This is a genomic window from Trinickia soli (assembly GCF_002879855.1).
GTDB classification, from domain to species: Bacteria; Pseudomonadota; Gammaproteobacteria; order Burkholderiales; family Burkholderiaceae; genus Trinickia; species Trinickia soli.
On record NZ_PNYB01000008.1, the window covers coordinates 1 to 57,504 of the forward strand.

Sequence of the window (57,504 nt, forward strand, 5' to 3'; positions counted from 1 at the left end):
GTGCGACTCCGACCGTCCCGCCATGCGACTGCGCAATGCGCTGCACGATCGACAGGCCGAGGCCCGTGCCCTCGACGTTCGTCATGCCGCGATAGAACCGCTCGAATACATGCGCGCGTATTTCGGCCGGGATACCCGGTCCATTATCGACGACTTCAAGGACGACCTCGTCGCCCTCGCGTCGGCATCGGGCCGTGACGGAACCGCCTTCCTGCGTATATCGAATCGCGTTGTCGACGAGATTGGCGACGAGCGCCGTCAACAACTGCTCATTGCCGGCGACGCGCGCCTCATCCTGAAGCTCGGCCCCGAGATCGATCTCACGACGCTGCGCGGCCAGGATCAGCTCTTCGAGCACGGACGACACCACCTGCGTCATATCGACGGCGACGTTGCGGGACGGCGCCGATTCGGCACGCGCCAGCAACAACAATTGATTCGTGATTTCGGTCATCTTGCGGCTCGTGCGATGAATGCCCGCAAGCGCATCGGACAATGCAGGCTCGTCGTCCACACATTGGCGCGCACACTGCACCTGCGTGTCGAGCAATGTCAGCGGCGTGCGCAACTGATGGGCGGCATCGGCAATGAACTGCCGCTGCGTGCTCGCGTGAACCTTGAGCCGGGCGATGCATTGATTGATCGCATCGACGATCGGCCGCAGCTCCGTCGGCAGATGATCCACGCGAACCGGTTCAAGCTCCATCGGGTCGCGATCGGCCACGTCTTCCTTCAATTTCATGAGCGGCCTCAGCTCGCTCGTCAGACCGATCAGCACCAACAATACCGCCAGCAACAGCATCAGCCCCTGCCGCACCAGTTGCGGATGCCACAACTGCGCGAGCATGCCTTTGCGCGATGCCTGGGTCTTGGCGACAACGACCACGACCGGCAACGCCTCGCCCGAATTGTAGAGTTGACGCCTGAAGGCAACGGCGCGAATCGATTCTCCGTCGAGCGTGGTGTCGTAGAAAACGGGATACGTGTCGTGCGCACCTTCCGGCAGAGCGAGTTCGGGCGAACCGCCCAACAGGCGATCGCCGTCGGCTACGACCTTGTAGAAAACGTGATCCTGATAAGGCGACTCGAACATTTCGAGCGCGGCGGGCGGAATCTTGGCCGTGAGGTCCCCGTTATTCCATTCGACGTCCTCGCCGATCGTACGCGCCGACGCGAGCAGCTGGCTGTCTTGCAGCAAAGCGGCCGTTTGCCGCGAGGCATCGTACGCCATCACTCCGGCCACGAGCATGAACGCCGCAAGCGGCAACAGCACCCACCAGAGCAAGCGGGCGCGCAGACTATGCATCATCGATCGACGCCCCTCTATGTCCTTCGGCCCGTGCGCGCTCGACGCCCGGGGCGTCGGCGCGGCACGAGCCGGCCAGATCATTGTTCGCGCCATACCACGGCGCGATACCGTTCAACGCTGCATCAAAACGCGGCGGGTCTCCATTTCAACAGCCGCTTTTCAATTCTGGTCAACAAGAAGTCGGTCGTCAACGCCACGACGGCCAGCACGATCATTGCCGCGAACACGCCACTTGCGTTGAACGCCCCCTGTGCGGTCGAGATCAACAAGCCGATGCCCTGCTTCGAACCGAGGAATTCGCCGACGACCGCACCGACGAGCGCGAAGCCGAAGCTGACATGCAGGCTCGCCAGAATCCACGAGAGCGCCGACGGGATAACGACGGCCGTCGTCAATTGCCGCTTCGATGCGCCGAGAATCTGCGCATTGGCGATCATGTAACGGTCGGCTTCGCGCACGCCCTGGAACGCATTGCCGAACACGACGAAGAACACCATGACGACCGCGAGCGCCACCTTCGACGCCATCCCCAGGCCCAGCGCAATCACGAACACCGAGCCGAGCACGACACGGGGGATCGAGTTGGCGATCTGAATGTAGAGACTGAAGACATCGGACATCAATTTGTTGCGCCCGAGCACGACGCCGCAGATGACGCCGGCAACCGAGCCGATCGCGAAGCCGATCATCGTTTCTTCGAGCGTCACCCACACTTGCACGAGCAGCGGACCTTGCGAGGTGCCGTTGACGAACCAATCGACGATCTGCGCGAAGATCAGCGACGGCATCGAGAAGAAAAACGGATCGATCCACTTCAAGCGCCCCGCGACTTCCCAGCCGCCGAGCCATACCACGAGCACAAGCAGCCGCAGGCCGATGATCAACGCACGCCGTTGGCGCAACCTGCGCTGCGCCGTTTTTTCAACTTCGGCGAGCGACGGATCGACAAGGCTCGCTGTGGGTTGTTCGAAGGTAGTCGCCATGATAGTAGCCATTCTCAATTCGTTCCGGTCATTCCAGTCAGGCAATCTGCACTTCTTCGCGCAGGTCGTGCCAAATATCGCGCGAGAGCTCGATGAAGCGCTGCTCATAGCGAATTTCCGAGGTGATGCGTGGACGCGGAAGGTCGATTTCATAGACCTTCTTCAGCGTCGCCGGGCGTGCCGTCAGCACGAACACGCGATCGGCAAGCGCAATCGCTTCTTCGAGATCGTGCGTCACGAAGACGACCGATCCCTTGTTCGCCGACCACAACTGCAGCAACTCGTCTTGCATCAGCGTACGCGTTTGCATGTCGAGCGCCGAAAACGGTTCGTCCATCAACAGGATCTCGGGCTTATTGATGAACGTCTGGGCCAATGCAACGCGTTTGCGCATGCCGCCCGAAAGCTGGTGCGGATAATGATTGCCGAATTTTTCGAGGCCGACGCGGCGCAGCCATTCATTGGCCTCTTCGTACGCGGCGGCTTTCGAGCGACCGCGGAACAGCGGACCGGCCGCGACGTTATGGAGCACCGTGCGCCAGGGAAAAACGGCATCGGCCTGAAACACGAAGCCGATGCGCGGGTCGATACCGTTGACGGGATGGCCCATGACGCGCACGCTGCCGGTCGTCGGCTTGAGCAGACCCGTGATCATGCTGAGCGTCGTCGATTTGCCGCAGCCCGTCGGGCCGACCACGGCGATGAATTCGCCCTTGGCGACCGACATGCTGAAATCGCGCAATGCGATCGTCGCTTTGCCGTCGGGCGAGATGAAGCGGCACGACACCGAGTCGAACTCGATGACGGGTACGTCCTGAGAAGCAGCGTGGTTCATTGAAGCATCCAAGCAATTTGAGGGGGCGCCCGTACCGCGGCGCCCTGGTACGGCGGGGGTTATTTCTTGCGTTAGAGAGGGACAGGCATTGCAGCCCGCCCCTTCGGACAGCCGTTACTTCGCGGCAACGAACTCGTTCGTGTACGTCTTCGACAGATCGACGTGCTTGCCCTTCACAGCCGGGTTGAAGCCCGAGAGCACCTTGAGCACCGTCTCCGGACCGTCAGCCGGCATCTTGCCGTCGACCGTATACATCGGCAGCGACGCCTTCAGCGCATTCACGTAGAGCGTCTTGTCCTTCTGATAGTCGGCCGGCATCTTGGCCGCGATTTCATCCGCGCTGTGTGTGTGGATGAACTGCATCGTCCGCACGAACGCATGGGCGAGCTTCGCCGCTTCAGCCTTGTGCGAATCGGCCCACGCAGACTGCACGTACAGGCTCGACGCCGGGTAAGTGCCACCCAGCGCGGCCTTCGTGCCTTCGACCGAGCGCATGTCGACGAGCACCTTGGCGTCGCCCGTCTGCAGCAGCTTCGAGACGGTCGGCTCGGTCGTCATGCCTGCATCGATGCGCGACTGCTTGACCGCCGCGATGAAGCTGGCATCGGCGCCGACAGGCAGCATCGTGTATTGCGACGCGGGGATGCCGTGCTGGCTCGCGAGGAATTGCGTGAGGAAGCTCGTCGAGGAGCCGAGGCCCGTGACGCCGAGCGTCTTGCCTTTGACGTCGGCCATCGATTTGAGCGAATCCGCGGCTTTGGTCGACACCATCTCGACTTCGCCCGGCACCTGACCGAAGACGACGATCGCCTTGACGTCCTTGCCCTTCGTCTGCAGGTCGATCGTGTGATCGTAAAAGCCGACGACCGCCTGCACGGCGCCCGCGAGCAACTCGTTCTCGGCGTCGACGCCGGCCGGCTGCGACAGCAGCTCGACGTCAAGCCCTTCGTCCTTGAAGTAACCCAGTTGTTCGGTCAGCTTCGCCGGGAGATAGATGAGCTTGGTGATGCCCCCTACCATGATCGTGATCTTGCCGTTATCGGCGGCCATCGCACCGTGGGAAGCCATGCCGAACAAAACGGCGGAAGCGAGAGCGAAACTGCGGATTTTCCGCGACATCGGTTGCATGCGAGCGTCTCCTCATTTATGTCGGCCTCGTCTGGGCCGGGTTACATCGATGGAGCGATTCTAGGTGGGGCAATCCTTCTCGATCCTTTCACCACCGGGGGCCACATATCGGGGATTACCATGACGCATTGCGGTGAGGCGTGCACCAATTCGACCCATTCCCGCGCCGCACGAGCTCATGCGCGGCGAACTCAGCCCAAGCCCTGCGCATTTGCATGAGCCATTTCCCCGATACATGACACCATCTGTCATGTATCGCGGATTATAACGATCACAACGACGACGCACGTCGCGTCGATCCTGGAGAAGCCAGACACCCCATGAGCACTTCGACACACGCCAACGGGCAGCGACACCCGGCCCCGCATGGTCGTCTCACCGTACTTCAAGGCGCCGCGCTTTATGTAGGCGCCGTGCTGGGCACCGGCGTCATTGCCCTGCCCGCGTTGGCCGCGAAAGTTGCCGGCCCGGCGTCGCTACTCGCCTGGGTCGCGCTCGTCCTCCTTTCGGCGCCGCTTGCCGCCACCTTTGCCGCATTAGGCGGGCGCTACCCCGACGCGGGCGGCGTCGCCACTTACGCGCGTCAGGCGTTCGGCGCGCGCGCATCGGCCATCGTCGGTTGGTGCTTCTATTTCGCCGTGCCAGCGGGCGCTCCGGCCGGCGCCATGTTCGCGGGCGCCTACGTCGCCGCGGCGTTCGGTGGAGGCGAGCAAACCGTGCTGTTGACCTGCGCCGGCCTCATCGCGATTGTCACGGTCGCCAACGCCCTCGGCGTGACGGTGTCAGGTCGGATGCAACTCGTGCTCGCCACGCTGCTCGCGGCGTTGCTGCTGACGGCCGTCGCCGCTTCGGCGCCGTACGCGCATGCCGATAACCTGCGGCCGTTCGCGCCGCACGGCTGGCTGGCCGTCGTGCCGGCCGCTGCGCTGCTGGTCTGGAGCTTCGCCGGTTGGGAAGCCATCACGCATCTGGCCGGCGAGTTCCGGCACCCTTCGCGCGACCTTCCACTCGCATCGGGCATCGCGGTGGTCGTGGTCGGCGCGCTCTATCTGGCCGTCGCGCTCGCGAGCGTGCTCGTGCTGGGGCCATCGGCCGGCGACACCGCGGCGCCGCTTGCCGAGTTGCTCGCGGTCGGCGTCGGCGGCAATGTCCGCATGTTGGCGGCCGCGGCCGCGCTGCTGCTCACGCTCGGCACGATGAACGCCTACTTCGCGGGCGCGGCCAAGCTCGGCGCAGCGCTCGGGCGCGACGGCGCGCTGCCGGCGTGGCTCGCCGCCGGCAGCATGGCGGGGGACGTGCCCCGTCGCAGCCTGGCTCTCGTATCGGGCTTGACGGCGCTTGTCACATGCGCGGTTGCGCTCGCTCACATAGGTCCCAAACCGCTTGTGCTGATGACGACGGGTTCGTTCGTCACCGTCTATGCCATCGGCTGTGCAGCGGCGCTGCGCTTGCTGCCGCGCGGCACCGCAGCGCATCGGTGCGCGCAATGCGCGTTCGTCTGCGTCGTGGCGCTTTGTCTCGCGACCGGTTGGTTTCTGCTTTGGCCGCTGGTCATGAGCTGCTGCGCGCTGCTCTATCTGCGGGTCAATCGCCGGCGCGAAGCGCGGGCGGCCGTCAGGTGCGACGCACCATGACCGGCCCTCGTATCAGCCGCCGATTCGCCCGACCCAATGCCCCGCTCGCCTCAAGCCACCCCCGCTGCGATCGCTGCGGGCCAGCGCAGCGCTCGGAACGCTGCCACGCTGCCGCCGGTCTTCGCGGCGTTGGCCGTGGCAGCAGCGGGCAATGCATGTGGGCACGGATGAATATCGCCGGCCTTGCGTGGGACGGACAAGGTCAGCAGTGACGACAGATCGGCCGCGCCCGCGAAGCGCGGCGTATCGATGAGCGGCACTGCGCTCGCAGGCACAATCTTCGCCAACGTCTTGGCTATCGACGCATGATCGTAAAACGTGTGGTCGATCGTGGCCTGCTTGATGTAGGGCGACACGACGACGGCCGGCACACGCAGGCCGAAACGATCGAATCGAAAGCCGCGCCTGGTCAACGGTGTCGGCGTAGCGGGCGCGAGCGTAGGCATGCCGGCCACGTGTGCCGGATCGGGAATCACATGATCGAAGAAGCCGCCATGCTCGTCGAAGACGATCAACAACAGGCTTTGCTCCCAATACGGCGACGAGACAACCGCGTTGTAGACGCGTTCGACGAGTGCCTCCCCTGAACGCACGTCGCCGCACGGATGCATCGAGTCGCCGTTCTCGAAGTTGCCGACCGGATCGTAGTGCGGCTCGATAAAAACGAAATCCGCGTCGAGATTGCCGCTTGCCAGCGAAGAGAAAAAGTCCTCGTGCCCGACGAAGCGATCCGCATGTGCGTCGGCGCCTTTGATCGCCCACGACTGCGGAATATCGCCGTGCGCGACGAGCCACTGCCCGGGTGCAAGCCGCGTGAACAACGAATCTTTGCCGTTGCCGTATTTCGCCCCGTCGAACAGGCTCGCCTCGATCGAACCGAGCTCGCTCGGCGAATGATCGAGGCCCCACGAGGTCGCGGCCAAAGCGAAAAAACGATTGGGCCATGTGGGCCCGGGCACCGAAGAGAACCAACGATCGCAGACGGCGAATTGCTGCGCAAGGAAGTTGAGCACCGGGAGTTGATCGGGTGTGAAGCAGCGCATCGCCGACGCCGCGTCATAGCCGTGCGCCTCCATGTCGCGCGCAAAGCCCAGATCGTTCGCGCCCGCGGCACAGGCTGGGTACGCGCCATTCGTGAGGCCCGCCGAATCGTCGCGCGCGCAGGTCGCGAACGCGCGGCTGTCGCTCGGCGCCGTCAGTTGCACGAGCGCATCGGTGAACTCGTGGCCCGGATCGAACGCAAGCCGGAACGGCGCACCCTGCCCGACCGGATAGACAGCGCCCGATGCGCCCGCGTTCGAAAATGGCGGCTTGCCGAGCAGGCCGTCGGCCTGCGTCGGCGTACCGGCCGGCGTCCATCCGCGAAAATCCGACCAACCGAACAGGTTGTCGTACGAGCGATTCTCCAACATCAAAACAAACATCTTTTTGATATTCAGGACTGCCGACATTTTGTTCTCCGCATTTCGACGAACGATGACGTCACCGCTTTTCCCAAAGCGGCGTTCGAAGAAGCAGCGTCGCCCCCCCATTGCAACGGCGGCCGGCGCGATCGGGAATTATGGATCAGCGATAGTGCGAATGCCACTGGTACTATGCTGCGCCGCACCGGCACGAACTACTACGTCGTCGGCCCCTGCCAATGAAGCTGCCACGTCGCGTAGCACAAGCGGCGCAATGGCTTCGCACTTCCTAGTCCACCTGACCGCGCTCGTCAAGCTGGGGCGAGCGCCCCTCAAGCTTTGCATTGGAACGCCGATAAAGAGGCAGGCTCACGACAGACGATGAGTCACCGCTTTCTCCTTGCTCCATGCTTTCGGAACGTACTATTCGCAGACCTGATCCGCACCCGTTATGCTGTCTTGCGCTCGTAATCTCGATTGTGTTCGCGACGACCAGCGTTCGTGCCGCCACCGACGCGGACGCGGCATCGGCCAACGTCCCGATCGATCTCGCTTCGATGCCCCTGGAGGCATTGATGCAGGTAAAAGTCAGAACTGCCTCGTTATTCAGTCAGTCCGTCGCCGACGCGCCCGCGGCGGTGGTCGTGTTGACAGCCAAGGACATTCAGGCGTTCGGCTGGCGCACGCTCGCCGATGCCCTGGGTTCGCTGCCGGGCGTGTACACGACCTACGATCGCACCTACTCGTACCTCGGCGCGCGCGGCTTTCAGCGGCCCGGCGATTACAACAGCCGCTTCCTGCTGTTGATCGACGGTATGCGCGTGAACGATTCGGTGTTCGATCAGGCCCCGATCGGCGACGACTTTCCGCTCGACATGGATCTCGTCGAGCGCATCGAATATGTGCCTGGCCCCGGCTCGGCCATCTATGGGTCGAACGCGTTGTTCGGCGTGATCAACGTGGTCACGAAAAAAGGCAGCGACGTCAACGGCGCGCAAGCCGCGGCATCGGTCGGCAGCTTCGGCGAAAAGCGGGCGCGCGCCACATACGGATGGCATGGCGAACGCGGCGCGGATCTCGTCCTGTCGGCCAGCTCATACGTCCGCAATGGGCAGGATCTCTACTACCCCGAATTCGCTACGCCCGATCAAAACAACGGCATCGCGCAAGGGCTTGACTACGACCGCGCGCAACAGTTGTTTGCAAAATTCGCGTACGAGGGCTTTAGAATCAGCGCGGGTTACGGCAATCGCACGAAGGGCGTGCCGACGGCGCCCTACCAGGCGCTGTTCAACGCGCCACAAAGCACGACCGATACGCACAGCTTCATCGATGCAACCTATAGCCATGCCATCGCGAGCGGGGTTGAAATCGCGTCGGAAGTCTATTGGGAGCGCTACGACTACCACAGCGTCGGCTTGTTCGGTGCGCCCCCGCTCGCCAATTTCGACGGCGACAAGGCGATCTGGTATGGCGCCGACGTGCATGCCACGCTCACCTCGGTGCCGCGCAACAAGCTCGTTTTCGGTGTCAGCGCGATGCGCGACGCACGCCGCAATCAGTTCAACTACAACATCGATCCGTATCAACAGATCCTCGACGATCGACGCAGCAGCAATTCGATCGGCGTCTATGCCGAAGATGAGATCCAATTGCCTTGGCGGTTCACATTGAACGCGGGGCTGCGCGTGGACCGGGAAAGCGCCTCCGGAACGAACGTCAGCCCGCGCCTCGCGTTGAACTACAAGCCGACCGACGCCGACACGTTCAAGCTTCTGTATGGGCAGGCCTATCGCGCGCCCAACGCGTACGAACTGTATTACACCATCCTTGGCGCGGGCGGCCAGCTCGGCAATCCGTCGCTGAAGCCTGAGCGCATCACGACGACCGAATTTGTCTACGACCGGGCGCTCGGCGAAAACGCGCACGCAACCGTATCGCTATTCCACTACGATGCGCGCGACCTCATCACCGAAACGCTCGATCCATCGGGACTCTACGTCTTCGACAATGTGGCCCGTGCCGAAGCGCGCGGCATCGAACTCGCCTACGAGCAACACATCGCGTCGTTCGCCACGATCCGCGCGAGCTATTCATGGCAGATCGCCCGCGACGGCGAGACGGGGGCCGTGTTGCAAAACTCGCCACGGCATCTGGGCAAACTCAACGTCACGGTGCCGCTGTTTCACCATGCCGCGCGCCTCGGCGCCGAAGTGCGATGCGAATCGGCGCGATTGGCCGAAGCGGGTTCGGCGGCCGGATTCTGTCTCGGCAACGTAACGATCGGCAGCGAGCGCCTGATTCCGCACGCCGACGTATCGTTCTCGGTCTACAACGTCACCGATAAACGGTACGCGGACCCGGCCGGGCCGAACTTCACGCAGAATGTGATCCCGCAGCAAAGCCGGACCTTGCTGCTCAAGCTCGTCTACGGTTTCTGACATGCGAGCCACGCGATCTCGACTGAGTCTTGCCGGGGCGTGCGCATGCGCCATGGCGGCCTGCGCATGTATCGGGATGCGAGCGCACGCGCAGGTGGATCTGTACTCACTCGAAGCGGCTTACATCTATAACTTCACGGAGTTCACCGAATGGCCGGCCGCTCGTTCAGCCGGCGGCGTACTTGCCGTCTGCGCCAATCCCCGCACCGAGCTGGGTGCCGCACTGTCCAAGCTGGACGGACGAGTGGTCTCGGGGCGAACCTGGCAAGTTCAGCCTGTACCGGAAGGCACTGAAATCGGTACGTGCAACGTGCTTATCGTCGATGACGCCGCTTCGAACGCCGCCATCAAATCGGCGAGCGCACGCGACGTACCGATCCTCGTCGTGCGCGCGGCCGATGTCGACACCGGCGACGGCGACGGCTCCTATATCGTTACGCTGACGCGTGAGGGCGATCGGCTTCGCTTCGACATCGACAATAAGGAGGCAGTACGCCGCCACCTCGGGCTCAGCTCGAAGCTGCTCCGCCTGGCAAGGAACGTCACATGAAGCACAGCGGACATCACGGCCCGAGCCCGATGAAGGAAATGGCGCGCATCAAGCTCGCCGGGTTCGGCGTCGCCTTGCTCGTCTCGGGTCTCGTCTTGTTGCTCTACCAAGCGCTTTCGCTGCGCTCGGCGCTGACTGCCGACGCCAACGTGCAGGCCGACATGATCGCCGACAACGTCGCGGCCGCCCTCATGTTCGACGACTCGAAATCGGCGCAGGAGGTGCTGCGCTCGCTGCGCAAAGTGCCCTATGTCGAAAGCGCCGGCATCTATACGATCGACGGCAAACGCTTCGCGACTTATGCGCGCCCGGGCCTCGCCAGCGCCGAACTGTTCGAAGCCAACCCTGACAAAGTGAAGCCGACGAAGCGGCGTCTGTCGTTCGACGACGTCTTCGTGGCCGCAAGCATCGTGCAAAACGGCAAGCCACTCGGCTCGGTCGTCGTCGTGGCCACCACCCAGAAGATGATCCAGGAACTGCTGCATTACGCGGCGTTCATTGTTGGCGCATCGCTTTGCGCGCTGTGGATTGCGTTCGTGGTGACGTCGCGGATGAGCGCCCGCATCGCTCAGGCCGAGAAGAAGCTCGAATACCTGGCCTCGACCGATCCACTGACGGGGCTGCCAAACCGGCGTGCGTTCTATGACGAATTGAACGAACGGCTGCAACGTGGAGCAAACGCGTGCTCGCGCGCCGCTTTGATCCTCGTCGATCTCGACGATTTCAAAACCGTCAACGACACGCTCGGTCACGGCGCCGGAGACGAACTGCTCAAGCACGTCGCCGTCGCGCTGCGACAAAGCGTACGGATGGCCGATCTCGTGAGCCGGATCGGCGGCGATGAGTTCGCCGTGCTGGTCACGATCGCAAAAGAAAAAGCCGAAGGAATACGGACAGCCGAACGGATTGCGCGCGCCCTTGCGCGCCCCTTCGATCTACCGCGGGCAAGCGTCGTCGCGAGCGCAAGCGTGGGCGTGAGCGTGTTTCCCGACGACGCGATCGATGTCGCCTCGCTCGTCAGCAGCGCCGACATCGCGCTCTATGCGGCAAAAGGCGTAGGTAAGAACGCAGCCGTGGAATTTCACCCGAGCATGACCGTCGAAGCGCGCAGACGCGCACGGCTTGAGACGGAGCTGCGCAAGGCGATCGAAACGGATGCGCTGCATCTCGTCTATCAGCCCCAGTTCGAATGCCGCACAGGTCGTCTGCTCGGCGCGGAGGCTCTGGCGCGCTGGGTTCACCCGGTCGACGGCGAAATTGCGCCAAGCGAATTCGTCGCTGTCGCCGAAGATAGCGATCTGATTGTGGCGCTTGGCCAATGGGTGCTGAGGCGAGCCTGTCGCGACGCAGCACGCTGGAATGCGGAGCAAGGCGTCGAGATTCATGTGGCCGTCAACGTGTCGGCACGCCAATTGCGGCAAGCGCAGTTCAGCGAAGATGTTAAGGCGGTGCTCGCCGAAAGTGGCCTTTCTCCGCATCTGCTCGAACTCGAGCTGACCGAGAGCCAACTGATGGCGAATATGACCGCCGGCGTTGATGCGATGCGCCGACTTCGCGCGGCAGGCATCCGCTTATCGCTCGACGATTTCGGAACGGGCTACTCGTCCCTGTCGTACCTGCAGTCCTTCCCGGTCAACAACCTGAAGATCGATCGTGCCTTTATCAAGCCATTGCCGCAAGCGGGACAGCCGATCGTCACGGCCATCATTTCAATGGCCCACAGCTTCGGCATTGCCGTCGTCGCCGAGGGCGTCGAAGATCCGGCGCAACTGGCCTGGCTCAGCGATGCAGGCTGCGATATCGTGCAGGGTTACCTGACAGGCAGACCGATGTCGCTCGAAGCCGTCACCCTGCTGTTGTCCAGCGAATGCGAGGACCCGGAGCCGCTCGTATGAAGCCTCGTCAAACGGCCTGCTACAGATCGGCGTTCGATGCCGTAAATGCGCTGAACGCCGTATGGGTCGGATCGATCGGTGCAAGGTCGTTCATCACGATACCGAACGTCTGATCGCCGCTGATCAAGTCGTAATACATCACCGCCTGTATCCCTTCGTTCTTGCGCGCCGCGTAAAAGCGCTGCAGTTTTTGTTTGACGTAGTCCGCACGGAATTGCTCGCTTTCCTCCGGCGCCGCGTTCCACTCGGTAATCATGAACGGCACGCCGTAGCGCGCCTTGCAATAGGCCGGCAAATTGAAGCCCGGACCTGCACCGTCGATCCCGATCGCGAAGATGTCGCCGTACGGCTGATAGTTGTGCCAGGTCGTGATGTCCCAGCGCATCTTGCGATAGCCACCCGAACCGTCCGGCTGCTCGCCGTCCCACAACAGGTCCGATGCGCCAATGTCGGCCACGGTGAAGTTCACTGCGCACTTCGCGCTGGGCTGCACCGACTTGACGCCGTCGATCATCCCTTGAATCGCGCCGCGCAGAATCGGCCAGTTCGTGTTGTTGAAATCGTGGGGGCCGGTGCCTGCCTGCCGCGAATCGAGAATGATCGCCCTGTCGCGCGTGAGCTCGTTGCCGCACTCGTACATCGTGATGCCGTGAGGCGCCAATGCTTTCGCAACGGCCGCCGCGCCCGCACGATTCGCGATATAGGCGTCGTGCTCGCTGGCGTACAGGTTACCGTGACCGTCGCGCAACCCGTAGTTCAACAGCGGCAGCAGCGTGAAGCCGACTTGCCGGAATGCATCGGCCAATGCGATCACCGGCTTCAGTTGTGCATCGACGGCGACGCAGCCGACCCGATAGCTTGTGCAACCGAGCGCTTGCAACGCCGCGATGATCTGCTGCGGCGTGAGCGCGTAATCGTAGTGACCGTTGATGCCGTAAAACGCACCGCTTGGCACGCTCATCGGCGTGCGCGGATCCCTGCACGGCAGCCAGCGATTGGCCCACGTCATGACGTAAAACTGACCGCCCGTCCCGCGCTGATAAATCATGCCTCCATACCAAAGCAAAAGGCTCACGTTGTAAGAGTCCTTGTCTTTCACACCATTTTTGTAGACGAATCCATTGCGAGTAGTCCATACGTTACCGAGTCGATCGACGATCGACGTAGCGGAAGGAATGACCGTGCCGTCAACGGATGGCGCCGCAACATTGCTTGTTGCGAAAGCTTCGTCTGCGCCTGCGCCACTCAATGCAACGAGTACTTGGCCGCCGGCGATGGCGGCCATCTGGCCCAGGAATCGACGTCTCTTGGTGATCACGTAAAAGCCTCCATGGCGAATAAACAGGGTTAGGTACGACCCTTGCGAGGTCGGCCGTTCTGACCTGTTGTCAGCCGAAAGAGTTCGACGTAATTTTGAATTTTCTGCCGGACGTTCTGGTACTTTTTGCTCGACAGCCCTGTCTGATTCGCTTCGATCGGCCAGATGGCTGGCGTGCATGTGTGCGTCAAGGCTGCATCGTTTTCGGCCCGTCTCCGCTTGCGCAGGGGTGTGCGGCCACTCGTTGATCGATGCGCCGACCTGACCCGTGCATCGCATGGTGCATTCGTATGGACGGCGTATCATGCGTCAATTCTCCAAGCACCATCGCGCCGGCCTCCGAAGCCGGCTGCCGCCTCCTCGCTCATGAACACGCAAGATCTCGAACGCCTCGTGACGCTGGCCATGCCATTCGGGAAATACAAAGGCAGGTTGATTGCCGACCTGCCCGGCCACTACCTCAACTGGTTCGCTCGCGAAGGTTTTCCACCGGGACAAATCGGGCAATTGCTGGCGCTCATGCAGGAGCTCGACCACAACGGACTGCGCGCGTTGCTCGAACCGCTGCGCGATGCGAAGAGAACGAACGATTTCAGCTTTCCTCACGATAGATCGTGATATGTAGGACAGGGATCGACGTGCCGCCCTACATTCCCCAAGCGGTGCGCACGCGCGCGCGGATGTCCGCAAGTCTCGCCACCGGTTCGTTCGCGAAGACGAATCGCAAGTACCGCCCCGCGTGCGGTCCCCACCCTTTCATCGGCGTCGCGGCAACGTCGGCCTTTGCGAGCAGCAAGCGCGACGCTTCGTCGGATGCGAGCCCCAGTTGCTCGGTGTCGATCAGCAACGACCATCCGCCGTCAGGGCGAATCACGGGCAGATCGCGCAACGCGGTAAGCAGGAAATCACGTCTTTCCTGCCATTGCGCGACGGCCTGCGCCACGCCGTCGTCGTTCGACGTCAACGCCGCGGTCGCACCCGGCATGCCGATGCCGACCTGACACACGACGTTCGATAGGCTCGTCAAACGAACGTCGGCCATGATGGCCGCAGGGCCGACGATCCAGCCCACGCGCCAACCGATCATTCGATATTCCTTCGACACCGAGCCCACCGTGATCGTGCGTTCGCGCATATCGGGCAAAGCTGCAGGCTGGATCACGGGCTGGCCGTCGAAGACGATGCGCTCCATCGCAGCGTCGTAGACGAGCCACGCATTCGCGCGACGACAGTGCGTGCCAATCGCATCCCATTCCTGCGCGTTGGCCACGAAACCGCTTGGCATCGACGGCGACATGACGAGGAAAACACGCGTGCGCTCGCTGACGGCTGCCGCGAGCGAATCGAGATCGAGCCGCCACCCGTCGGCGCCCGGCAGCAATCGCGCGAACCTCGGCACGCCTCCGGCCAGCCTCACCCGGTTGATGAGCCCGGCGTAGGTGGGATCGGTCAGCACGACTTCGTCACCCGGCTCCAGAATCGACAACAGCACGTTGAGAATGCCGGCGAGGCCACCGGCCGACACGATGCATTCCGTGTGCGGATCGTAGTCGATACCCGTCGACCCGCGCATCCGCGCAACAACCGCTTCGCGCAACGCCGTCTGCCCCGTGAACGGCAGGTAGCTGTTCGCGTCGTCGTCATCGATGGCTTCGTGCGTACGCGCCAAGGCCTCGGGCGGGGGCCTCAAGTCCGTATCGAGATTTTCGAGCCGTAGAATGTTGCGATTGCGCTCGGCATCCGCGGCGTCGCCCATCTTGTCGACGCCGATGCCGGGTATGTCCTTCAAACGGGAGACGGTCATGGCTCCTCCGCTTCGTGAATGTTTTAATATATTAAAATGAAGAAGTCGCCGACTGCAAAGTTTTTTTCGGAGTCGCTCGCCGATCGTCTGCGCACGCGCATCCTTCGCGGCGAGTTGTTGCCGGGTGCGCAGTTGCGGCAGGACAGGATTGCGCAAGAGTTCGGCACGAGCCACATCCCCGTGCGCGAGGCGTTTGCGCAGCTCGAAGCGCGCGGATTCGTGACGATCATCCCCAATCGAGGCGCCTTCGTTTCGGCCATGACGCGTGACGAGGCCGAGGAGCTGCAAGCGATGCGCGTCGCACTCGAGTTACTTGCCCTCGATTCGGCCATCGATGCATTCGGCGCTCAGGACGCGGCGGCGGCGCGCGCCGTGCTCGAGCTCGATCGCGAAGCCGGCGACGTCGATCAATGGTCGAAGGACAACTGGGCGTTTCATCGGGCGATTTATGCGCCGTGCGGCAAGCACCATTTGATGAACGTGCTCGAATCGTTATGGCAGAAGGCCGATCGTTACTTGCGGCTCGTCTGGCAATTGGCGTCGTGGCAAAGCACATCGTTCGCCGAGCATCTACGGATACTCGAAGCGGTCGAGGCCAAAGACAAGCGCCTCGCAAAGAGACTGACGAAGGAGCACATCACCGCCGCCAGCACCGTGATGCTCGACGCCTTGAGCAGTCATCAAGCGGACACCAAGTGATGGCGCAATAATGTGCCGGTATGTCAGGCAACGCACACGGCATGTGCGGAAAGCCTCACATAGTAAGCACACAGGCGAGCACACTGAGCGGCACATCGAATGGCCGCTGCAGGTGGCGCGAGTTATCCCCACATTCTGTTGGCAATGCTGTGGACAAACTGCAGATTGACTGCGTAAGTTATTGATCGGATTGAGAAGTAGATACCGTGCTCGTATTTGAGCGACACGCGCCCCGTCGTTGTCCTTATCGTTGTCGTCGATACACTCGCCCATCGGGAGTTTTAGCCATGCTGAAAAAGCTAGCCCTGCTGCTCGCCGCACTCGTCATGTCAATATCCGCCGTGTTCGCCGCGACCGTCGAGGTCAACACGGCAGATCAGGCGACGCTCGAGGCACTGAGCGGGCTCGGTCCTGTCAAATCGAAGGCCATCATCGACGAGCGTGCCAAGGGCCCATTCAAGGATGCCGACGATCTGGTCAACCGCGTCAAGGGCCTCGGCGTGAAATCGGTCACGAAGCTCGAAGCGCAAGGGCTGACAATCAATCACTCTTCTGCACCACCGACCGGTTCGGGCGCCAAGAGCAAGGCCTCGCCGTCGTCCAAGGCGCCTGCCGTGCAACCGTCTGCGCAATCGAGCATGCCCTCGCCGGCAGCGTCACCGGCAAGCAACGCCGCAGCGCCCGCCTCGAACGCATACGAAGCGAAGTCCAAGTCGAAGAAAAAAAGCGCGAAGACGAAGGCGGCTTCGGGCACTTGATCGGATCCTTTCCATCTACGCGTATCGCGTATCCTGCCGCGTCGCCCGACCCGCGCCGGAACGCGCCACCCGTTCCCCCCCAATCACCCGGGCAACGCCCGTTTTTCAGGAGCATCGACATGGGTCTACTCGATATGCTTGGCTCAGCATTAGGGCAAGGCAATGCAGATGGGCAACCGCATCAAACCATCCTCACGGCGGTGATGGAACTCATCAATAACCAGCCGGGCGGATTGCAGGGCCTGATTCAGAAATTCGAGCAAAACGGCGCCGGCGGCGTGGTTCAGTCGTGGATCAGCGGCGAAGCGAACCAGGCGGTCTCGCCTGAAACGCTGCAAAACGTCCTGGGTTCCGGCGCATTGAACGATCTGGCCGGCAAGGTCGGCGTCACTCCCGAACAAGCGTCGGCGCTACTCGCGCAAGTGCTGCCGAAAGTGGTCGACCATGCGACGCCGAACGGCGAAGTGCCCCCGTCGGGGCAGATCGACGTGGCGAGCGTACTGGGGTCGATTGGTCAGGCAGGCGGAATCGGTGCGCTTGTCGAAGGATTTTTGAGCAGGAAGAACAACCCAGCCAGTCCTGGCGACACTGCGTAGTTGAGGGTCGAAATGGTTGAACCGTCTGCACAGTTCACCGTTTCGAGCCCGCATTCGAGTAGATAGCCAGCGTTGATACAGTGCCGCCAGCGACGCATAGACAGCTTGATCTTCGGGCCGCTGCGATCACAATCGGTTCCACAATCGGTTCGCGGCGACTCGGAGACCTCGTAGTCCACCGAGCGCCGCACCGCAACTTATGAGCGCCGGGAGCGCTCACGCCTCGCGCGTCTCATCCGATCCTTCCGCGCGGTTCGCATGCGCGCTCTGAGCTTCGCTTTCCTTCGCTTCGCTTTCCTTCGCCTCGCCTTCCGTGCCTTCCGCCGTTGCCGCCGCTGCATCTTGCGCGCCCGCATTGGCTGGCGCGGCCCCTGCTTTGCCCGCGGCCTTGCGGCGTCCGCCTGCACCGCCCTTCGCCTGGTTGCGCGCAAAGGCGGCGTCGCGCGCCGTCACGACGCCCGCGGGCTCTCCGGCCAGATCGACGCGGGCCGCGCCATCGGTCAGGCAAGCCCAGTAACGACTGCCTCGGCACCACGTGCTGACCGCTTCACGGATTTCGGCCTCGCTCAACTGCAACTCCGACGCCTGCGCGATCAGGTCGGCAAGCACGCCCACCTTGAGCGGCACTTTCGGGGCCGGATTCTTCGGAAAAGCAGCCGGAAAACGCTTTTGCAGTTTTCCGATGACGCGTACGACCGGATCGACCGGCTGCGCTTTCTCACCGGAGCGCGCGCCGCCTCCTTGGCGCTCGGGGCGCTCAGGGCGTGCGGGCCGCTCCGGCCGGCTTGGCCGAGCCGGCTTGGCCGCAGGCTTCGCGGCCTGCCCCGGCGCCTGATGCGCACCTGGTTTCGGCGCCTTCTTCGTAGCCGGCTTGTCAGTCGCCTGTCCCTGCTCCTGCTGCCGCTTCAACTTCGCTTCTTTGGTCAGCTGCGCCTTAAGCGCCGCCAGTTGCTCGAAACCCATGCTTTGTCCTGTCACCGCATACCTGATTCGGGAGGACAATAGTATCAGCGTCGCCGCTCCAATGCGCGCGCGACGACGGTCACGCTGCCCTGACGTCGCATTTACGGCATGTCTGCGCTTGTCGATCGACAGTTCCACCGCTCATTCAATCACGTGCTCTCGCGCACGATAAGCTCGAACCCGAGATCGATGCGGTTCTGTGCGGGAACCTCGCCGTGGATGATTTGCAGCAGCATCCGCGCCGCCTCGAAACCGACTTGATATCGCGGGGTAGCGACGGTGGTGATCGAAGGCGAGGCAACGGCCGCAAACGGCAAATCGTTGAAGCCGACGACTGCGAACTGGCGCGGCACCGCAATACCGAGCCGCTGGCATTCGAACAGGACACCCAGCGCAAGATCGTCGTTGCAGCAGAAAACGGCGTCGCATGCGGGCGCCGTCTCGAGCAACTCGCGCAGCAAGCGGCAGCCGAGCGCGGCGCTCGAAGGCTCTTGCGTCAGCACCTCCAGCGTGGCATCGCGTCCAGCGGCGCGCAACGCGCGACGAAAACCCGCGCGCCGCTGCATCGTGCGAGGGTCCAATTGCGCCGCCATGAACGCGGGACGACGCGCGCCACGTTCGATCAAGTGCTCGCCGATCGCGAATCCCGCACTACGCTGCGAGAACCCGACCGACCATTCGTCGCCCGGCACGAGATCGAACATATGCACGAGCGGCACGTTCGACGCCGCGAGTTGACGACGCACCGCGTTGGAGTTGTCGATGCCGGCCACGAGGAAGCCGTCCGGCGCATGCGAGAGGTAGGCCGAAAGCAACTCGGCCTGCCGAACCGGCGAATAATCCGTGTTGCCGATCAACAACTGATAGCCTGCAGGATCTACGCATTCCTGCACCGCCGCGATCGTTTCCACAAACACCGCGTTGGACAGCGACGGCGCCAACACGCCGATGAGTTTCGAACGCGCCGACGCGAGCGTGCGCGCTGCACGGTTCGGGATATAGCCCAGTTGCGCCACCGCCGCCTGCACGCGCTCGCGCGCGCCCGGCGAAACGAGCGACGGGTCGCGCAGCGCGCGCGAGACCGTCATCGTACTGACCTGCGCGTGTTCTGCGACTTCCTCGAGCGTCACGCGGCCGCTCGGGCGCCGCCGCGCGAGGTGATGGCCTGGTTCGCCCGCATGACGCGAGCGCATCGATATCTTGCGATCGGATTTGTTCATCGCGAAAGTATCGCCGGTTTCACAGCCGACAAACAGATTACGGCGCTACGACAGGGTTCATCCTACTGTGGAACGTACGATGTTAGCGCTACCATTTTTGGCCGAAAATTCGTTAACCACATTCGCCGCATCCGGCGACGGGAGAGATGAACCATGCATTCGACGCAACGCTCGCGCATTCGTACCCGCATGCCCCTCGCCGCGCTGACCGCCTGCGCCGCGGCCGTGCTATCGCTGGCAACCGCCAGGGCGCAAGCTGCGCCCGTCGAGGTGCTTCATTATTGGACCTCGGGCGGCGAAGCGAAATCGGCACAGCTGCTGAAAAAGATGCTCGAAGAAAAAGGCGATACGTGGGTCGACTTCGCAGTGGCGGGCGGCGGCGGCGGCAACGCGATGACTGCGCTCAAGACGCGCGTGGTGGCCGGCAATCCGCCCGCAGCCGCCCAGATCAAAGGCCCCGCCATTCAGGAGTGGGGCGACGAAGGCGTGCTCCTGCCGATCGACGATGTGGCCAAGGCCGGCAATTGGGACCATCTGCTGCCCCCCGAAATCGCGCGCATCATGAAGTACAAGGGTCAATATGTCGGCGCGCCCGTCAACGTGCATCGCGTGAACTGGCTATGGATCAATGCGGATGCGCTCAAGCGCGTGAATGCACAACCGCCCGCCACGTGGGATGACTTCTTCAAAGTGGCCGACGCACTGAAGAAGGCCGGCGTGACGCCTGTCGCGATCGGCGGTCAGCCGTGGCAGGAAGCCGAAACGTTCGAATCGGTCGCGCTCGGCGTAGGCGGCCCCGACTTTTATAAGAAGGCGTTCGTGCAACTCGATCAAGCGACGCTCAAGAGCCCGACGATGGTCAAGGCGCTCGAGACGTTCAAGCGCATCAAGGACTACACGGACGACGGCCAGGTGGGCCGGGACTGGAACATGGCGACGGCAATGGTCATCAACGGCAAGGCCGCGATGCAATTCATGGGCGATTGGGCGAAGGGAGAGTTCACGGTCGCGGGCAAGGTGCCGGGCAAGGACTATCTCTGCGTCGCGGCGCCCGGATCGCAAAAGGATTTCACGTTCAACGTCGACAGCTTCGTTTTCTTCAAGGTCAAGACTGCCGGCGTCGAGAAGGGACAAAAGGATATGGCTGGCTTGCTGATGAGCCCGGCCTTTCAGGAAGCGTTCAATCTGAACAAAGGTTCGATTCCGGTACGGCAGGACGTGAGCCTTGCGAAGTTCGACGACTGCGCGAAAAAGTCGTCGGCCGACTTCAAGTCCGCCGGCGCGAATGGCGGTCTCGTCCCCTCCTGGGCCCATGACATGCTCGTCAGTCCCGCCGTCGAAGGCGCGTTCTACGACGTGCTCGGCAACTACTGGAGCAGCAAGGACGAAACCGCGCAGCAGGCTGCGGACAAGCTGGCGGTCGCCGCGAAAACGAACTGATCGTTTCGTTGCGCGTTATAAGAGCGGCGCGGCGCTATGCGCGCCCGCCGTTCGTCCCTTCACGCATCGCGCGATATTCGCGCCGCACGATCTCCATCAGTTCAGGCACCGATGTCTGCGCGCTGTGCTGTTCGTAGGTCACCCGCCCGCGTTGCATCAGCATGATGCGATCCGCGATATCGAGCGTCTGCGCATAGTTGTGCATGATCATGACGATCGACAATCCGCCCTTTTCCTTGAGCCGCATGATCAGATCGATGATGAGCCCCGCTTCGCGTGCGCCCATCGCGGCCAGCGGCTCGTCGAGCAAGAGAATCCGCGCGTTCGAATTGACCGCGCGCGCGACGGCGATCGCCTGTCGCTGGCCACCTGAGAGCCGTTCGACCGGCATCGTCACCGAAGGCACATGCACGCCGATATCGTCGAGACATTGCGCCGCACGCTCGCGCATCGCGCGATGATTAAGAAAGCGGATCGGCCCGGGGTAGACGATCTCGCGATTCAGAAACATGTTGTGATAAATGCTCAGCGAATTGGCGAGCGCCAGATCCTGATAGACGCATTCGATGCCGAGCGAACGTGCATGGTCGACCGAGCGCAACAGCGTCTCTTGGCCGTGAATATGAAGCTCGCCGCTCGTCTGCTGATGAAAGCCCGTGAGGATCTTGATCAGCGTCGATTTGCCGGCCCCGTTGTCACCGAGAATGCCGAGAATCTCACCTTCGGCCAGATGAAGCGATACGCCGTCGAGCGCCGTCACCGCACCGAAACGCTTGACGATGTTTTGCGCCTGCAGCGCGAGCTGCCCGCTGCTCTGAGCCATCACGATCTCCCGCGCCGGCCAAGCCGCGCCACATGGATATTGAAGATCATCGCAGCGAGAATCGCAGCGCCGAGAATGATATTGAACGTGAACGCGTTGATGCCGATCAGCGTGAAGCCGTCGTTCAACATGCCGAGCACAGCCGCGCCGATGAGTGCGCCGACGATCGTGCCCGAGCCTCCCGTGAGCGGCGTGCCGCCGATCACCGCCGCGGCGACCGCCAGGAACATGATCTGATTGCCGCCTGCCTGCGGATCGATCGACGTGATCCGCACGGCTTCGAGGATGCCGGTGAATCCCGCCAGCACGGCCGCCAGAATGAAGTTACCGAGCTTGAGCCGGTTCACGTGGATACCGGCCTCCGATGCGCCGAGCGGGTTCGCGCCGCTCGCGACCGTATGCAGGCCCCACCGCGTGTGCCGGAGCATCACATGCATGACGAACGCGATCGCGACGGCCCAGCAAATCTCGCTGTAACCCCATCCGCCCATCACGGCCGTGAAGGTCGGCCCGCCCGGTGTCGATAGCGGCGTGCCGCGCGAGATCGTCAGCGTAATACCGTTGATCAGAAAGAGCGTGCCAAGCGTCGTCACGAACGAAGGCAACCGCAGAAACACCGTGACGGCACCGTTGACGAAGCCGACCAGCGCCGCCGCCGAGACACCGGCCAGCACGGCGAGCCACATCGGCGCGCCGGCGTCAGCCGCGAACGCCATCATGAACGGCGCAAACGCGAACACCATCCCTGCCGACAGGTCGATCTCGCCGCCGATCATCAGCATGACTTCGCCGAATGCGATGATCGCCGCCGGCGCGACGAACTGCGAGAGGTTTTGCAAACTCGCACTCGTCAGCAGGAAATCGTGATTGGCCGTTTCGAAGTAAGCGCCGACCAGTACGGCCACGAGCAGGATCCGCAATTCCGCCGACCATGCGAAGCCGCCGAACCTCGCGCGGGCGCGCGAGGTTGCGGGACGGCCAGGTGTTTCGTTGACGCTTTCGCTCATGACTTGATGGCACCCGAGCGCGGCACGATCTGCGCCTTGGTGCTCTTGCCTTCATAGCGGGTGGATGTATTCAGATAGGGATCGACGGTCGACTTCGTGACGAATTTCAGGCCGGAATTGACGTCCGCCGGACCGACGAGGCCACCCGACGCCAGATACGTAAACGCCTCCACCACAGTATAGAAGCCCTGCACGTAAGGTTGCTGATCGATCGTGAAGTCGAGGAAGCCGTCATGAATCAATTGCACCGTGGTCGGCAGCAAGTCGAACCCGCCGCCATGCACGCCCTTCTCCGGCAACTTCGATTCCTTCATGACCTGGGCGATGCCCTGGGTACTGCCCGCATCGACGGCGAACATTCCTTTCACGTCCTGGTGCCCGAGGTAGAACGACTTGATCTTCGAGAGTTCCTCGTTGACCGTCGCGCCCGTGGCGATCGTTTGAATCTCGATCTTTTTGCCCGACTTCTTGATCGCATCGGAGGCGCCATCGAGTCGAGGCTGGATGTTGAGCTGACCCGGCGTGGCGATAAAGAGCCCAACGAGGCCGCTATCGACGAGGCTCACGATACGCTCGCCCATCTGATAGCCCGACAGATACAAATCCTGTCCGATATAAGCGAGTCGCGGGTTGGTGCTACCGCGCGGTGCATCGGCGTTGTAAGCGAACACCGGGATACCGGCGTCGAGCGCCTTCTGAATCGGACCGTTGAATGCCTTCGGATCGACGATCGGCACGGCGATCGCGTCGGCCTTCGCCGCAATGGCCGCATTCATCGCGTTGACCATCTCGCCGACATCCGCATTGGCGGAGCCGGTCCACTGGTAGTCCATGTTCAGCATGGCGCAGGCATCTTGAATGCCATATTGCGTCGGCACGAAAAACGGGTTGGTCGTCACGTGATTGACGAACACGATCTTCCAGCGCTTATGCGAGGGGAACGGCGCTTCGGCAGCCTGCGCAGGCGTGATCATCCCACCCATCATGGCCAAGGCCGCGCCCAATCCCGCACCTTGCAGCAAGCCGCGCCGCATGCGGTTCGCCGTGCCCTCGCCGGCCGCCCCCTGGACCTCATCCTGCGCATCGTCTCGCTCGTTCGTCATCTCGTCCTCCGTAGTTTTTCGTTGGCTGAATGCTTCTTTGCGAAACGGCGCGGACCGTCGACGGCTCGCGCCGGATTATGTTCCGGCGCCCGCGCGTTCGAACACGAACACGCGCGGCGGCCAATGGATGAACGCAGCCATGCTAGCTCACCGGTACGATGCCCTTAATACATGAATACCCTTAACTAGTCGGACTATTTAAAGGTGCTGCGCGCCGTGAGCGCTGATCTGACGAATTTGAAGGTGCAGGGTCTTCACTCTCGGCAGATCAGCGCAGCGCAAGAATAACGTAAGCATCTGGCGCACCGATGGCGGGGAAATGTCCGATAAGTGGGACAACCCAAAAACAGTAAGACTATATAGCCATGGTCAGCGTTACCTCGCATGAGTGCCGTGCACCGCGGCGGGCACGGCGGCGTCATTGACTTGACGCTCGCGCGCATCCCCGCAAGGCGACAGGTAAGACCGCGGCCACGCGCCATTTTGAACGCCCTGCTCACATAGTGCGCTTGCCTGACTGCACCCTCTCGCTTGCGCGGCTCAACCGCATCCACGCACGCATCGTTTGCACTACGCTATGCCGCCATACGTCATATGGCAAGGCGCACGTTCACACATGTCCCATTGCATTCGAGAGGGCGAACCATGACCGTTGCACAGTTGGGTGAACTCGAGATGTTTTACGAGTCGCAAGGCGAGGGACAGCCGTTGGTCCTCATCCAGGGCTACACCTGTTCTCACCGCTTTTGGGATCAGATGGCGCCGGACCTTGCGAAACGCTTCCGCGTCATTCGATTCGATAACCGCGGTATCGGCTTCACGCGCGACGACGGCCGGTCGTTCTCGCTCGATACGATGGCCGCAGATACCGCGGCGCTCATCGAGCATCTGCGCCTCGTCGAACCGATCCTCGTCGGCCACTCCATGGGAGGCATGATCGTACAGACGCTGCTCGAGCAGCGTCCGCATGTGTGCGGGAAATGCGTCATTCTCAATTCGACGCGGAGTTTCAGCCGGCAAGCCACGATGTTGCTCGAAAGCCTGCTCGCACTGCGCCAGGCCGACGTCGATTTCGATTTCCTGGTCGACGCCACGTTGCGCCTGCTTTCGGGGCTGTCCTGGCTAACGGTACCGTCGAACATCGACAGTTTCAAAACGGCATTGAAGTGTGACCCCGCTGCGCAATCGCTCGCAGACCAGGCGCGGCAACTGCAAGCGCTCAAGACCTTCGACGCAACGTCTTATGACACGCAACCGCGCCACCCGGTACTCGTCGTCTCTTCGACGGAAGACCTCCTCACGCCGGTTGCCGATGGCCGGCAACTGGCCCAAGCCTTGAACGCACATCTCGAGGAAATCCGCACCGGGCATCCCAGCGTGCTCGAAGCGCACGAAACGCTCGCGCGGCTCATTGTGAATTTTCTGGCGGCTTGAACGGCGCCGGCGCGCCATGGATCAATACGTTTCGACGTGCAAGCGTCCCTCTCGCTTCAGGCGCGTCCACAACGCCGGCCAGACGAGACCGTTGCCTTGCGCGATCTCCTGCAGCACCTGCAGCACGCCCTCCTCCATGCCTCGCAGCCCACAAACGTAGATGTGGGTCTGATCGTCCTTGAGCCACTGCGCGAGGTCGGCGGCTCGCTCGCGCATGGCATCCTGGACATATCGCTTGGGCTGACCCGGTGTCCTTGAAAACGCCAGGTTGGTATCGATGAAGTCCTTCGGCAGATTCATCAGGGGTCCGAAATAAGGCAGCTCGTCTTTGGTGCGCGCGCCGAAGAACAGCATCAGTTTTCCGGTCGCGCCCTCCAACCGCCGCCTGCGCCGATATTCGGTCATCGCGCGCATCGGCGCCGAACCCGTGCCGGTGCAAATCATCAGCAAATGCGAATGCGGATGATTGGGCATCAGGAAGGTGCTGCCGAACGGGCCGATGACCGTGACGACATCGCCCTTGCGCAGATCGCACAGATAATTCGAGCAGACGCCTGCGGCCACGTTGCCTTCATGATCGTGCGTGACTCGTTTGACCGTCAAAGAGAGATTGTTGTAGCCGGGACGTTCCCCGTTTCGGGGGCTCGCGATCGAATACTGGCGTGCGTGATGCGGCTTGCCATCGCGCGTCATGCCCGGCGGCAAGATGCCGATCGATTGCCCCTCGAGCACCGGAAACGGAATCGCACCGAAATCGAGGACGATGTGACGGATGTCGCTATCGGTCGATGCATCGGTCAATCGATAGTTGCCCACCACCGTAGCCGTAACAGGCCCTTTGTGGGTGTAGAGATTGACGTAGGGCTTTGCCGCCGACCACGGCGGCACCATCGCAGTGCGCGTGTGCGTCAAATCTTCGGCGTCCGTTGCGCCTTCGCCGGCGCCCAGGGCCGTAACGAGCGACCCTTGCAGCGACGCCGTGGCTGCTTCGCCGATCGGCCGGTCCGGCGGCAGCTCATCCCAGCCGAATTGCTCCTCGATGCCATAGGCCTGCGCTTTGAACACCGTGCGCCAACTGTCGATCGCCCCCGTGGGGCACGGCGCAATGCAGGCCATGCAGCCGTTGCAAACATCCGCTTTCACGACATAGTTGTTTTCGTCGTGCGTGATCGCATCGATGGGACACGTCTCTTCGCAGGTGTTGCACCGAATGCAGATCTCGGGATCGATCAAGTGCTGCTTGATCACTTCGATGGGGGCGGCAGGCATGTTCATGAGGGCAGACTCCGCGCGCCGCAGGGCCTCTCGTTGGCAGAGTGGCCGCTGCGGAGCGGACGTAATGCGTTTACGCGTAACGGTGAAAGCAAGGGCCGATCAGCCGGATCCGGGCGATCGAGTGCAAAGTTCAGCGCTAGTTGAACCGTACGTACTCGAAATCGATCGGCTGACGGTTGATCCCCATCGCGGGCGGGGCGATCCAGTTGGCGAACCTGCCCGGCTGCGACACGCGCCCCATCAGCGATGCGACATAGGCACGGTCTTCCGGCGTCGGCAACCATGCGGCCTCGTTCGCCGCCCATTCGGCCTCGCTGACCACGCGGCCGTCGGGCGCGACGCGCACGCCCGCAAACGTGCCGATCTGACGATTGAAGGCTTTGTGCGGCACGGTGAGACGAAAATCGATCCCGGCCTTCTCGAGCACTTTGTTCCAGCGGTTCACGCCCGCCACCGAATCTTTGATGTAGTCGTCGCGCAGCACTTCGTTCATGGCGTTGAGCATCGGCACGTCGCGTTCGACGAGTTTGCCGTCTTCGACCTCGAGCAGCTTATAGCTCTGCCCGGTCAGCCGATGATCGTCGTCACGCTTCGCTTCCTCGTAACGGCCTTTCAGCCCCGAGCTATAGAAGGTCGCTGCGTTGGAGGATTGATCGGCGCCGAACAGATCGATCGTCACCGAATAGTGGAAGTTCAGATAGCGTTGAATCGTCGGCAGATCGATGACGCCGGCCGCCCGCAGCCTGGCCACATCGTCGGTCTTCAGTTCGTTCATGACTTGCGCCGTGCGCTGCACCACCCGCGAGACGCCCGATTCCCCGACGAACATGTGATGCGCTTCCTCGGTCAGCATGAATCGGGTCGTGCGCGCGAGCGGATCGAATCCCGATTCGGCGAGCGCGGACAACTGGAACTTGCCGTCGCGGTCGGTAAAGTACGTGAACATGAAGAAGGACAGCCAGTCGGGCGTCCGTTCGTTGAAGGCGCCGAGAATGCGTGGGTTGTCGTCATCGCCCGAACGGCGCGCAAGCAGCGCATCCGCTTCCTCGCGCCCGTCCCGGCCGAAATAGCGGTGCAGCAGGTACACCATCGCCCACAAGTGGCGCCCTTCTTCGACATTGACCTGGAACAGGTTGCGCAGGTCGTACATCGACGGCGCCGTCAGCCCCAGGTGCCGCTGCTGTTCGACCGACGCAGGCTCCGTATCGCCTTGCGTGACGATGATCCGGCGCAGGTTAGCGCGGTGCTCGCCTGGCACTTCCTGCCACGCGGCTTCTCCCTTGTGCTCGCCGAAATGAATCTTGCGATCGGCCTCGCCCGGAGAAAGGAAGATGCCCCAGCGATAATCGGGCATCTTCACATGATCGAAGTGCGCCCAGCCGCCCGGATCGACGCTGACGGCCGTGCGCAGATAGACGTCGAAGCCGTGCGAGCCGTCGGGACCCATATCGCCCCACCAGGACAGGAAGTTCGGCTGCCATTGCTCGAGCGCACGTTGCAGCGTGCGATCGTCGGCCAGGTTGACGTTGTTGGGGATCTTCTCGCTGTAGTTGATCGTGGACATGATTGAGCGGTTCCTCGTGCGAAGTCGTGACGGTCAGACGCGGGCCGCGTCGAATTGCGCTTTGCTGCCCTTCCCATAGACCTTGAGCGCGCCCTTCTCGCCGACGGCGTTCGGTCGATTGAAAATCCAGTTTTGCCAAGCAGACAGGCGCCCGAAAATGCGCGTCTCCATCGTCTCGGGTCCGTTGAAGCGCAGGTTCGCTTCGAGACCGGTCAAGGCGTCGGGCGACATCGCGGCGCGCTCTTCAAGCGCGATACGGATTTCGTCGGCCCAGTCGATGTCGTCCGGCGATGCCGTGACAAGCCCGAGGCGCTCGGCTTCGACAGCGCGCACCGGCACGCCGATCTTTGCGCGCGCGGCCTCGATTGCTTCGGACTCCTCATAAAACCGCCGCGCGATGCGCGACTGATGCGTGACCATCGGATAGAGCCCGAAGTTGACTTCGGACAATGTGATTGCCGGCTCCTCCTCCTCGTTCGAGGGAAGCGCCGCCATGTAAGTGCGATCCGCCGCGAAAGCGAATTCGGCGAACGTGCCCGCGAAACACGAACCGGGCTCGATCAACGCAAACAACGAGCGCGACGAAACGTCGATGCGAGCCAGCGTGCGGCGCAACATGCCGATCGTCTCGCGCACGAACCAATGGTCGCGATGTTGCATCAGCGCGGCATCAGCCGCGAGCACGCTCGATGCTTCGCCCGATGTCTTGAAGATCCACGTGCCGATTTCAAGCTCGTTCGTGCGCATGGAGAGAATCGCGTCGTCGAGTTCGCGTGCGAACCGGAGCGGCCACCACTGCGCGCCCGCTTCGAGAATCGATGCGATCGTCGACGGCTGTGGGCCGCTCGGCGCTTTGACGACAAAGGTGGCCGTGCGCCTCGCACGATCGATCGTCACGTCGACGGTTTGGTAGGCAATGCCGTCCTCGCGATCGGTGCGTTCGATGCGCGTCAGCGCCACGCCCTTCGCGTCCGACGGGCGATCGCTTTGAGCCGCGAGTTCCAGGGCGCGCGCCTGCACGGCCCCGTCGAATTGATTCGGCTTGACGACTTCATCCACGAGCCGCCATTGCTTCGCTCTTTCGCCACGGATGCCTTCGACGACCGTGCAGAAGATATCGGCGCGATCGTGCCGCACTTTGCGCTTGTCGGTCAGCCGCGTGAGGCCGCCCGTCCCCGGCAGCACGCCGAGCAACGGCACTTCAGGCAACGCGACCGACGACGAACGATCGTCGACGAGCATGATTTCGTCGCAGGCGAGTGCAAGCTCGTAGCCGCCGCCCGCGCAGGCGCCGTTCACCGCCGCGATGAATTTGAGCCCCGAGTGACGCGACGTATCCTCGATCCCGTTGCGCGTCTCATTCGTGAACTTGCAGAAGTTGACCTTCCATGCATGCGACGACAAGCCGAGCATGAAGATGTTGGCCCCGGAGCAGAACACGCGCTCCTTCAGGCTCGTCAGCACGACCGTCCTGACTTCCGGGTGCTCGAAGCGGATCCGCTGCAAAGCGTCGTGCAGTTCGATATCGACGCCGAGATCGTATGAATTGAGCTTGAGCTTGTAGCCGTCGCGAATGCCACCGTCCTCGGCAATATCGATGCCGAGCGTCGCAACGGGGCCATTGAACGTGAGCTTCCAATGCTGGTACTGCGAAGGATCGGTGCGGTAATCGACGCGCACTGCCGTCTGCGGGATGAGCATGCCTTTCTCCTAATGAGCTGCATCGTTTCGGTGAACGATAGTGCATCATTTGGAGCGTGTAAAGCATTTTAATGCATGTTAGTGTGCGATACGGGTAAACGCCGAGCGGCGACGGTCGCCGCTCCGGCTGTCCCCTTCATTCCATTTCGGCTCCGAGTCGCGCCGCAATGCGGTCGCGCAGTTGCAGATAGGCGTCGGCCAGGGTCTTGTCGCTCGTATCGAAGGTCATGTCGGCGCGGCCGTAGAGTTCGCTGCGGCCGGCGAGGATCCGTTTCAAATCGTCCATCGCCTCACGGTTGCCCGACATCGGCCGCAGATCGCCCTGCGCGACGACTCGGCGCATATGTTCTTCGGGCGTCGCCTGCAGCCAGACGGTGAAGCAGTGCGCGAGCAGCATCGTGAACGTCGAGGGCTCCGAAACGAGGCCGCCTGGCGACGCGATCACGGCGCGCGGATGCTCCGCGATCACCGCTTCCAGCGCCCGGTGCTCATAGCGGCGATAGGCGCTTGCGCCGTAGAGCGAATGAATCTCGGCGGGCGGACAACCCGCCAGCTGTTCGATGACGCGATTGAGTTCGACGAACGGCGCTTTCATTTCTTGCGCGAGCATGCGCCCGAGCGTCGACTTGCCCGCGCCGCGCAATCCGATCAGGGCAATGCGCTCGCGCCGATGCGGATCGGCGGGGGCCTGCTCGAACAGTTGCGCCAATGCGGCCCGCGCCCGCTGCAACGACGCCGGATCGCGCCCCTGTAACAGTTCGCGGATCAACATCCACTCCGATGACGACGTCGTGACGTCGCCGATGATCTCGGCCAATGGGCAGTTGAGCGTCGTCGCGATCTGCCGCAAGACCTGCACGGACGGATTGCCGATCCCCGCTTCGAGATTGGCGAGGTGTCGCTCGGAGAGCCCCGTTTCCGCCGCAAGCGCTTTGCGCGTCATGCCGCGGCGCGCGCGCAGCAGACGCACACGTTCCCCCATCGCCGCAATGAAGGGATCCCGCTCGACCCTTTCGTGCTCGGCGCTATCGCCTTCCGGCTCGTCGGCGCCTCGGCCGGCATCCTTGCCGCCGGCCACGACGGTGTAACTTCGCTTCATGTTTTGACCTTCTGTTTTCGCCATACACGCACTATAGTGCTTGACACTTTGGACCGATACCGCTAATTTTCGCGGAAACGGTCGGATGCGGCAAACGGTAGCGGTCAGGCGAATGGGCCGACACGATCGCGGCATGCATTAACGTGCAGACCGGCGCGAATCATCGCAGCAATCATGGAGCGAAAGAGAACGATGTCACCCGACGATTTCGAACACCTCGTGGCCGGTGTCACCGGCCAGATCGCGGGGCGCGCGTTGGACGAAGCGCTCGAGCACTGGCTCAACGCGACCTGGCCGCACGGCAGCACGACGTTCAATGCGCTCGAACACGCATGCCGTCTTGGCGTCGAGCAAGGCTGGCTCTGCAATCGCGAGGCCGGCGGCATTCGTTATGGCCGCATCGTAAAGCCGACGCCGCGCACCCATGCGTTTTCCGTCGATGTCGTCCTGATGGAGGATCTTGTCGGCCCGCATCACGTTCATCCGAACGGCGAGATCGATCTGATCATGCCGATCTCCGAGCAAGCGCGGTTCGACGGGCACCCCGCCGGTTGGCGTGTCTATGGCCCCGGCAGCGCGCACTGCCCGACCGTCTCGAACGGGCAGGCGCTCGTGCTCTATCTACTCCCGCAAGGCGCCATCGAATTCACGAAGGCCAACGCCTGACCGCGGGCACCGCATGCAATGCGAGGAATATCCATGACTGAACGACTGAAAAACTACATCGCCGGCCGCTGGACCTCCGGCGATGGCGCCGGCGCGGTGCTGACCGATCCCATTTCGGGCGAGGCGCTCGTGAGCGTATCGAGCGACGGGATCGATCTCGATGCGGCGTTCCGGTTTGCTCGCGAAACCGGCGGTGCGGCGCTTCGTTCGCAGTCCTACGCAACGCGTGCAGCGATGCTCGCCGAGATTGCCAAACTGTTGCAGAACAATCGTGAGGCGTACTACGCGATCGCATTGGCCAACTCGGGCACCACGCGCAGCGATTCGGCCGTCGATATCGACGGCGGCATCTATACGCTGTCGTGGTATGCCAGGAACGGCGCGGCGCTGGGCGACGCGTTCGCGCTGCGCGACGGCGCGGATACGGCGCTATCGAAAGATGCATCGTTTCGGGTTCGACATGTTTGGACGCCTACCCGGGGTGTAGCGCTGCTCATCAACGCATTCAATTTCCCCGCGTGGGGCCTCTGGGAAAAAGCCGCGCCGGCATTGCTCTCGGGCGTGCCCGTCATCGTCAAGCCGGCGACGGCCACCGCATGGCTCGCGCATCGCATGGTGGCCGATGTCGTCGACTCGGGCATCCTGCCGCCGGGTGCGCTGTCGATCGTATGCGGGAGCGCCTCGGGTTTGCTCGATCGAGTCGCATCGTTCGACGTCGTCTCCTTTACCGGATCGGCTGAGACGGCCGCGCTGCTGCGCGCCCATCCGGCCTTCGTGTCACGCGGCGCGCGGCTCAATGTCGAGGCCGACAGCCTCAACAGCGCGATCCTTTGCAGCGACGGCGCCCCCGGCACCGAAGCGTTCGACCTCTTCGTCAAGGAGGTCGCGCGCGAAATGACCGTGAAGTCGGGGCAAAAATGCACGGCGATACGTCGTGCATTCGTGCCGCAAGCGTGGCTGCAGGACGTCGTGCAAGCGCTGTCGGCGCGACTCGCCAAGGTCAGCGTCGGCAATCCGCGCAACGAATCGGTCCGCATGGGCGCACTCGTGAGCCGCGCGCAACTCGACCACGTCAAGGCGGGGATCGCCGCACTCTCGCAGGAAGCACGGCTCGTCTTCGACGGCTCGACCGTACCGTTCGTCGATGCCGATGCCAGCGTCAGCGCCTGCATTGCGCCGCATCTGTTCGTCGTCGACCACCCCGACGACGCGCGCTGCATGCATGACGTCGAAGTGTTCGGCCCCGTCGCGACCGTGGCGCCCTATCGAGTTGATCGCGTTGCAACCGAAGGACTGCAGGAAGCGCACGCGGTCGAGCTGGCACGCCGCGGACAGGGTTCGCTCGTCGCGTCCGTCTACTCGAACGACGATGCGCGCGTTTCGCCGGTCGCGCTCGCGCTCGCCGACACGCATGGCCGGGTTCACTGCGTCACGCCCGCCGTACGGGAAAGCCAAACCGGTCACGGCAACGTCATGCCGATGTCGTTGCATGGCGGACCCGGCCGCGCGGGCGGCGGCGTCGAACTGGGCGGGCTGCGCGCACTCGGGTTCTACCATCGGCGTGCCGCGATTCAAGCATCGTCAATCGCGCTGGAGACGATGACGAACGTTGCGGATTCACACCTATAGCGCACGGCGCAGGTTCACGAAACAGGGCTGCGTGCATGCGCTGCTGCGCCATGCACGCGACCTGTCAACGAGACAACGGGGCGACCCGAGGACGGAGACGAAGCACGCATGGATACCCGCACAACACCGACGGCAGAGCAAGCGTCGAACATCATCGCCCCACCCTCGCAATTGAACTTCGCGTCGCATGTTTTCGCGTTAAATCGGGCGCGAGCCGTCAAGCCCGCGTACATCGACGATCGAGGGGTAACGACCTACGCCGAGTTGGAACAACGTGCGCGCCAATTCGCTTCGGTCCTCCATACGCAGGGCGTCCACGCGGAAGAACGCATCCTGCTCGCGCTGCTCGACAGCGCCGATCTTCCCGTTTGCTTCCTCGGCGCACTGTTGGCCGGCGTCGTGCCCGTCGTCGTCAACACGCTGCTGACCGCCCCCGACTACGCATACATGCTCGCGCATAGCCGCGCCCACGCCGTCATTGTGTCGGCGCCGCTAGTACCGGTTTTCACAGAAGCGCTGTTACAGGCGCAGATCGAGCCGTGTCCGCTGATCGTGTCGGCGCGCACGGAGCCTTCTTCGTCAATGACATCGTTATCGCATCCGGACCTGCAAGCGCTCATCGACGCCGCCCCCCTCGCCGCGAATGCGGCACGCACCCAGGGTGACGACATCGCGTTCTGGCTTTATTCGTCGGGCTCGACGGGCAAGCCCAAAGGTGTCGTGCATACGCATGCCAATCTGTACTGGACCGCCGAGATGTATGGCAAGCCCATTCTCGGCATCCGTGAGAACGACGTCGTGTTTTCCGCGGCAAAGCTGTTCTTCGCATATGGACTCGGCAACGCATTGACGTTCCCGCTGTCGGTCGGTGCGACGACCGTGTTGATGGCCGAACGCGCTACGCCGCAAGCCATATTCGATCGCCTGGTCAAACATCGCCCGACGATTTTCTACGGCGTGCCGACGCTCTACGCGAACATGTTGAGCTCCGCCAGCCTGCCCGCCGCGGCCGACGTTGCGTTGCGCACATGCACGTCAGCCGGCGAAGCGTTGCCGCGCGAAGTCGGCGAACGGTTCACGGCGCACTTCGGCTGCGAGATTCTCGACGGCCTTGGCTCGACGGAAATGCTTCACATCTTTTTGTCCAATCGCGCCGGCGATGTGCATTACGGCACGACCGGCACCCCCGTGCCCGGATATGAGGTCGAACTGCGCGACGAGAGCGGGCAACCGGTGCCCGACGGCGACGTGGGCGACCTCTATATCAAAGGCCCCAGCGCGGCGCTGATGTATTGGAGCAACCGCGAAAAATCGCGCGCGACTTTCCTGGGCGAATGGGTCAAAAGCGGAGACAAGTATCGCAGGCTGGCCAACGGTTGCTACGCCTATGCGGGTCGCAGCGACGATATGCTCAAAGTCAGCGGGCAATACGTCTCGCCCATCGAAGTGGAAATGGCATTGATGGAGCACGAAGCCGTACTCGAGGCGGCGGTCATCGGGGTCGATCAGGGCGGGCTCGTCAAGACTTGTGCGTTCGTCGTGCTCAAACCCGAGCGCAGTGCCAGCGATGCACTCGGCCAGGAGATGAAAGCGTTCGTAAAGCAGCGTCTCGCCCCTCACAAGTACCCGCGCGACATTGTGTTCGTCGATGACCTGCCGAAAACGGCGACGGGTAAGATTCAACGTTTCAAGCTTCGTGAATTGACGCAACAGCAAGCGCAATCTTGACGCACCGGATGAATACGTTATCTTCCACACCCTTACCCGACGAGATTCGATTCGCCTCGCTTGCCGCCTGCGATGGAAGGCCTGAGCTGACGATCGAATACAAGTGGATCAACGCCGGGCGCACCGATGCGCCGATCGCGTTGTTCCTGCACGAGGGATTGGGTTCGATCGCCATGTGGCGCGATTGGCCGCAGCAACTGTGCGACCGGCTCGGCATGCGCGGGCTCGTCTATTCGCGCCCCGGATATGGACGATCGACGCCCCGCCCGCATGACGTCAAGTGGCCGGTCGATTTCATGACCCGTCAAGCGTGCGAAGTCTTACCCGCCCTGCTCGACACACTCGGTATCCAGGCGGCCGAGCGGCAACGCATGTGGCTGATCGGGCATAGCGACGGCGGATCGATCGCCTTGCTCTATGCCAGTGCATTTCCGAACGCATTGCATGGCGCGATTGTCATCGCTCCGCACGTCTTCGTCGAAGACATCAGCGTTCGAAGCATTGCGCAGGCGAAACTCGCTTACGAGAACACCGATTTGCGCGAGAAGCTGAGCCGCTACCATGCCGACGTCGATTCGGCCTTTTACGGGTGGAACGACATTTGGCTCGATGCCGCATTCCGGGACTGGAACATTGCCGCCCGACTGACCGCAATCGATTGCCCCTTGTTGGCCGTGCAGGCCGAGGACGATCATTACGGCACGATGGCGCAGATCGAAACGATCGCTCGGACGGTCCGCGGCGCTCAAATGCACAAGCTGCCAGAGGGTGGGCATTCGCCCCATCGCGAAGCGGCCCAGGCGTTGAACGAGGCGATTGCGCAATTCATCGCGATGAGAACTGACTAAAGCATATGAGCACGTCCGTTGGCCGCAAAAAGCCGTGCTGACCGACGGGATGCTCCGGTTTTTCAAGGAGCATCCGTTGCCTTGAACGGCGGCGTTCATGCTGGCCGGGCCCGTTTCGCCCGGCTGGCCGGCGTCTCCCGTAAGCCATCGGATCCGTGTGGCTTAACCGCGCCTTAAGTTTTGTGTATCACCATGCCGCCGATACATCGAATCCCTCACACGGTCGCCATGGAAGCACTGAATCACGCACTCTTTCTTCAAATCAATGCGGCGCCGACGCTGCCGCATTGGCTCATCGCCGTGAGCCTCCTCATTGCGAATGACCTTATCTTTGCGGTGCCGCTGACGCTTGCCGGGATGTGGCTCACCAGTGGCGATAAGCGGCGCGAAGCGGCCCTTCGCGCCGCTTTCGTCGCGTCGATCGCGCTCGGCATCAATCAATTGATCGGCATGGTCTGGTACCACCCGCGGCCGTTCGTCATCGGGCTCGGTCACACGTTCATGCCCCACGCGCCAGACTCGTCGTTCCCGAGTGACCACGTCACGCTCCTTTCCGCGGTCGCGTGTACGTTGCTCTACAACCGGCAGCGCCTGCCCGGTGCGCTCGTGCTTGGCATCGCTATCGCCGTCGCGTGGGCCCGCGTTTTCGTCGGGGTTCACTATCCTTTCGATGTCATCGGCGCCGCGTGTGTCGGTTGGGTGGTCTACCTGTTGACCGCGCCGCTATGGAAACGCATCGGTGCGCCCCTGAGCAGGATGGTGATCGATGCCTATCGCAAGCTGCTCGCGCGGCCGATCGGACACGGCTGGCTCAGGGCGTAGGCCGCCTTGCAGCGCAACCGTGTCCGACACCCCCTCATCACCGTTTCTGCAACTTGACGACCGTGAGTGCGCCGCCCACCTCGTCGGCCACGAAATCGATCCTGTCGCCAACCTGGACCTGGGTAATCATCGCCGGGTCCTTGACCTTGAAGACCATTGTCATGGCGCCCATGCCAAGGTTTTCGAGCGGACCATGCTTGATCGTCAACCTGCCGTTGGCCGCATCGACTTTCTTGATTTCGCCGTGCGACATCGCATTGTTTGCGTCGGCGTTTTGCGTCTCACCGCCGCTCATGTCCATGGTGCTCATTTCGCCCGCCGCGTATGACACAACCGGAAATGCCAGCGCAGCGCCCATCAAAACCGAAACAACCGCTTGCTTCATCCTCTTTTCTCCTGTGTTGAACGAATGAAATCGTTGATCGCAGCCACCATGGCGTCATAGTCGAACTCAGCCATCGGGCAGTTCGCCCGTGTATTCATAGGCCACAGTCCCCTTGGGGTGCCTGAACCAGCCAGGGTCACGGTAATCATGCCGGCCCAGGCCTTCGCGAACTTTCACGACCGTAAACATCCCGCCCATCTCCATCGGACCAAACGGCCCCGTGCCGGTCATCATCGGCAACGTGTTGTCGGGCAACGGCATCTCCATCTCGCCCATCGCGCCGCCCGTGCTGCCCATCGCCATGTAATCGGGCACCAGCCTGTTGATGCGCTTCGCCAGATCCTGTTGCGGCACGCCGATCATATTCGGCACCTGGTGCCCCATCGCATTCATCGTGTGATGCGATTTGTGACAGTGAAAGGCCCAGTCGCCGAGACGGTTCGCGACGAATTCGATCGCGCGCATCTGCCCCACCGCCACGTCGGTGGTCACCTCGGGCCAACGCGCCGCAGGTGCAATCCATCCGCCGTCGGTGCCGGCCACCTCGAAGCTGTAGCCATGCAGATGGATGGGATGGTTCGTCATCGTCAGATTGCCGAATCGAATCCGGACGCGGTCGCCCGCCCGCACAGGCAACGGGTCGATACCGGGGAAAACGCGCGAATTGAACGTCCACATGTTGAAGTCCGTCATCTCGTTGACGCGTGGCGTGTAGCTGCCCGGGTCGATGTCGTACGCGGCGAGCAGGAAGACGAAGTCGCGGTCCACGCGCATCACGCCGGGATCCTTCGGATGAACGATGAAGCTGCCCATCATCCCCATTGCCATCTGCACCATTTCGTCGGCATGCGGGTGATACATGAACGTGCCGTGCCGCTCGAGTTGGAATTCGTAGACGAAGGTCTTGCCCGGAGGAATGTGCGGCTGCGTCAGGCCCCCCACGCCGTCCATGCCGTTGGGCAGCGACATGCCGTGCCAATGGACCGTAGTGTGCTCCGGCAGTTTGTTGGTGACGAAGATGCGAACCTTGTCGCCTTCCACAGCTTCAATCGTCGGACCGGGCGATTGACCGTTGTAACCCCACAGGTTCGCCTTCATACCGGGCGCCATCTCGCGCACGACCGGCTCGGCTGTCAGATGAAATTCCTTCCAACCGTTCTTCATGCGCCAGGGCAGCGTCCAGCCGTTCAACGTCACAACGGGTGCATAAGGACGCCCGTCCTGCGGAACCAGTGGCGGTTGCGTGGCGGCCTGCGCCATCGTCGGCGCTTCAGGAAGCAATGCGGCGCCGGCCTTGCTGACCATCGCGGCGCCAACGAGTGCGGCCCCTGAGCCGCTCAGAAATTGTCGACGGGAAACCATGTCATTTACCTTCGGTATTCGTTGTCGGCACCGCCTGCTGCGCTGCCTGAGCGGCAGACGGTTGCGCGCCGGACTCCGCGGTGCCGGGCGTCGTCGGGACCGCCGATGCGGCCTGCGCCTCACCCGCTCGTGGCAAACGTCCGCCAAGCGCCTGTTCGAGATTCGATTCCGCGATCCAGAAGTCCTTCAGCGCATCGATGTAGCCGTCGACTGCGCCGATCTGCTCGCGTGAATCGGCCAACAGCTCGAACACGCTCGCCAACATGCCGTTGTATCGAAGCAGCAGTTCGTCGGAGATCGTCTTGCGCAGTGGAACGATCTCGTCGCGATAGTGCTTGGCGATGTCATAGCTCGACACGTACGCCGAGTACGACTCGCGCACCTCCGATCGGGCATCGATGGCCGTTTGCGCCAGTTGATTGACCGAGCGCATGTACATCGCTTTCGCGCGCGCGACCTTGACGCTGCCAAAATCGAAAATCGGAATCTCCACACGGATTTCATAGCCGTGCTCGCGCCCCTTGTCGGTTTCGTAGTTGTTGAGGTAGCCAACATCGAGCGCGTTGATGAACCGCGTTGCCTTGCTCAGGCCCAACGAGGACGCTACGCCTTGTGTTCGGAGCTTCGCAGCCTGAATGTCCAGGCGATTGCGCATCGCGTAGCTTTCCAGACCGTTCAACCCGAGGCGCTCGTTCGGCAGGTCGGGCAGGCGATCCGGAAGCCGATAGGCGGCCTGCGCGCCCCACAGGCCCATCGTGCGGGTCAGCTTTTCTCGTGCAGCCACGGCTTGCTGACGCGCCCTCGCCTGCTGCGCGACCGCTTCGGCATAGAAGGCCTGTTCGCGGGCGTAGTCGAGCTTGCTGAAATTGCCCGCCTGCTGCATGCGTCGGGCCAATTCGGCGCTGGCCTGTGCCGCGTCCTGAACTTGCTCCGCATACCCGGCAGCCTGCTGCGCGGCGACGGCGTCGATATAGGCGCGGCGCGCATCGGCCGCGATCCGCAGCATCGCATCGGCGGTCTCGAGCTTCGTCTGCTCGAACCGGCGCGCTTCGATATGAGCGGCAACGGGCAGTGTCAGAATCGCGAGCACGTTGGCAGAAAACACGCGGGCGATGTTCAGGTCGCCATTGCTCGCGCGCGTCCGGCTGAACGTCAGCCCCGGATTGGGAAGCCGGCCGGCTTCGACGAAATCGGCCTCCGAGAGCCCGAGCTCCGCGTACGATGCCTGCAGGCCACGATTGTTCAACAATGCGACCTGGACCGCGTCATCCATCGAGAGCGGCTTCGCCAGTAACGCCTGCGTCCGCTTCGCAACGGATTCGCGATCCGCGTCGGTCTGGACGATGACGGCATCCTTCCCGATTCGCTCTGAAGCCGCCGACGAGACGGCGTCGAATCCGCCGTCTTTCGAGAACGTCGTGCAGCCGGCCAGAACCATCATCGCAGCCACGCCGATACTCGTTCGCGTCAAGATGAACCGCATCTTCATTTCGGCGCCTCCTCGTGCATCGAGGGGCGTTCATGGTCGCCGGCCATGGGCTCGGACGGCGCCGGGGCGTGCATCATTCCACGCTTCGCGAGCCGCGGCGTCGCAGCCCGGTTCAGTTGTTGCCAGCCCGGCCCATCGGCAGCGCGATAGGGTTGATATCCGTCCAGCGCGGACGGCGCCGTGACGACCGGCACGGGCACCGACGCGTCGCTCGGGTCGGCAATCGTGGTCGTGGCGTGCGCGGGCGACGGCAAAGTAGCCGCCGCGCCGCGCAGCGCCGCAGTAATCGTTCGCATTTGTTTTCTCGTCGTGAGTCGACCGGCGATCCCGCGTGTGGGACGGCCGGCGCGAAGTTCAAGCCGCGGTGTTACCGCGCGCGAGTGTCAGACAGACAGATGACGAGGGGGACGTTCGATGCCGTCGGTCAGAAATGACACGACACCGACGGAAGAAGGCGGGGGAACGATAGCGCGACTGATGGCCGCGCAAACGTCAACGGCCGGGGCGCTCGGCAATGCGATGCCCAAACAGCACGATGCACAAGTCGAACAGGTATGTGTCTGGTGCGCGTTGCCGCAATGTCGCTCGTGATCGCTCCGGGCGAGCATCGTCTCGTGCCCGACATGCATGTGTCGAGCCGACGCGGCGTGTTCCGCATGAGGCATGCCCATTTCGGTGCGGTGGACCGGCGCAGTCGTGTATTGCGACGAGACGGCCGCAAACGACTGAACCGGAAGGCTCAGTGCCAGAAGCAAAACGATGAGGATTCTGCGGCAAATCGACATAAGCGCGGAGTCTAGCACGCGACGCTCCGGCGCGCATCGCGCCGCGACGTGTTCGCGCTGCTGCACGGCGCCGCAGGCAGACCTCCATGGGAAGTCACCCTGGCCGTCGTCTACCCGATCAGCCCATGCTTCGCGAGCCACCCTCTGAGGCGCGGCTGCGCGCTTTGCACCTGGAGCGACTGCGCGAGCTCAACCAGCGGCAAGACGCGCCTTTTGACCTTCTCCGTATGATTGAGCGCAATGTCCGCGATCCGATGATCGAGATACGGATTGAGGAAGCGATCCCGAACGGTTTCCACGTAGCCCGTGGCTTGCTCCGCCAATCCCAGCGAATCAAATACCGGCATCACTTCTTCTTGCCAGACTGCTTCGATTCCCGCACGCAGATGCGTATCGCTCATCGCATCGCGAACCGTTTCGGATGACGGACGCCCCCCTGCAATCCATTGCTCTGCGAGCCAGCTATGGCCGAGGTTGAGAAAGAACAGCTTCAACCGTTCGTAGCTGCGCAGGTCATCGGTCAAGACGATGGATTCGTGCGTGCAGGGCAATTGCATTTGCGCACGTCGTTCGATCGCCCAGAGCGCGTAGGGCTCGGCTACGGCGCCGACCGGATCGATCGGTTCGGAAACGATCCGGTCGACCAGCGAGTTCACCCAGATGCAGCGCTCGCGCAGATAGTCGATGAACGGCTGCGACGCCGACCATCGGACCGCCAACCCGAGCACGATGTCGCGCAACGTGTCGCCGTTGTTCGCCACCAGTTCGCAGGGATAGATCGAGACGCCGTCGAACGGACGCTCCCGCCAACGCGCGTGCAGCAAGGCGAGCAATTTTGCAGGATAGCTGCGTGGCACGGCCGAGTCGTCTTCGAGCAAACGGGGCGAATCGGACTCGTCGAGACAGAAGCCCGTGTCGCCGGTGTTCGAAACGATCACGTGTACATCTTCAATCGCGGCGCGTCGCACCATCGCCCAATCCCGATCCGCAATCCACGCGGCGCGAATGGCATCGCAAACGACGACCTTATCCACGGTCGCGCCGCGCTCGCTTCCGCGAATCTGCACGGGATAACCGCCCGCTGACGATAAAGCCGCCACGCGCGCCCGGCTGACTGGGTTGTTCGTCGTCTGCACGACGCTGATGCCACCGATCGCGTCACCGCGCTCCAACGCCTGCGACACGAACAACGCGACGTGAGCCAGCAGAAACCGGCTGGTACCGAATTGAAGTATGGGTTCGCTCATCTCGCTCGCCTTACCGCCCTGCACGCTTTCGAGCCATCACGCTCAACACTCCACCAACGCTTTTACCACCGTCTGCCCCTTTTCGAGCAAGCGCGGGAACATATCGGGGACATCCGCGAGCCGCATGCGGTGCGTATTGAGCGCCTGATCCGGGATACGCCCCGCACGCATTGCCTCGAGCACGGTCTCGAAGTCGGCTGTCGTGGCGTTTCTGCTCGCCAGCAGTGTCGTCTCCCGTTTGTGGAATTCGGGATCGGAGAAGGTCACCTGGCCAGGCACGATCGAAATCAGCGTGTATTTCCCACCGTGTGCCACGAATTCGAACCCGCGATTCATCGCCTCGATGTTGCCGGTCGCGTCGAACACGACGTCGAAGAACTCGCCTTGCGTCAGCGCTGCAAGCTGCGCCGTATCGTCGGGACCCACGGCGACGGCCGCATCGACATTCAACTGCGATGTGCAAAACGCGAGGCGGTCGGCGCGCGTATCCAGGCACGTCACGTTGCCGCCACGCAGCTTCGCGAAGATCATCGCGGCCATGCCGATGGGGCCAGCCCCGACGACCAGCACGCGTTGCCCGGCCGCTACCTCGGCCCGCCTCACCGCATGCGCCCCGATCGCCAGGAATTCGAGCATCGCCGCCTGATCGAGCGTGACGCCTTCGGCCTTGTGCACGAACTGTGCGGGTACGCTCAGGTACTCCGTGAGCGCGCCGTCGCGGTGCACGCCCAGCACCTTGATATCGACGCAGCAGTTCGTCTTCCCTTGCCGGCATGCGACGCATCGCCCGCATGATAGATAGGGCATGACGTACACGCCGTCGCCGGCCGCGAACCCCGAATCGCTCTCTGCCTCGACGACGACCCCGGAGAACTCATGCCCCATCACGCGCGGGTACTGAAGATAAGGCTGATTGCCCGTGAAGATATGCAGGTCGGTACCGCAGATGCCGACGCGCGACACACGCAGCAATACTTCGCCAGCCGCTCTGACAGGTAGATCGGAGTGTTGCCTGCGCAGTACGCCGGGCGATTCGCAAGTGACGCTAAGCATGACGGGTTCCTCGTGTTCGGTTCGTTGCAACGTGGCTTCTCTTCAATAGAGAACGTTCTTCGCTTGCGGCGAATCGAGGTTTTGCTTATCGACCATCACGACGCCCGTATCGATATCCTTCGGCATGTGCTTGTGCTCGATGACGCCCACCACCGTTTGAATGCCCTTGTATCCCATCTGGTAGGAACCCTGAACCGCAATACCCTGAATCGTGCCGTCACGGACGAAGCTTTGAAGATCCTGGTTACCGTCGAAACCGATCGCGACGATCTTGCCCGCTTTGCCCGACTGCTTGAGCGCACGCCCCATGCCGACGGCCGTCGGTTCATTGGCGCCGAAGATGCCCTTCAGATCCGGATTCGCCGACAGCACGTCGGTGGTTTGATTGAGCGCGGTCGCCATTTGCGATTGCGAGTAGTACGGCCCGACGATCTGCAACTTCGAATGGGCAGCGATGTATTTCTTGAACCCGCCCACGCGTCCGATCTCCGATCCCGCACCCGGCACGTAGGACATCAGCGCGATCTTGCCGGTCTGGCCGACGCGTTCGATCAGCGCCTTCGCGCAGAGCTCGCCCGCCTTCTCGTTGTCGGTCGACAAAAACGACTGGTAATACTGCTTGCCCGAGTCGGACAACGCCGAATCGATCAGAACGACAGGAATGTGCGCTTCCCAGGCCTTCTTGATCGCGGGGACGAGCGCATCAGGGTCCGACGGCGCGAGCACGATGCCCGCGACATGGCGATTGACGGCGTTCTCGACCATGTTCACTTCGTCGGTGATGTCCGATTCGGCGGCCGGGCCTTGAAAGGTCATCGTGTAGCCCTTCGCGTCATCGAGCGCGGCCTTCGCGCCTTTCTGCACGTTCTGCCAGTAATTCGAATTGACCGTTTTGACGATCACGGCGATTTCGCCACCCGCAGCATAGGCGCCCGAACTGAATACCGCGCACAGCAACGACGATATCGCCAACAGGGAAAACTTTTGCATGTCTCGCTCCTCTCTTTTGATTGGACTTCGCTCTACTACCGTTTCCTGCTTCGCAACTGATCGATCCAAACCGTGCCCAGAATCACGACGCCGATGATGATCTGCTGAATGAAGCTCGACACGCCGTTCATGTTCAACCCATTGCGCAGGACGCCGATGACGAACGCGCCGATCGCCGTGCCCGAAATCGTGCCCACCCCGCCCATCAACGACGTGCCGCCAATGACGGCGCTCGCGATCGCATCGAGTTCGTACATGACGCCTTCGTTGGGCTGCCCCGTCACGAGACGCGACATCAATACGCAGCCGGTCACGCCGGCCAATGCGCCCGACAGCACATAGGTGAACATCGTCACGCCGCGCACGTTGACGCCCGAAAGCCGGGCAGCTTCGGCGTTGGAGCCGACCGCATAGATGTGGCGGCCGAGCGATGTCTTCGACAGCAGCACGGCGCCGGCGAGGAAGAGCACGACCATGATGAGGACCGGATAAGGGATGCCCGGGAACGCCGTGTCCGGAAAGCCATCGGCGCCGATGTGCGAGATACGGAACAGCGCACCGTTGCCGAGCACGCCGAACGCGTTGCTCAGATCCGACACGGGCCGCGCCCCCGTGATCTGCAGTGCAAGGCCGCGTGCGACCAGCATCATGCCCAGCGTCGCAATGAACGGCGGCAGGCCCATGCGCGTCACGCAAACGCCGTTGCAGAAGCCGCAAAGCGCGCCGACGAGAACGCCGCACAGCATCGCCACGGGAACCGCCACACCCGCCTTCGCGAGCAGGGCCGCCGACACGCCCGCAAGTGCCAGCACGGAGCCGACCGAAAGATCGATGCCGCCTGTGATGATCACGCACGTCGCGGCCACGCCCAAGTAGGCGATCGAGGTCACCTGGAGCGAGACGGTCATCATGTTGCCGACCGAAAAGAAGGCCGAGCTCGTGAGCGAAAATGCGACGATCAGCGCGATCAGGCTGCCGAGTGCCGCGAACTTCTGAATGAGGTCGCGGCGTCGCTGTCGAGCCGAGCGATCGTCCACCTGCGTCCGATCCGATGTCATCTCAAGCATGGCCGCATCCCGAAGCGAAGTGCATGATCTCCTCCTGATTGGTTTGTCTGGTTTCCAGAACGGCCGTGATCCGGCCTTCATGAAAGACGGCGATCCGATCGGTCATCCCGAGCAGCTCGGGCAATTCCGAACTGATCAGCACGACGCCGACCCCGTCCGCCGCGAGCCGATCCATGAGCCCGTAGATGGCGAATTTGGCGCCCACGTCGATGCCGCGCGTGGGCTCGTCGAAGAACAGAATCTTCGAGCCGCGATAGAGCCATTTGCCGATCACGACCTTTTGCTGATTGCCGCCGGACAGGTTGCGCACGATCTGATCGACCGATGGCGTGCGGATGGCGAGGTCGTGCACATAGCGGCGCGCCACGACAGTCTCTTCATCGAACCGCAGCAAACCCGTGCGCGAAGTCACCGCGCCAACGTTGGCGAGCGTGATGTTCGCCGCGACGGACATACCGAGGGCCAGTCCGTCCTGCTTTCGGTCCTCCGACAGATATGCGATCCCGTGGCGAATCGCCTCGCGCGGCGAACGAATCCCAATGCGACGGCCGCCCAGCTCGATCACGCCGTGGTCCAGCCGGTCCGCACCGAAAATCGCGCGTGCAACTTCCGTGCGTCCCGCACCCATCAGGCCCGCGAAGCCGAGAATTTCGCCTTTGCGAAGGTCGAACGAGACCGGGCCGAACACGCCGTCGCGGCGCAGATCCCGAACGCTGAGCAACACCTCGTCGGTCGGCGTCGATTGCCGGGCGGGGTACGCATCATCGAGGGATCGCCCCACCATGCGCGCGACGATGTCGGCCACGCATAACGCGGAGAAGTCGTCCGTCGAGATGTATCGTCCATCGCGCAAGACCGTGACGCGGTCGACGATCTGCGCCATCTCATCGAGGCGATGCGAAATGTAAAGAATGGCCACCCCGGCGTCGCGCAACTCGTGAATGATGCGAAAGAGCTGAGACGTTTCAGACTCGGTCAGCGATGACGTCGGCTCATCCATGATGAGCACCTGTGCATCGAACGCAAGCGCTTTTGCGATTTCGACCATCTGCTGCTGCGCGATCGACAAGCTGCGCACGAGTGTCGTCGGCTCGACCTCGAGGCCGATCCGCGCAAGGCATCGTCTTGCGTCGGCATTCAGCTTTCGTGTATCGACAAAGGGCCCGCGCTTGGGCTCGCGCGCCAGATAAAGGTTCTCCGCAACGCTCAGGTGCGGGACCAGGTTCAATTCCTGATGGATGATCGCGATGCCGGCTGCCTGCGCTTCCGAAGTGGAACCGAACCGCACCGTTTCGCCGCGATAGTGAACGGTGCCTTCGTCGGGCTGGTACTGACCGCTGATGATTTTCATCAGCGTGGACTTTCCCGCGCCGTTCTCTCCACAGACGGCGTGAACTTCGCCGGCCCGCAGATCGAGACGAATGCCGTCGAGGGCGACGACCCCGGGGAAGCGCTTCACGATTCCCTCGAGGCGCAGGATTTCCCCGTTGCCCCTCCTTCGATCGAGCGTCGCGACATGCGATGCGTCGCCAGGCAGTGCCATGCCGTCTCCTGAGATGGACCGATTCGGGCCCGCGTTGGTCAGTCCAATTTGGTCAGATTCCAGCGCAACCGCGCTGATTTGGTAAAACCAATAGTGATTTATCTTTACTGACCTTACCAATAGTGAAAACCCGAATGCGGCGCACACGCGCTTCGGATCGGCCCGGCGAGCGGCCCATGCTAGACTTTTGCCGAAGGCGACGCCCCCTCGCGCAGCGCTCAGTCATCGCACCATGAAATCAACCGAACCAAAGCGGCTTTACCAATCCGTCGCCACGCAGATCCTCGCCTTGATTCGCCAGGGCGAGTTCCCGCCCGGGGAACGCTTGCCGCCCGAGCGCGAACTCGCGTTGAAGCTGGGCGTGTCGAGACCTTCGCTGCGCGAGGCGCTGATCGCGCTCGAGATAGGCGGTCAGGTCGAGATCCGCATGGGTTCGGGGGTCTACGCGTGCGAAGCCGCCGGGAGCGACGGCAGCGCGGTGGGCGCACTCGGCGATAGTCCGTCGGAATTAATGCAGGCTCGCGCGGTGGTCGAAGGCAGCGTCGTGACGCTCGCCACAGCCCGCATGAGCGCAGCGATGCTCGATCGCCTGCGGCGCACGATCGACCGGATGCGCAGACTTTCCGCGGCGGGAAAATCGCCGGTCGAGGCCGATAGGCAGTTTCACATGCTGATTGCGGAAGCGGCGGGCAACTCGGTGCTCAGTCGTTATGTCGCGCAGTTGTTCGACAGCCGCCACGATCCGATTGCCGCCGCCATGCGCGGTCACGCGGAAAGCGCGCAGACGTGGACCGCGGCCGTACAAGAACACGAAGCCGTGCTGAAGGCGCTGCAGGCGGGCGACCCCATCGCCGCACAGACGGCCATGCGAGCCCACCTCCTCGCGTCGGAAGAGCGATGGATCAGCGGCGCCTTGAAACAAGGCACCGACTAGCACCGCGTATGAGCAGCGACGAGGGCGTCCTGCCCTCTCGCTGATCGCCCCCTTTGCCCGTTGCTGCATAATTTCAACGGGCCCTCGCGAACGACAGCGACTCTTGAACCTGAAGACTGCCAGGCGATCGCAGTCTCACCCTCACGACCTATGAAAATCGATCGATCAGTCATCACCGCGTTTACGCCGACGGGCAAGCTGCGCGCCTCGATCAACCTCGGCAATCCGATTCTTGCAAACAAGCATCCTGAAACGGGAGAGCCATCGGGCGTCTCCATCGACCTGGCACGCGAGTTCGCAAAGTGGCTGGGTGTCGAACTGGAACTGGTCGTCTTCGATGCCGCCGGCAAGTCGGTGCAAGCCTTGAGCGAGGACCGCGCCGATTTCGGTTTCTTCGCCGTCGATCCGCTGCGCGGCGAAACGATCGCGTTCACGGCGCCGTACGTATTGATCGAAGGCTTCTATCTCGTCCGTGACGACTCACCGATCCAAACGAATCAGGACGTCGACCAACCGCATATCAGCGTCGCCGTCGGCAAGGGCAGCGCTTATGACCTCTTCCTCACGCGCGAACTGAAGGCCGCGCAAATCGTGCGGGCGCCTACGTCGCCAGAGGTCGTGCAAACGTTCATCGAGCAAGGCCTGGACGTGGCGGCAGGCGTCAAGCAGCAGCTCGAAGCCGACGCGCGGAAAACCAGCGGACTGCGTCTGCTCGATGAACGGTTCATGGTCATCCGACAGGCGATGGGGACACCCAAGAGCCGGGGCGACGCCGCGTCGACCGTGCTGGGCCAATTCGTCGAAGAGATGAAAGCGTCGGGCTTCGTGGCCGATGCATTGCGACGGCATCGGATCGTTGGGGCTACCGTTGCACCGGCTGCCGCCTGATACGGGAGGGCTCCATGAAGCGATTTTTCCTCGCGGCGCTCGCCGCTGCGTCGTTCGCGACTGGCGTCCACGCACAAAGCGACGCGCTCGGCCCACTCCCCACGCGCGCGGGCACGCTGCAATTCGTGCGAACCGATCGCGATTTCGTGGGGACGCTCGACAACACGACTTTCGATCGTTTCCACGCCAGCACGCTCACGCATTTCGATGAGGTCGACGATAAGACGAACGCAGTCACGCGTGCTCTCGTCGAGACCGACGCCGGCCCCGTGCTCTACGATTTTCGCGTTCGACCGCCGCTTGTGCAGCGCGCGGGCCGGCGCATGTCGATCAAGCGTGTGTTCTGGCAAGGCGACGACGTTGTGATGCAAACCTCTCAAGGCTGGTTTCGGCTGGTTCGCGGCGAGTTGACGAAGCTGCGGTCGTCAACGATGACCTACCACTGACCCCAGGTCGCCGACTGGCGTCCGCGAGGGCCGGCGCACGCCGGTATCTTCAACGACATATCTTGCCCTGAAGATTGCCTCGGGCATCTCCTGCACATCACCGATTCCTGCTCAAGTTGCCGCGACACTGTTTTCCGGTGTCGTGGCGAACCTTGACGCGAGGACTTGTTGACCTCAATCAAAGGTCACGGGACGCGTAAGCCGAAGATGGAATAGGCGGCGGTTCGCGCGCGCGGCGCGCATCGACCGCAAGCCAGCCATTGCGTCGACAATCGTTGCCGAACCATGACCCGTCAACATACAGCGCATATTCCCCCCGAGGCAGGCGGTATCCCGCAGACTCCTCCAGCGAAGCCGTCCAGCCATGCGGTCTCGTTCCCGCAGCGCAGCCGTGACGCGTCGACCCTACGCGCAGCAGCGCAGCGGTGCTTGGGTCTGTGGGTCCTCGCGGCGGCGGCTGGCATGACGCTGCCCGACGCACACGCCGAAAAGCTCGCTACATACGTCGTCGAACCCACGCCCGTCGCGGACGAAATCGTTGCGGACGCGACCATCGAGTCGACGCGACAGACCAGCATCGCCGCTCAGATCTCCGGCCGTATCACTGGCCTTTACGTCAAGGCGGGCGACCGTGTGAACGCAGGGCAGCGGCTGCTCGCGGTCGATCAGCGCGCCGCCGACCAGCAATTGGCGGCCGTTCGCGCCCAGGCCGCGGCCGCACGGGCGGAGCTCGATGTCGCACGACGCGAATTGGAGCGCACCCAATACCTGTTCGACAAGCAATACGTCAGCCAGGCTGCGCTCGATCGCGCCAAAGCACGCTATCAATCGGCTTCCTCGATGGCGCAGGCAAGGCTGGCCGATGCTGGCGCAGCCGCCGTCGGACCGACGTTGCACAACATCGCCGCGCCCTACGCCGGCACGATCGCCAGCGTTGACGTCGAATTGGGGTCGATGGCCATGCCGGGGATGCCGCTCATTACCCTGTTCGACCCGGGCGCCCTGCGCGCCGTGGCGACGGTGCCGCAAGCGCGCGCCGCCGCATTGCGCCCGGACCTCCCCGTGCGCATCGAGCTGCCCGACGTGTCGGGCGCGCAGCACTGGCAAACCGCGACGTCGGTCACGATCCTACCGGTCGCGGACTCACTCAGCGCCTCGGTCCAGGTTCGGCTTTCGCTGCCGGCCTCGGCCGGCGTTGTCGCCCGCCCCGGCATGTATGCGCGCGCCCATTTCCTCGTGGGCGCCCCGCGTCCGCGGCTGATGGTGCCCCTTGCCGCCGTCGTCCGCCGCACCGAGGTCACCGCCGTCTATGTCGTCGCGAGCAACGGCAGCGCGACGCTGCGGCAGGTGCGCCTGGGTGAAACGCGAGCCGATCGAGTCGAAGTCCTCGCCGGGCTATCCACCGGGGAGCGTATCGCGCTCGACCCGTTGGCGGCGACGAATAAGCGATGAGGCACGAGGCCAGGCCATGACGATGGATACTTCGAGGCTCGCCATATCCGGCCGCATCGCCGCCTTCTTCCTGCAGAACCGGATTACGCCGCTCATCGCGCTCGTCGCCCTGCTGCTCGGCCTGTTCGCCATGGTGATGACGCCCCGCGAAGAAGAACCGCAAATCAACGTCACGATGGCGAACGTGCTGGTCGCGTTCCCCGGCGCGAGCGCGCACGACGTGGAACGGATGGTGGCCGGCCCCGCCGAACAAGTGCTATCGCAGATCAGCGGCATCGAGCACGTGATGTCCGTCTCGCGCCCCGGACTGGCCGTGTTGACCGTGCAGTTCAAGGTCGGAGTGCCACGCACCGAAGCGCTCGTGCGCCTTTACGACACCGTGCAGTCCAACGCCGACTGGCTGCCCAAAAATCTGGGCGTGCTGCCGCCGTTGGTCAAACCCAAAGGCATCGACGATGTGCCCATCGTCGTGCTCACGCTCTACCGCACGCGCCCTGACGGCAATGCTTACGATCTCGAGCGCATCGGCCATTCGATCGAAGCGGAACTCAAACGCGTACCCGGCACGCGGGAAGTCACGACGATCGGCGGCCCGCAGCGCGCCGTCAACGTGCTGCTCGACCCGAACCGCATGCGTGCGGCCGGCGTCACCGTGGACGATCTGCAGCGCGTGCTCGCCGGCGCCAACGCTGGCGCCACGGTCGGCGACCTCGTCAGGGAAAACCGCAGCATCCATGTCGAAAGCGGCCCCGTGTTGGCCAACGCGAGCGACGTGCGCGACGTCATCGTGGCGGTCCACGACGGCCACCCCGTGTTCGTCTCCGATGTGGCCAACGTCGAGGAAGGGCCGCCCGCCGCCACGCACTATGTATGGGAAGGCCTCGCCGGTACGCATGGGGCCGAGTATCCGGCCATCTCCGTCACCGTCACGAAGAAGCCTGGCGAGAACGCGGTGACAGTGGCCAAGAACGTCTTGAAACGCGTCGACATCTTGCGCAACACCGTGATTCCAGCCGACGTCAAGGTGGAAGTCGCGCGTGACTATGGCGTGACGGCCAACGCAAAGGCAATGAAGCTGATCGAGAAGCTCGCCTTCGCGACAACCTCGGTAGTCGTGCTCGTGTTGTTCGCGCTCGGCTGGCGCGAAGCGCTGGTGGTGGGCGTGGCGGTCGTGCTCACGCTGACCGCGACGCTCTTCGCCTCCTGGGCGTGGGGCTTCACGCTCAATCGTGTCTCGTTGTTCGCACTCATCTTGTCGATCGGCATTCTCGTCGACGACGCTATCGTCGTCGTCGAGAACATTCATCGCCACCATCTGCTCGCGCCCGAGACGCCGCTCGCCGCGATCATTCCGCGCGCGGTCGACGAAGTGGGCGGCCCCACCATCCTCGCCACGCTGACCGTGATCGCCGCACTGCTGCCGATGGCGTTCGTCACCGGATTGATGGGGCCGTACATGAGCCCTATCCCCATCAACGCGAGCATGGGCATGGCCATCTCGCTGTTGGTTGCGTTCATCGTGACACCCTGGTTGTCGCGGACCTGGCTCGCGCATGCTCCTACCAGCAGCAGCAGCGAACCAGGGCCAAGGGACAAGCTGCGAGCGAAGATGGAGCCCTTCTTCGGCCGGCTGTTCGCGCCATTTCTCGACGACAAACGCGGCGCACGCAATCGCATGCTGTTATGGCTTGCCGTGGCGGGCGCCATCGCGCTCTCGCTCGCGCTGCCGGCCGTTCAGTGGGTCGTGCTCAAGATGCTGCCGTTCGACAACAAATCGGAGTTTCAGGTCGTCGTCGATATGCCGGCCGGCACGCCGCTCGAACGCACGTCGAGCACCTTGCATGAAATGGGCGCGTACCTGGCCACCGTGCCGGAAACGGCTACATATCAAGCCTATGCCGGGCTGTCCGCGCCGATCAACTTCAATGGGCTCGTGCGCCAGTACTATCTTCGCGCCGGCTCCAACGTCGGCGACATCCAGGTCAATCTCGTCGACCAATCGCAGCGCCGCCGGCAAAGCCATGCGATCGCGACCGCGGTACGGCCGATGCTCGAACAGATCGCCGCACGCAACGGCGCCCGCGTGAAGGTCGTCGAAGTGCCGCCCGGCCCCCCTGTGCTGGCGCCGATCGTGGCGGAGGTGTATGGCGCCGGCGAAGCACAACGCAATGCAGTGGCGCACGAAGTGCGCAACGTGTTCGCCTCGACCGCGGGCGTCGTGGACGTCGACGACAGCACGGTCGCGGCCGCGCCACAAACCGACTTCGAGCTCGATCGGCGCCGGGCCGGCCTGCTCGGCGTCTCGCAACGCGATGTCGCGCAAACACTGCGGGCCGGGCTCACGGGCAATGACGTCACCTATCTTCGCGACGGCAGCAAGTATCCCGCCGCCGTGCGCCTCGTGCTGCCCGCCACGCTCGGCAGCGACGCCTCGGCGTTGCTCGCCCTGGCCGTGCGTGGCAGCCAAGGCCAACTCGTGCCGCTCTCGGCACTCGTTCGCGAGCGCGAAACCCGCGTCGAGCAGCCGATCTATCACAAGGATCTGCTGCCTGTGACCTACGTCGTAGGCGATATGGCCGGCAAGGTGGACAGCCCCCTTTACGGCATGTTCGAGATGCGCAGCCGGCTCGCAAGGCTGGCCGTGCCGGGCGGCGGCAAACTCGGCGAATGGTTCGTCCGTCAGCCCGACGATCCTTATCGCGCGTTCTCGTTCAAATGGGACGGCGAATGGCAAGTCACCTACGAAACCTTCCGCGACATGGGTATCGCGTACGCAGTCGGGCTCATGCTGATCTACCTGCTCGTCGTCGCCGAATTCGGCTCGTATCTGACGCCGCTCATCATCATGGCGCCGATCCCGCTCACCATCATCGGTGTGATGCCGGGACACGCCCTGCTCGGCGCGCAATTCACTGCGACTTCGATGATCGGCATGATCGCGCTGGCCGGCATCATCGTGCGCAACTCGATTTTGCTGGTCGACTTCATCAATCTGCAAATCGCCGAGGGCGTCCCGTTTCGTGCAGCCGTCGTCCACTCCGCCGCGACACGCGCTCAACCGATCCTGCTCACGGCCCTCGCCGCCATGATCGGTGCGCTGTTCATCCTCGACGACCCGATCTTCAACGGTCTGGCCGTGTCGCTGATCTTCGGGATTCTCGTTTCGACTCTGCTCACGCTCGTGGTGATCCCGCTGCTCTATTTCACCGCGTACCGGAAACGCTATTCCGGCTCGCCCCCCTCCGTCCCCCATCCACAAGGAGCGCAATCATGACTTCCTGGCAAATCACCCGGGTCTTCGCGGGCCTTCTCGTGCTGATCACGCTTGCGCTCGGTGCGCCGGCAAGCCCGATCTACCTCAGCAGTTGGTTGCTCTGGATCACGGCGTTCGTCGGCGCGAACCTGCTGCAAAGCGGCATCACGCAGTGGTGTCCGATGGAAATCTTCATGCGCAAGCTCGGCGTGCGCGGCGGCGCTTGAGGCACGCGATGAAATCGAGCACCAAACGGTGACCATCATGAGCCACGGCAAGCGGGCATGGGCGATCGTGCTCGTCGCGGCGAGCACCCTCGCCCATGCGCAAACGGATCTGCTCGGCGCTGCGCGGGCGGCGCTCGCGCACGATCCGGTCTATGCGTCCGCGCTCGCGCAGAACCTGGCCGATGCGACCAAACGCAAGCAAGGTCGAGCCGGCTTCCTGCCGCAGGTCTACGCGACTGGCAACGTGCGCTACGGCACGACGGATCAGGAAACCACGGGCGCGCATTTCGCCGGCGGCGGCTTCGGCGCGAGCAACGGCATCGCGTTCGATACGCGCGCGGCCGGGGCTACCGGCGCGGGTTGGGCCATCACGATCAAAGAGAATCTCTATAGCGCAAGCAAGAACGCAGACGCGCGGCAGATGAACGACGCCGCCGATGCCGGCGATGCATCGTTGCGGCTTGCGCGGCAAACACTGCTGCTGCAAGTCGCGCAAGCGTATTTCGCCGTGCTGGCCGCGCAAGACGACGTCGCGGCGCTGCAATCGATTCGCGATGCGGCGCGCGAAGCGGGCAACATCGCACAAGGCCGATTCGATACGGGCGATGCAGCGATCACCGACGTCAAGGACGCGCATGCGCGCGCCGATCTCGCGCAAGCGCAAATGCTGGCTGCGCAAACCACGCTCGATCTGAAACGCGCCGAGTTGCGCGATCTGACCGGCGGTTCCGACAACGGTTCTGACGGCGCTTTACGCCCCCTCGCCGACTCGGATCAGGTCGAATCGCTGAGCGCGGGCAACTTCGCCGACTGGCAGTCGCGCGCCATGGCCGACAATCCGCTCATCGAACTGCGCCGCCTCGGCATCGACAGCGCGCGCGCCGAAACGTCGCGCTATCGGCCCGGCGCAGGCACGACGGTGGACGCATTTGCCTCGTACATCGGCGATCGCATGAACGGCGCCGGCTACGGTGGCAACAGCTCGATGCGCAGCAACAGCGCCGTGGTCGGAATCATGATCACCATCCCGCTTTATACAGGCGGCTTACGCAGCGCGAAAGCGGAAGAAAGCGCCGCCTTGCTGAACCGCGCGGGCCTGGACGAAGACGCCGCGCGCGTTGCCGTTGCGCGGGAAGTGCGGCAGGCGTTCCTCGGCATGCAGAGCGCGCAGACACAGGTCAAGGCGCTCACGCAGGCATTGCGCTCGGCCGAGCTGCAACTCGATGCCAACCGCACCGGTTTTCAAGCCGGTGACCGTCCGTCCGTCGATGTACTCAACGCCGAGCAGGCGCTGTTCGGCACGCGGCGTGATCTGGCGGTTGCGCGCTATCAAGTCGTCCTCAACCGTCTGCGACTCGCCGCGGCGGCAGGCCAACTCGACGAAGACCAACTCGCGCAAATCAACGCATTGCTGCATTAGCGGACAGCGAAAGACCCGGCGGCGCGGCGGGCGTCGCGTGCCACACATTCAAGCGCCATCCGGCGCACCGGAGAAGGAGGCAACATGGCTCATATCGTAATTTTGGGCGCCGGCCTCGGCGGCTTATCGATGGCGTTCGCGATGCGAAAGGCGGCACGCGACGGCGACAGCGTCACGGTGATTTCCGACGACACGCACTTCCACTTCGTCCCGTCGAACCCATGGGTCGCCGTACGCTGGCGCCAGCGCGAGGATATCAGCGTCGAGTTGCGGCCGGTCCTCGAGAAAAAGAATGTCGGCTTCGATGCGACGGGTGCCCAGCGCGTGCACCCCGAGCGCAACGAGATCGAATTGACTGACGGCAGAACGATCGCCTACGACTACCTGATCATCGCGACCGGTCCGAAGCTCGCCTTCGACGAGATCGAAGGGCTGGGGCCGCAAGGCCATACGGCATCCATCTGCCACATCGATCACGCGGAGCAGGCGGCAAGCCGGTGGGACGCCTTCGTGACCGACCCCGGCCCGATCGTCGTGGGCGCGGTACAAGGGGCATCGTGCTTCGGCCCGGCGTATGAGTACGCGATGATCATGGACGCCGACTTGCGCCGCCGGAAGATTCGCGACCGTGTGCCGATGACGTTCGTGACATCGGAACCCTATGTCGGTCACCTCGGTCTCGGGGGCGTCGGGGATTCCAAGGGCATGCTCGAATCGGCCATGCGCGAGCACGACATCAAGTGGATCTGCAATGCCAAGACGACGCGCGTGGAAGCGGACCGCGTCTTCGTCACCGAGCACGACGACCTGGGCCAGGAGCGGCGCAAGCATGAACTGCCGTTTCGCTTCTGCATGATGTTGCCCGCGTTCAAGGGCATCGACGCGGTGGCCGGCATCGACAAACTGACGAATCCCCGCGGCTTCATCCTCATCGACGAATTCCAACGCAACCCGACCTATCGCAACGTGTACGCTATCGGGGTTTGCGTCGCCATTGCGCCGCAGGAAGCCACCCCCGTGCCGACGGGTGTGCCCAAGACGGGGTTCATGATCGAATCGATGGTGAGCGCCACGGCGGAAAACGTTCGAGCGGCGCTCGATGGGCGCGAACCCGATACACGGGCGACCTGGAACGCGATATGTCTGGCCGATTTCGGCGACCGCGGCGTGGCATTCATCGCGCTGCCGCAGATTCCACCGCGCAACCTGAATTGGTCGAGCGAAGGGAAATGGGTTCACCTGGCGAAGATCGGATTCGAGAAGTACTTCATGCGACGCATGCGCACAGGAGCGACCGAGCCGGCGTACGAACGGCTGCTGCTCGATTTGCTTGGGGCGAAGAAACTCAAGGCCTGACGTTTTGCGCGATCCGCGGCGGCCTGTTCGTGGCGAGAATCCGACAGGCGGCCGGCTGGATCGCGACCGCGCCCGACGGCAGTCAGCGCGTCCGCGCACGGGCCGGCGCAGTGCGGCTGCGGCCGCGCCCCGCCAGCCTGGGAAGCGACTGCTGTTCGCGGATGATGTCGATCAACGTCAGCAATGCGGGATGCTTGTACCGGCGACTGCTGTAGTAGATATGGAACGGATCCTCGGGATACGCATTCTTTTCCAACACGATTTGCAATTCGCCCCGTGCCAGTTCGTCGGCGATCCGCGCTTCGAGCACGTACGCGATCCCGAGACCGGCCTTGCATGCGCTGATCGTGGTCGACGTATCGTTGATGGTGAGCAAGCCAGGCACGCGCAGGCGACGCGGCGCCCCCTTGTCGCGCACTTCCCAGCGGTAGCTCGAGTTGTCGCCGAGCAGCAGTTGAAGGCAATTGTGGTCGGCGAGCTCATCGGGTCCGCGCGGGATGCCGTGTCGTTCGAGATACGCAGCCGACGCCGCCATCACCCATCGTTGGCGGCCGGTCAGCGGCACGGCCACCATATCCTCGGGAACATAGTGCCCATACCGAACGCCCGCATCGTAGCCTTGCGCCACGATGTCGATCGGTCTGTCCTCGACGACCACTGTCAGGCGCACATCGGGGCACTGCCGCACGAACTCGGGCAGCGCGGGAGCAATGAGCAGATGCGCCGCATCGGCGAACACGTTCAGCCGAATCTCCCCGAGCCGTGCCGCGCCCGGCGCTTCGAACGTTTCGAGCGCCGAGCCGATTTCATTGAAACCATTTTCCAATCGCGCGGCGAGATCCTGGCCGACCGCAGTCGCGGACACCGCCCTGCTCGACCGATTCAGGAGCTTCGCCCCGAGGCGATCTTCGAGGCGTCGCATCGCATGGCTG

General features: G+C 63.0%; 49 protein-coding genes (1 of these 49 only partly in view). 23 read left to right on the plus strand and 26 right to left on the minus strand.

Annotated elements, in window-relative coordinates:
• From C0Z19_RS10965 to C0Z19_RS10980, 4 genes are all read right to left on the minus strand, one after another.
• Positions 1-1,309: sensor histidine kinase (locus tag C0Z19_RS10965; protein ID WP_102610066.1), on the minus strand; the 1,309-nt coding region annotated here is incomplete at its 3' end.
• 122 nt (positions 1,310-1,431) lie between these two features.
• The gene (locus tag C0Z19_RS10970) at positions 1,432-2,292 is read right to left on the minus strand and encodes an ABC transporter permease (protein WP_102609864.1); all 861 of its coding nucleotides are present in this window, start codon (positions 2,290-2,292) and stop codon (positions 1,432-1,434) included.
• A gap of 37 nt (positions 2,293-2,329) precedes the next feature.
• Positions 2,330-3,127: an ABC transporter ATP-binding protein gene (locus C0Z19_RS10975; protein ID WP_102609865.1), complete on the minus strand. Its 798-nt coding sequence runs from the start codon at positions 3,125-3,127 to the stop codon at positions 2,330-2,332.
• Between the two features lie 114 nt (positions 3,128-3,241).
• On the minus strand, positions 3,242-4,195 hold the full coding sequence (locus C0Z19_RS10980; RefSeq protein ID WP_425330244.1) for an ABC transporter substrate-binding protein: 954 nt from the start codon (positions 4,193-4,195) through the stop codon (positions 3,242-3,244).
• A gap of 380 nt (positions 4,196-4,575) precedes the next feature.
• Between C0Z19_RS10980 and C0Z19_RS10985 the strand changes: the two genes are divergently transcribed.
• Positions 4,576-5,889: an APC family permease gene (locus tag C0Z19_RS10985; protein ID WP_102609867.1), complete on the plus strand. Its 1,314-nt coding sequence runs from the start codon at positions 4,576-4,578 to the stop codon at positions 5,887-5,889.
• Positions 5,890-5,939: 50 nt separating this feature from the next.
• On the opposite strand, the gene C0Z19_RS10990 is transcribed toward C0Z19_RS10985, so the two are convergent.
• Entirely contained in the window at positions 5,940-7,340 is a 1,401-nt protein-coding gene (locus tag C0Z19_RS10990) for an alkaline phosphatase family protein (RefSeq protein WP_233196093.1), read from the minus strand.
• Between the two features lie 431 nt (positions 7,341-7,771).
• On the opposite strand from C0Z19_RS10990, the gene C0Z19_RS10995 reads away from it, so the two are divergent.
• The 3 genes from C0Z19_RS10995 to C0Z19_RS11005 all read left to right on the plus strand — a co-directional run bounded on the left by C0Z19_RS10995 (position 7,772) and on the right by C0Z19_RS11005 (position 12,178).
• Positions 7,772-9,733: a TonB-dependent receptor plug domain-containing protein gene (locus tag C0Z19_RS10995; RefSeq protein ID WP_483409864.1), complete on the plus strand. Its 1,962-nt coding sequence runs from the start codon at positions 7,772-7,774 to the stop codon at positions 9,731-9,733.
• Between the two features lie 94 nt (positions 9,734-9,827).
• Positions 9,828-10,283 carry a YfiR family protein gene (locus C0Z19_RS11000; RefSeq protein ID WP_158242967.1) on the plus strand — a complete coding sequence of 152 codons (456 nt, stop codon included), beginning with the start codon at positions 9,828-9,830 and terminating at the stop codon, positions 10,281-10,283.
• On the plus strand, positions 10,280-12,178 hold the full coding sequence (locus C0Z19_RS11005) for a bifunctional diguanylate cyclase/phosphodiesterase (protein WP_102609869.1): 1,899 nt from the start codon (positions 10,280-10,282) through the stop codon (positions 12,176-12,178). The genes C0Z19_RS11000 and C0Z19_RS11005 overlap by 4 nt, the downstream gene beginning before the upstream one ends.
• 19 nt (positions 12,179-12,197) lie before the next feature.
• On the opposite strand, the gene C0Z19_RS11010 is transcribed toward C0Z19_RS11005, so the two are convergent.
• The gene (locus C0Z19_RS11010) at positions 12,198-13,493 is read right to left on the minus strand and encodes a hypothetical protein (protein WP_102610069.1); all 1,296 of its coding nucleotides are present in this window, start codon (positions 13,491-13,493) and stop codon (positions 12,198-12,200) included.
• A gap of 369 nt (positions 13,494-13,862) precedes the next feature.
• Between C0Z19_RS11010 and C0Z19_RS11015 the strand changes: the two genes are divergently transcribed.
• Entirely contained in the window at positions 13,863-14,114 is a 252-nt protein-coding gene (locus tag C0Z19_RS11015) for a DUF3820 family protein (RefSeq protein ID WP_102610070.1), read from the plus strand.
• A gap of 28 nt (positions 14,115-14,142) precedes the next feature.
• Here C0Z19_RS11015 and C0Z19_RS11020 read toward each other — a convergent pair whose 3' ends face one another.
• Positions 14,143-15,300 (minus strand): pyridoxal phosphate-dependent aminotransferase, encoded by a 1,158-nt coding sequence (locus tag C0Z19_RS11020; protein WP_102609870.1) that lies wholly within the window; start codon positions 15,298-15,300, stop codon positions 14,143-14,145.
• Between the two features lie 36 nt (positions 15,301-15,336).
• Between C0Z19_RS11020 and C0Z19_RS11025 the strand changes: the two genes are divergently transcribed.
• The 3 genes from C0Z19_RS11025 to C0Z19_RS11035 all read left to right on the plus strand — a co-directional run bounded on the left by C0Z19_RS11025 (position 15,337) and on the right by C0Z19_RS11035 (position 17,353).
• Entirely contained in the window at positions 15,337-15,999 is a 663-nt protein-coding gene (locus tag C0Z19_RS11025; protein ID WP_102609871.1) for a GntR family transcriptional regulator, read from the plus strand.
• Between the two features lie 287 nt (positions 16,000-16,286).
• Positions 16,287-16,757, plus strand: a complete 471-nt coding sequence (locus C0Z19_RS11030; protein WP_102609872.1) for a ComEA family DNA-binding protein — start codon at positions 16,287-16,289, stop codon at positions 16,755-16,757.
• A gap of 119 nt (positions 16,758-16,876) precedes the next feature.
• Positions 16,877-17,353 (plus strand): YidB family protein, encoded by a 477-nt coding sequence (locus C0Z19_RS11035; RefSeq protein ID WP_102609873.1) that lies wholly within the window; start codon positions 16,877-16,879, stop codon positions 17,351-17,353.
• 216 nt (positions 17,354-17,569) lie between these two features.
• Here the strand turns inward: C0Z19_RS11035 and C0Z19_RS11040 are convergent, their stop codons facing one another.
• Positions 17,570-18,316, minus strand: coding sequence for a ProQ/FinO family protein (locus C0Z19_RS11040; RefSeq protein ID WP_102609874.1), 747 nt, complete (start codon positions 18,314-18,316; stop codon positions 17,570-17,572).
• A gap of 149 nt (positions 18,317-18,465) precedes the next feature.
• On the minus strand, positions 18,466-19,536 hold the full coding sequence (gene gntR / locus C0Z19_RS11045) for an HTH-type transcriptional regulator GntR (protein WP_332882211.1): 1,071 nt from the start codon (positions 19,534-19,536) through the stop codon (positions 18,466-18,468).
• A gap of 153 nt (positions 19,537-19,689) precedes the next feature.
• Here gntR and C0Z19_RS11050 point away from each other — a divergent pair, with 153 nt between their 5' ends.
• Positions 19,690-20,976 carry an ABC transporter substrate-binding protein gene (locus tag C0Z19_RS11050; protein WP_425330239.1) on the plus strand — a complete coding sequence of 429 codons (1,287 nt, stop codon included), beginning with the start codon at positions 19,690-19,692 and terminating at the stop codon, positions 20,974-20,976.
• 34 nt (positions 20,977-21,010) lie between these two features.
• Here C0Z19_RS11050 and C0Z19_RS11055 read toward each other — a convergent pair whose 3' ends face one another.
• From C0Z19_RS11055 to C0Z19_RS11065, 3 genes are read right to left on the minus strand one after another with little or no spacing between them, the layout of a single operon-like run.
• A complete protein-coding gene (locus C0Z19_RS11055; protein WP_102609875.1) occupies positions 21,011-21,799 on the minus strand; it encodes an ATP-binding cassette domain-containing protein in 789 nt (262 codons plus the stop codon).
• The gene (locus C0Z19_RS11060) at positions 21,799-22,806 is read right to left on the minus strand and encodes an ABC transporter permease (RefSeq protein WP_102609876.1); all 1,008 of its coding nucleotides are present in this window, start codon (positions 22,804-22,806) and stop codon (positions 21,799-21,801) included. The genes C0Z19_RS11055 and C0Z19_RS11060 overlap by 1 nt, the downstream gene beginning before the upstream one ends.
• On the minus strand, positions 22,803-23,909 hold the full coding sequence (locus tag C0Z19_RS11065; RefSeq protein WP_102609877.1) for a sugar ABC transporter substrate-binding protein: 1,107 nt from the start codon (positions 23,907-23,909) through the stop codon (positions 22,803-22,805). The genes C0Z19_RS11060 and C0Z19_RS11065 overlap by 4 nt, the downstream gene beginning before the upstream one ends.
• A 645-nt stretch (positions 23,910-24,554) precedes the next feature.
• Here C0Z19_RS11065 and C0Z19_RS11070 point away from each other — a divergent pair.
• A complete protein-coding gene (locus C0Z19_RS11070; protein WP_158242968.1) occupies positions 24,555-25,343 on the plus strand; it encodes an alpha/beta fold hydrolase in 789 nt (262 codons plus the stop codon).
• Between the two features lie 21 nt (positions 25,344-25,364).
• Here C0Z19_RS11070 and boxA read toward each other — a convergent pair whose 3' ends face one another.
• From boxA to C0Z19_RS11090, 4 genes are all read right to left on the minus strand, one after another.
• Positions 25,365-26,618, minus strand: a complete 1,254-nt coding sequence (gene boxA / locus C0Z19_RS11075) for a benzoyl-CoA 2,3-epoxidase subunit BoxA (RefSeq protein WP_102609879.1) — start codon at positions 26,616-26,618, stop codon at positions 25,365-25,367.
• A 136-nt stretch (positions 26,619-26,754) separates the two neighbouring features.
• Positions 26,755-28,182, minus strand: coding sequence for a benzoyl-CoA 2,3-epoxidase subunit BoxB (boxB, locus tag C0Z19_RS11080; RefSeq protein WP_102609880.1), 1,428 nt, complete (start codon positions 28,180-28,182; stop codon positions 26,755-26,757).
• A gap of 33 nt (positions 28,183-28,215) precedes the next feature.
• Positions 28,216-29,883, minus strand: a complete 1,668-nt coding sequence (gene boxC, locus C0Z19_RS11085) for a 2,3-epoxybenzoyl-CoA dihydrolase (RefSeq protein ID WP_102609881.1) — start codon at positions 29,881-29,883, stop codon at positions 28,216-28,218.
• 136 nt (positions 29,884-30,019) lie between these two features.
• Positions 30,020-30,982, minus strand: coding sequence for a helix-turn-helix transcriptional regulator (locus C0Z19_RS11090; protein WP_102610073.1), 963 nt, complete (start codon positions 30,980-30,982; stop codon positions 30,020-30,022).
• Positions 30,983-31,174: 192 nt separating this feature from the next.
• Between C0Z19_RS11090 and C0Z19_RS11095 the strand changes: the two genes are divergently transcribed.
• The 5 genes from C0Z19_RS11095 to C0Z19_RS11115 all read left to right on the plus strand — a co-directional run bounded on the left by C0Z19_RS11095 (position 31,175) and on the right by C0Z19_RS11115 (position 36,675).
• Positions 31,175-31,648, plus strand: coding sequence for a DUF4863 family protein (locus C0Z19_RS11095; protein ID WP_102609882.1), 474 nt, complete (start codon positions 31,175-31,177; stop codon positions 31,646-31,648).
• Between the two features lie 33 nt (positions 31,649-31,681).
• On the plus strand, positions 31,682-33,277 hold the full coding sequence (locus tag C0Z19_RS11100; RefSeq protein WP_102609883.1) for a 3,4-dehydroadipyl-CoA semialdehyde dehydrogenase: 1,596 nt from the start codon (positions 31,682-31,684) through the stop codon (positions 33,275-33,277).
• A gap of 108 nt (positions 33,278-33,385) precedes the next feature.
• Positions 33,386-35,005 carry a benzoate-CoA ligase family protein gene (locus tag C0Z19_RS11105; RefSeq protein ID WP_102609884.1) on the plus strand — a complete coding sequence of 540 codons (1,620 nt, stop codon included), beginning with the start codon at positions 33,386-33,388 and terminating at the stop codon, positions 35,003-35,005.
• Positions 35,006-35,013: 8 nt separating this feature from the next.
• On the plus strand, positions 35,014-35,853 hold the full coding sequence (locus tag C0Z19_RS11110; RefSeq protein ID WP_102609885.1) for an alpha/beta fold hydrolase: 840 nt from the start codon (positions 35,014-35,016) through the stop codon (positions 35,851-35,853).
• A 228-nt stretch (positions 35,854-36,081) separates the two neighbouring features.
• The gene (locus tag C0Z19_RS11115) at positions 36,082-36,675 is read left to right on the plus strand and encodes a phosphatase PAP2 family protein (RefSeq protein WP_233196094.1); all 594 of its coding nucleotides are present in this window, start codon (positions 36,082-36,084) and stop codon (positions 36,673-36,675) included.
• A 37-nt stretch (positions 36,676-36,712) separates the two neighbouring features.
• Here the strand turns inward: C0Z19_RS11115 and C0Z19_RS11120 are convergent, their stop codons facing one another.
• The 9 genes from C0Z19_RS11120 to C0Z19_RS11165 form a co-directional block, all read right to left on the minus strand.
• Entirely contained in the window at positions 36,713-37,060 is a 348-nt protein-coding gene (locus tag C0Z19_RS11120) for a copper-binding protein (protein ID WP_102609887.1), read from the minus strand.
• 66 nt (positions 37,061-37,126) lie between these two features.
• Positions 37,127-38,422, minus strand: a complete 1,296-nt coding sequence (locus C0Z19_RS11125) for a multicopper oxidase family protein (RefSeq protein ID WP_102609888.1) — start codon at positions 38,420-38,422, stop codon at positions 37,127-37,129.
• 1 nt (position 38,423) lies between these two features.
• On the minus strand, positions 38,424-39,911 hold the full coding sequence (locus C0Z19_RS11130) for a TolC family protein (protein WP_102609889.1): 1,488 nt from the start codon (positions 39,909-39,911) through the stop codon (positions 38,424-38,426).
• Positions 39,908-40,207 (minus strand): hypothetical protein, encoded by a 300-nt coding sequence (locus tag C0Z19_RS11135; RefSeq protein ID WP_102609890.1) that lies wholly within the window; start codon positions 40,205-40,207, stop codon positions 39,908-39,910. The genes C0Z19_RS11130 and C0Z19_RS11135 overlap by 4 nt, the downstream gene beginning before the upstream one ends.
• A 599-nt stretch (positions 40,208-40,806) precedes the next feature.
• On the minus strand, positions 40,807-41,943 hold the full coding sequence (locus C0Z19_RS11145; RefSeq protein WP_102609891.1) for a mannitol dehydrogenase family protein: 1,137 nt from the start codon (positions 41,941-41,943) through the stop codon (positions 40,807-40,809).
• A 42-nt stretch (positions 41,944-41,985) separates the two neighbouring features.
• Positions 41,986-42,996 carry a zinc-binding alcohol dehydrogenase family protein gene (locus C0Z19_RS11150; protein WP_102610075.1) on the minus strand — a complete coding sequence of 337 codons (1,011 nt, stop codon included), beginning with the start codon at positions 42,994-42,996 and terminating at the stop codon, positions 41,986-41,988.
• A gap of 42 nt (positions 42,997-43,038) precedes the next feature.
• Entirely contained in the window at positions 43,039-43,986 is a 948-nt protein-coding gene (locus tag C0Z19_RS11155; protein ID WP_102609892.1) for an ABC transporter substrate-binding protein, read from the minus strand.
• 35 nt (positions 43,987-44,021) lie between these two features.
• A complete protein-coding gene (locus C0Z19_RS11160; RefSeq protein WP_102609893.1) occupies positions 44,022-45,053 on the minus strand; it encodes an ABC transporter permease in 1,032 nt (343 codons plus the stop codon).
• Positions 45,046-46,596 carry a sugar ABC transporter ATP-binding protein gene (locus C0Z19_RS11165; protein WP_102609894.1) on the minus strand — a complete coding sequence of 517 codons (1,551 nt, stop codon included), beginning with the start codon at positions 46,594-46,596 and terminating at the stop codon, positions 45,046-45,048. Before C0Z19_RS11165 ends, C0Z19_RS11160 begins: the two co-directional genes overlap by 8 nt.
• A gap of 232 nt (positions 46,597-46,828) precedes the next feature.
• Here C0Z19_RS11165 and C0Z19_RS11170 point away from each other — a divergent pair, with 232 nt between their 5' ends.
• The 8 genes from C0Z19_RS11170 (at position 46,829) to C0Z19_RS11205 (ending at position 56,572) form a co-directional block, all read left to right on the plus strand.
• Entirely contained in the window at positions 46,829-47,530 is a 702-nt protein-coding gene (locus C0Z19_RS11170; RefSeq protein ID WP_102609895.1) for a FadR/GntR family transcriptional regulator, read from the plus strand.
• Between the two features lie 150 nt (positions 47,531-47,680).
• Positions 47,681-48,418 (plus strand): ABC transporter substrate-binding protein, encoded by a 738-nt coding sequence (locus C0Z19_RS11175; RefSeq protein ID WP_102609896.1) that lies wholly within the window; start codon positions 47,681-47,683, stop codon positions 48,416-48,418.
• Between the two features lie 14 nt (positions 48,419-48,432).
• A complete protein-coding gene (locus C0Z19_RS11180; RefSeq protein WP_102609897.1) occupies positions 48,433-48,864 on the plus strand; it encodes a hypothetical protein in 432 nt (143 codons plus the stop codon).
• Between the two features lie 285 nt (positions 48,865-49,149).
• A complete protein-coding gene (locus C0Z19_RS11185; RefSeq protein ID WP_233196095.1) occupies positions 49,150-50,316 on the plus strand; it encodes an efflux RND transporter periplasmic adaptor subunit in 1,167 nt (388 codons plus the stop codon).
• Positions 50,317-50,332: 16 nt separating this feature from the next.
• The gene (locus C0Z19_RS11190; RefSeq protein WP_425330240.1) at positions 50,333-53,590 is read left to right on the plus strand and encodes an efflux RND transporter permease subunit; all 3,258 of its coding nucleotides are present in this window, start codon (positions 50,333-50,335) and stop codon (positions 53,588-53,590) included.
• Positions 53,587-53,796, plus strand: coding sequence for a YgaP family membrane protein (locus tag C0Z19_RS11195; protein WP_102609899.1), 210 nt, complete (start codon positions 53,587-53,589; stop codon positions 53,794-53,796). The genes C0Z19_RS11190 and C0Z19_RS11195 overlap by 4 nt, the downstream gene beginning before the upstream one ends.
• A 37-nt stretch (positions 53,797-53,833) precedes the next feature.
• A complete protein-coding gene (locus C0Z19_RS11200) occupies positions 53,834-55,216 on the plus strand; it encodes a TolC family outer membrane protein (protein ID WP_102609900.1) in 1,383 nt (460 codons plus the stop codon).
• An 84-nt stretch (positions 55,217-55,300) separates the two neighbouring features.
• A complete protein-coding gene (locus tag C0Z19_RS11205; RefSeq protein WP_102609901.1) occupies positions 55,301-56,572 on the plus strand; it encodes an NAD(P)/FAD-dependent oxidoreductase in 1,272 nt (423 codons plus the stop codon).
• An 82-nt stretch (positions 56,573-56,654) separates the two neighbouring features.
• Here the strand turns inward: C0Z19_RS11205 and C0Z19_RS11210 are convergent, their stop codons facing one another.
• Positions 56,655-57,504 carry the 3' portion of a LysR family transcriptional regulator gene (locus tag C0Z19_RS11210; RefSeq protein WP_102609902.1) on the minus strand. Its footprint extends 113 nt past the window's final position, so the window shows 850 of its 963 coding nt (coding positions 114-963); its start codon lies beyond the right edge, outside the window; its stop codon occupies positions 56,655-56,657.

What these genes read in the sequence shown, in the direction of transcription:
- C0Z19_RS11005 (WP_102609869.1), top strand. Translation starts at nt 10,280, where the DNA reads ATGAAGCACAGCGGACATCACGGCCCGAGCCCGATGAAGGAAATGGCG.
- C0Z19_RS11205 (WP_102609901.1), top strand. Translation starts at nt 55,301, where the DNA reads ATGGCTCATATCGTAATTTTGGGCGCCGGCCTCGGCGGCTTATCGATG.
- C0Z19_RS11170 (WP_102609895.1), top strand. Translation starts at nt 46,829, where the DNA reads ATGAAATCAACCGAACCAAAGCGGCTTTACCAATCCGTCGCCACGCAG.
- C0Z19_RS10980 (WP_425330244.1), bottom strand. Translation starts at nt 4,195, where the DNA reads ATGGCTTCCCACGGTGCGATGGCCGCCGATAACGGCAAGATCACGATC.
- C0Z19_RS11195 (WP_102609899.1), top strand. Translation starts at nt 53,587, where the DNA reads ATGACTTCCTGGCAAATCACCCGGGTCTTCGCGGGCCTTCTCGTGCTG.
- C0Z19_RS10970 (WP_102609864.1), bottom strand. Translation starts at nt 2,292, where the DNA reads ATGGCGACTACCTTCGAACAACCCACAGCGAGCCTTGTCGATCCGTCG.
- C0Z19_RS11055 (WP_102609875.1), bottom strand. Translation starts at nt 21,799, where the DNA reads ATGGCTCAGAGCAGCGGGCAGCTCGCGCTGCAGGCGCAAAACATCGTC.
- C0Z19_RS11035 (WP_102609873.1), top strand. Translation starts at nt 16,877, where the DNA reads ATGGGTCTACTCGATATGCTTGGCTCAGCATTAGGGCAAGGCAATGCA.
- boxC (WP_102609881.1), bottom strand. Translation starts at nt 29,883, where the DNA reads ATGCTCATCCCGCAGACGGCAGTGCGCGTCGATTACCGCACCGATCCT.
- gntR (WP_332882211.1), bottom strand. Translation starts at nt 19,536, where the DNA reads ATGAACAAATCCGATCGCAAGATATCGATGCGCTCGCGTCATGCGGGC.
- C0Z19_RS11110 (WP_102609885.1), top strand. Translation starts at nt 35,014, where the DNA reads ATGAATACGTTATCTTCCACACCCTTACCCGACGAGATTCGATTCGCC.
- C0Z19_RS11060 (WP_102609876.1), bottom strand. Translation starts at nt 22,806, where the DNA reads ATGAGCGAAAGCGTCAACGAAACACCTGGCCGTCCCGCAACCTCGCGC.
- C0Z19_RS11200 (WP_102609900.1), top strand. Translation starts at nt 53,834, where the DNA reads ATGAGCCACGGCAAGCGGGCATGGGCGATCGTGCTCGTCGCGGCGAGC.
- C0Z19_RS11100 (WP_102609883.1), top strand. Translation starts at nt 31,682, where the DNA reads ATGACTGAACGACTGAAAAACTACATCGCCGGCCGCTGGACCTCCGGC.
- C0Z19_RS11180 (WP_102609897.1), top strand. Translation starts at nt 48,433, where the DNA reads ATGAAGCGATTTTTCCTCGCGGCGCTCGCCGCTGCGTCGTTCGCGACT.
- C0Z19_RS11030 (WP_102609872.1), top strand. Translation starts at nt 16,287, where the DNA reads ATGCTGAAAAAGCTAGCCCTGCTGCTCGCCGCACTCGTCATGTCAATA.
- C0Z19_RS10990 (WP_233196093.1), bottom strand. Translation starts at nt 7,340, where the DNA reads ATGTCGGCAGTCCTGAATATCAAAAAGATGTTTGTTTTGATGTTGGAG.
- C0Z19_RS11175 (WP_102609896.1), top strand. Translation starts at nt 47,681, where the DNA reads ATGAAAATCGATCGATCAGTCATCACCGCGTTTACGCCGACGGGCAAG.
- C0Z19_RS11185 (WP_233196095.1), top strand. Translation starts at nt 49,150, where the DNA reads ATGACCCGTCAACATACAGCGCATATTCCCCCCGAGGCAGGCGGTATC.
- C0Z19_RS11150 (WP_102610075.1), bottom strand. Translation starts at nt 42,996, where the DNA reads ATGCTTAGCGTCACTTGCGAATCGCCCGGCGTACTGCGCAGGCAACAC.
- C0Z19_RS11155 (WP_102609892.1), bottom strand. Translation starts at nt 43,986, where the DNA reads ATGCAAAAGTTTTCCCTGTTGGCGATATCGTCGTTGCTGTGCGCGGTA.
- C0Z19_RS10975 (WP_102609865.1), bottom strand. Translation starts at nt 3,127, where the DNA reads ATGAACCACGCTGCTTCTCAGGACGTACCCGTCATCGAGTTCGACTCG.
- C0Z19_RS10985 (WP_102609867.1), top strand. Translation starts at nt 4,576, where the DNA reads ATGAGCACTTCGACACACGCCAACGGGCAGCGACACCCGGCCCCGCAT.
- C0Z19_RS11145 (WP_102609891.1), bottom strand. Translation starts at nt 41,943, where the DNA reads ATGAGCGAACCCATACTTCAATTCGGTACCAGCCGGTTTCTGCTGGCT.
- boxA (WP_102609879.1), bottom strand. Translation starts at nt 26,618, where the DNA reads ATGAACATGCCTGCCGCCCCCATCGAAGTGATCAAGCAGCACTTGATC.
- C0Z19_RS11125 (WP_102609888.1), bottom strand. Translation starts at nt 38,422, where the DNA reads ATGGTTTCCCGTCGACAATTTCTGAGCGGCTCAGGGGCCGCACTCGTT.
- C0Z19_RS11095 (WP_102609882.1), top strand. Translation starts at nt 31,175, where the DNA reads ATGTCACCCGACGATTTCGAACACCTCGTGGCCGGTGTCACCGGCCAG.
- C0Z19_RS11040 (WP_102609874.1), bottom strand. Translation starts at nt 18,316, where the DNA reads ATGGGTTTCGAGCAACTGGCGGCGCTTAAGGCGCAGCTGACCAAAGAA.
- C0Z19_RS11190 (WP_425330240.1), top strand. Translation starts at nt 50,333, where the DNA reads ATGACGATGGATACTTCGAGGCTCGCCATATCCGGCCGCATCGCCGCC.
- C0Z19_RS11165 (WP_102609894.1), bottom strand. Translation starts at nt 46,596, where the DNA reads ATGGCACTGCCTGGCGACGCATCGCATGTCGCGACGCTCGATCGAAGG.
- C0Z19_RS11025 (WP_102609871.1), top strand. Translation starts at nt 15,337, where the DNA reads ATGAAGAAGTCGCCGACTGCAAAGTTTTTTTCGGAGTCGCTCGCCGAT.
- C0Z19_RS11105 (WP_102609884.1), top strand. Translation starts at nt 33,386, where the DNA reads ATGGATACCCGCACAACACCGACGGCAGAGCAAGCGTCGAACATCATC.
- C0Z19_RS11130 (WP_102609889.1), bottom strand. Translation starts at nt 39,911, where the DNA reads ATGAAGATGCGGTTCATCTTGACGCGAACGAGTATCGGCGTGGCTGCG.
- C0Z19_RS11015 (WP_102610070.1), top strand. Translation starts at nt 13,863, where the DNA reads ATGAACACGCAAGATCTCGAACGCCTCGTGACGCTGGCCATGCCATTC.
- C0Z19_RS11135 (WP_102609890.1), bottom strand. Translation starts at nt 40,207, where the DNA reads ATGCGAACGATTACTGCGGCGCTGCGCGGCGCGGCGGCTACTTTGCCG.
- C0Z19_RS11050 (WP_425330239.1), top strand. Translation starts at nt 19,690, where the DNA reads ATGCATTCGACGCAACGCTCGCGCATTCGTACCCGCATGCCCCTCGCC.
- C0Z19_RS11115 (WP_233196094.1), top strand. Translation starts at nt 36,082, where the DNA reads ATGGAAGCACTGAATCACGCACTCTTTCTTCAAATCAATGCGGCGCCG.
- C0Z19_RS11090 (WP_102610073.1), bottom strand. Translation starts at nt 30,982, where the DNA reads ATGAAGCGAAGTTACACCGTCGTGGCCGGCGGCAAGGATGCCGGCCGA.
- boxB (WP_102609880.1), bottom strand. Translation starts at nt 28,182, where the DNA reads ATGTCCACGATCAACTACAGCGAGAAGATCCCCAACAACGTCAACCTG.
- C0Z19_RS11160 (WP_102609893.1), bottom strand. Translation starts at nt 45,053, where the DNA reads ATGCTTGAGATGACATCGGATCGGACGCAGGTGGACGATCGCTCGGCT.
- C0Z19_RS11065 (WP_102609877.1), bottom strand. Translation starts at nt 23,909, where the DNA reads ATGACGAACGAGCGAGACGATGCGCAGGATGAGGTCCAGGGGGCGGCC.
- C0Z19_RS11070 (WP_158242968.1), top strand. Translation starts at nt 24,555, where the DNA reads ATGACCGTTGCACAGTTGGGTGAACTCGAGATGTTTTACGAGTCGCAA.
- C0Z19_RS11020 (WP_102609870.1), bottom strand. Translation starts at nt 15,300, where the DNA reads ATGACCGTCTCCCGTTTGAAGGACATACCCGGCATCGGCGTCGACAAG.
- C0Z19_RS11120 (WP_102609887.1), bottom strand. Translation starts at nt 37,060, where the DNA reads ATGAAGCAAGCGGTTGTTTCGGTTTTGATGGGCGCTGCGCTGGCATTT.